This is a genomic window from Winslowiella arboricola, assembly GCF_025527015.1.
Lineage (GTDB): Bacteria > Pseudomonadota > Gammaproteobacteria > Enterobacterales > Enterobacteriaceae > Erwinia > Erwinia arboricola.
In genome coordinates, this window is the sequence record NZ_JAODIM010000038.1 from 171,793 (window position 1) to 229,463 (window position 57,671).

At 54.7% G+C, this 57,671-nt stretch carries 51 protein-coding genes, 3 tRNA genes and 1 other RNA gene (2 of these 55 only partly in view); 25 read left to right on the forward strand and 30 right to left on the reverse strand.

Features of this window, described 5'->3' with window-relative positions:
• The 6 genes from N5923_RS06760 to N5923_RS06785 form a co-directional block, all read left to right on the forward strand.
• Positions 1-36 (forward strand) — tRNA-Val (locus N5923_RS06760) (it extends 40 nt beyond the left edge of the window).
• Positions 37-80: 44 nt separating this feature from the next.
• A tRNA-Val gene (locus N5923_RS06765) sits at positions 81-156 on the forward strand.
• 4 nt (positions 157-160) lie between these two features.
• Positions 161-236 (forward strand) — tRNA-Lys (locus N5923_RS06770).
• A gap of 45 nt (positions 237-281) precedes the next feature.
• A non-coding RNA gene (locus N5923_RS06775) (RtT sRNA) lies at positions 282-409 on the forward strand.
• A 245-nt stretch (positions 410-654) separates the two neighbouring features.
• On the forward strand, positions 655-2,205 hold the full coding sequence (locus tag N5923_RS06780; protein ID WP_267140835.1) for a methyl-accepting chemotaxis protein: 1,551 nt from the start codon (positions 655-657) through the stop codon (positions 2,203-2,205).
• A gap of 155 nt (positions 2,206-2,360) precedes the next feature.
• Positions 2,361-2,723 carry a FlxA-like family protein gene (locus N5923_RS06785; protein WP_267140834.1) on the forward strand — a complete coding sequence of 121 codons (363 nt, stop codon included), beginning with the start codon at positions 2,361-2,363 and terminating at the stop codon, positions 2,721-2,723.
• On the opposite strand, the gene N5923_RS06790 is transcribed toward N5923_RS06785, so the two are convergent.
• Positions 2,720-3,640 carry a LysR family transcriptional regulator gene (locus N5923_RS06790; protein ID WP_267140833.1) on the reverse strand — a complete coding sequence of 307 codons (921 nt, stop codon included), beginning with the start codon at positions 3,638-3,640 and terminating at the stop codon, positions 2,720-2,722. The two genes, N5923_RS06785 and N5923_RS06790, sit on opposite strands and share 4 nt — an antisense overlap.
• 94 nt (positions 3,641-3,734) lie before the next feature.
• Here N5923_RS06790 and N5923_RS06795 point away from each other — a divergent pair, with 94 nt between their 5' ends.
• Positions 3,735-4,757, forward strand: a complete 1,023-nt coding sequence (locus N5923_RS06795; protein ID WP_267140832.1) for a bile acid:sodium symporter family protein — start codon at positions 3,735-3,737, stop codon at positions 4,755-4,757.
• A gap of 37 nt (positions 4,758-4,794) precedes the next feature.
• Here the strand turns inward: N5923_RS06795 and N5923_RS06800 are convergent, their stop codons facing one another.
• From N5923_RS06800 to N5923_RS06815, 4 genes are all read right to left on the reverse strand, one after another.
• The gene (locus N5923_RS06800; RefSeq protein WP_267140831.1) at positions 4,795-5,010 is read right to left on the reverse strand and encodes a DUF3820 family protein; all 216 of its coding nucleotides are present in this window, start codon (positions 5,008-5,010) and stop codon (positions 4,795-4,797) included.
• Position 5,011: 1 nt separating this feature from the next.
• The gene (gene ligA / locus N5923_RS06805) at positions 5,012-7,030 is read right to left on the reverse strand and encodes an NAD-dependent DNA ligase LigA (protein WP_267140830.1); all 2,019 of its coding nucleotides are present in this window, start codon (positions 7,028-7,030) and stop codon (positions 5,012-5,014) included.
• Positions 7,031-7,101: 71 nt separating this feature from the next.
• Complete coding sequence (gene zipA / locus N5923_RS06810) at positions 7,102-8,052, reverse strand: cell division protein ZipA (protein ID WP_267140829.1); 951 nt, start codon at positions 8,050-8,052, stop codon at positions 7,102-7,104.
• Positions 8,049-8,195: a hypothetical protein gene (locus N5923_RS06815; protein ID WP_267140828.1), complete on the reverse strand. Its 147-nt coding sequence runs from the start codon at positions 8,193-8,195 to the stop codon at positions 8,049-8,051. The genes zipA and N5923_RS06815 overlap by 4 nt, the downstream gene beginning before the upstream one ends.
• A gap of 76 nt (positions 8,196-8,271) precedes the next feature.
• Here N5923_RS06815 and cysZ point away from each other — a divergent pair, with 76 nt between their 5' ends.
• Positions 8,272-9,042, forward strand: coding sequence for a sulfate transporter CysZ (gene cysZ / locus N5923_RS06820; RefSeq protein ID WP_267140827.1), 771 nt, complete (start codon positions 8,272-8,274; stop codon positions 9,040-9,042).
• Between the two features lie 549 nt (positions 9,043-9,591).
• On the opposite strand, the gene N5923_RS06825 is transcribed toward cysZ, so the two are convergent.
• Together N5923_RS06825 and lgt are read right to left on the reverse strand one after the other, a co-directional pair.
• On the reverse strand, positions 9,592-10,185 hold the full coding sequence (locus tag N5923_RS06825; RefSeq protein ID WP_267140826.1) for an NAD(P)H oxidoreductase: 594 nt from the start codon (positions 10,183-10,185) through the stop codon (positions 9,592-9,594).
• Between the two features lie 6 nt (positions 10,186-10,191).
• Entirely contained in the window at positions 10,192-11,067 is an 876-nt protein-coding gene (gene lgt / locus N5923_RS06830; protein WP_267140825.1) for a prolipoprotein diacylglyceryl transferase, read from the reverse strand.
• Positions 11,068-11,213: 146 nt separating this feature from the next.
• Between lgt and N5923_RS06835 the strand changes: the two genes are divergently transcribed.
• Complete coding sequence (locus N5923_RS06835) at positions 11,214-11,780, forward strand: TetR family transcriptional regulator (RefSeq protein ID WP_267140824.1); 567 nt, start codon at positions 11,214-11,216, stop codon at positions 11,778-11,780.
• A 154-nt stretch (positions 11,781-11,934) separates the two neighbouring features.
• On the opposite strand, the gene N5923_RS06840 is transcribed toward N5923_RS06835, so the two are convergent.
• Complete coding sequence (locus N5923_RS06840) at positions 11,935-12,909, reverse strand: IS110 family RNA-guided transposase (protein WP_267140823.1); 975 nt, start codon at positions 12,907-12,909, stop codon at positions 11,935-11,937.
• Positions 12,910-13,290: 381 nt separating this feature from the next.
• On the opposite strand from N5923_RS06840, the gene cysK reads away from it, so the two are divergent.
• The 4 genes from cysK to crr all read left to right on the forward strand — a co-directional run bounded on the left by cysK (position 13,291) and on the right by crr (position 17,497).
• A complete protein-coding gene (gene cysK, locus N5923_RS06845; RefSeq protein ID WP_017803286.1) occupies positions 13,291-14,262 on the forward strand; it encodes a cysteine synthase A in 972 nt (323 codons plus the stop codon).
• A gap of 539 nt (positions 14,263-14,801) precedes the next feature.
• Positions 14,802-15,059: a phosphocarrier protein Hpr gene (ptsH, locus tag N5923_RS06850; protein ID WP_017803284.1), complete on the forward strand. Its 258-nt coding sequence runs from the start codon at positions 14,802-14,804 to the stop codon at positions 15,057-15,059.
• Between the two features lie 163 nt (positions 15,060-15,222).
• Positions 15,223-16,950 (forward strand): phosphoenolpyruvate-protein phosphotransferase PtsI, encoded by a 1,728-nt coding sequence (gene ptsI, locus N5923_RS06855; protein ID WP_267140822.1) that lies wholly within the window; start codon positions 15,223-15,225, stop codon positions 16,948-16,950.
• 43 nt (positions 16,951-16,993) lie between these two features.
• On the forward strand, positions 16,994-17,497 hold the full coding sequence (gene crr / locus N5923_RS06860) for a PTS glucose transporter subunit IIA (RefSeq protein ID WP_017803282.1): 504 nt from the start codon (positions 16,994-16,996) through the stop codon (positions 17,495-17,497).
• Positions 17,498-17,544: 47 nt separating this feature from the next.
• On the opposite strand, the gene N5923_RS06865 is transcribed toward crr, so the two are convergent.
• A complete protein-coding gene (locus tag N5923_RS06865; protein WP_267140821.1) occupies positions 17,545-18,894 on the reverse strand; it encodes a sensor histidine kinase in 1,350 nt (449 codons plus the stop codon).
• On the reverse strand, positions 18,891-19,571 hold the full coding sequence (locus tag N5923_RS06870; RefSeq protein WP_267140820.1) for a response regulator transcription factor: 681 nt from the start codon (positions 19,569-19,571) through the stop codon (positions 18,891-18,893). The genes N5923_RS06865 and N5923_RS06870 overlap by 4 nt, the downstream gene beginning before the upstream one ends.
• Before the next feature lie 174 nt (positions 19,572-19,745).
• Between N5923_RS06870 and N5923_RS06875 the strand changes: the two genes are divergently transcribed.
• Both N5923_RS06875 and N5923_RS06880 read left to right on the forward strand, forming a co-directional pair.
• Positions 19,746-20,939 (forward strand): efflux RND transporter periplasmic adaptor subunit, encoded by a 1,194-nt coding sequence (locus tag N5923_RS06875; RefSeq protein ID WP_267140819.1) that lies wholly within the window; start codon positions 19,746-19,748, stop codon positions 20,937-20,939.
• A gap of 3 nt (positions 20,940-20,942) precedes the next feature.
• Complete coding sequence (locus tag N5923_RS06880) at positions 20,943-22,883, forward strand: MacB family efflux pump subunit (RefSeq protein WP_267140818.1); 1,941 nt, start codon at positions 20,943-20,945, stop codon at positions 22,881-22,883.
• Positions 22,884-22,958: 75 nt separating this feature from the next.
• Here N5923_RS06880 and cysM read toward each other — a convergent pair whose 3' ends face one another.
• The 9 genes from cysM to N5923_RS06925 all read right to left on the reverse strand — a co-directional run bounded on the left by cysM (position 22,959) and on the right by N5923_RS06925 (position 30,697).
• Positions 22,959-23,840, reverse strand: a complete 882-nt coding sequence (gene cysM, locus N5923_RS06885; RefSeq protein ID WP_267140583.1) for a cysteine synthase CysM — start codon at positions 23,838-23,840, stop codon at positions 22,959-22,961.
• Between the two features lie 109 nt (positions 23,841-23,949).
• Complete coding sequence (gene cysA / locus N5923_RS06890; protein ID WP_267140584.1) at positions 23,950-25,038, reverse strand: sulfate/thiosulfate ABC transporter ATP-binding protein CysA; 1,089 nt, start codon at positions 25,036-25,038, stop codon at positions 23,950-23,952.
• Complete coding sequence (cysW, locus tag N5923_RS06895; protein ID WP_267140585.1) at positions 25,028-25,900, reverse strand: sulfate/thiosulfate ABC transporter permease CysW; 873 nt, start codon at positions 25,898-25,900, stop codon at positions 25,028-25,030. Before cysW ends, cysA begins: the two co-directional genes overlap by 11 nt.
• Positions 25,900-26,733 (reverse strand): sulfate/thiosulfate ABC transporter permease CysT, encoded by an 834-nt coding sequence (gene cysT, locus N5923_RS06900; RefSeq protein ID WP_267140586.1) that lies wholly within the window; start codon positions 26,731-26,733, stop codon positions 25,900-25,902. The genes cysW and cysT overlap by 1 nt, the downstream gene beginning before the upstream one ends.
• The gene (locus N5923_RS06905) at positions 26,733-27,749 is read right to left on the reverse strand and encodes a sulfate ABC transporter substrate-binding protein (protein WP_267140587.1); all 1,017 of its coding nucleotides are present in this window, start codon (positions 27,747-27,749) and stop codon (positions 26,733-26,735) included. Before N5923_RS06905 ends, cysT begins: the two co-directional genes overlap by 1 nt.
• Positions 27,750-27,942: 193 nt before the next feature.
• On the reverse strand, positions 27,943-28,839 hold the full coding sequence (locus N5923_RS06910; protein ID WP_267140588.1) for a Dyp-type peroxidase: 897 nt from the start codon (positions 28,837-28,839) through the stop codon (positions 27,943-27,945).
• Between the two features lie 117 nt (positions 28,840-28,956).
• Positions 28,957-29,571 (reverse strand): RpoE-regulated lipoprotein, encoded by a 615-nt coding sequence (locus N5923_RS06915; RefSeq protein WP_267140589.1) that lies wholly within the window; start codon positions 29,569-29,571, stop codon positions 28,957-28,959.
• A 201-nt stretch (positions 29,572-29,772) separates the two neighbouring features.
• Positions 29,773-30,210, reverse strand: coding sequence for a DUF2919 domain-containing protein (locus tag N5923_RS06920; RefSeq protein ID WP_267140590.1), 438 nt, complete (start codon positions 30,208-30,210; stop codon positions 29,773-29,775).
• A 61-nt stretch (positions 30,211-30,271) separates the two neighbouring features.
• Positions 30,272-30,697, reverse strand: a complete 426-nt coding sequence (locus N5923_RS06925; protein WP_017803267.1) for a GNAT family acetyltransferase — start codon at positions 30,695-30,697, stop codon at positions 30,272-30,274.
• Between the two features lie 218 nt (positions 30,698-30,915).
• Between N5923_RS06925 and amiA the strand changes: the two genes are divergently transcribed.
• A complete protein-coding gene (amiA, locus tag N5923_RS06930; protein WP_267140591.1) occupies positions 30,916-31,776 on the forward strand; it encodes an N-acetylmuramoyl-L-alanine amidase AmiA in 861 nt (286 codons plus the stop codon).
• Between the two features lie 36 nt (positions 31,777-31,812).
• On the forward strand, positions 31,813-32,721 hold the full coding sequence (gene hemF / locus N5923_RS06935; RefSeq protein ID WP_267140592.1) for an oxygen-dependent coproporphyrinogen oxidase: 909 nt from the start codon (positions 31,813-31,815) through the stop codon (positions 32,719-32,721).
• A 73-nt stretch (positions 32,722-32,794) separates the two neighbouring features.
• Here hemF and maeB read toward each other — a convergent pair whose 3' ends face one another.
• The 7 genes from maeB to N5923_RS06970 all read right to left on the reverse strand — a co-directional run bounded on the left by maeB (position 32,795) and on the right by N5923_RS06970 (position 41,934).
• Positions 32,795-35,074 (reverse strand): NADP-dependent oxaloacetate-decarboxylating malate dehydrogenase, encoded by a 2,280-nt coding sequence (gene maeB, locus N5923_RS06940; protein ID WP_267140614.1) that lies wholly within the window; start codon positions 35,072-35,074, stop codon positions 32,795-32,797.
• A gap of 191 nt (positions 35,075-35,265) precedes the next feature.
• Entirely contained in the window at positions 35,266-36,228 is a 963-nt protein-coding gene (locus N5923_RS06945; RefSeq protein WP_267140613.1) for a sugar-binding transcriptional regulator, read from the reverse strand.
• Positions 36,229-36,384: 156 nt separating this feature from the next.
• On the reverse strand, positions 36,385-37,242 hold the full coding sequence (locus tag N5923_RS06950; RefSeq protein ID WP_267140612.1) for a phosphogluconate dehydrogenase C-terminal domain-containing protein: 858 nt from the start codon (positions 37,240-37,242) through the stop codon (positions 36,385-36,387).
• Positions 37,242-38,051, reverse strand: a complete 810-nt coding sequence (locus tag N5923_RS06955; RefSeq protein WP_267140611.1) for a sugar phosphate isomerase/epimerase family protein — start codon at positions 38,049-38,051, stop codon at positions 37,242-37,244. The genes N5923_RS06950 and N5923_RS06955 overlap by 1 nt, the downstream gene beginning before the upstream one ends.
• Positions 38,052-38,843, reverse strand: a complete 792-nt coding sequence (locus N5923_RS06960; protein WP_267140610.1) for a triose-phosphate isomerase family protein — start codon at positions 38,841-38,843, stop codon at positions 38,052-38,054.
• The gene (locus N5923_RS06965) at positions 38,840-40,597 is read right to left on the reverse strand and encodes a dihydroxyacetone kinase family protein (protein ID WP_267140609.1); all 1,758 of its coding nucleotides are present in this window, start codon (positions 40,595-40,597) and stop codon (positions 38,840-38,842) included. Before N5923_RS06965 ends, N5923_RS06960 begins: the two co-directional genes overlap by 4 nt.
• Complete coding sequence (locus tag N5923_RS06970; protein ID WP_267140608.1) at positions 40,594-41,934, reverse strand: MFS transporter; 1,341 nt, start codon at positions 41,932-41,934, stop codon at positions 40,594-40,596. The genes N5923_RS06965 and N5923_RS06970 overlap by 4 nt, the downstream gene beginning before the upstream one ends.
• A gap of 447 nt (positions 41,935-42,381) precedes the next feature.
• Between N5923_RS06970 and rpiB the strand changes: the two genes are divergently transcribed.
• From rpiB to tkt, 3 genes are all read left to right on the forward strand, one after another.
• Positions 42,382-42,840 (forward strand): ribose 5-phosphate isomerase B, encoded by a 459-nt coding sequence (gene rpiB, locus N5923_RS06975; RefSeq protein WP_267140607.1) that lies wholly within the window; start codon positions 42,382-42,384, stop codon positions 42,838-42,840.
• A gap of 346 nt (positions 42,841-43,186) precedes the next feature.
• A complete protein-coding gene (tal, locus tag N5923_RS06980; RefSeq protein ID WP_267140606.1) occupies positions 43,187-44,137 on the forward strand; it encodes a transaldolase in 951 nt (316 codons plus the stop codon).
• A 92-nt stretch (positions 44,138-44,229) separates the two neighbouring features.
• A complete protein-coding gene (tkt, locus tag N5923_RS06985) occupies positions 44,230-46,230 on the forward strand; it encodes a transketolase (RefSeq protein ID WP_267140605.1) in 2,001 nt (666 codons plus the stop codon).
• Between the two features lie 115 nt (positions 46,231-46,345).
• Here tkt and N5923_RS06990 read toward each other — a convergent pair whose 3' ends face one another.
• The 4 genes from N5923_RS06990 to N5923_RS07005 all read right to left on the reverse strand — a co-directional run bounded on the left by N5923_RS06990 (position 46,346) and on the right by N5923_RS07005 (position 50,502).
• On the reverse strand, positions 46,346-47,413 hold the full coding sequence (locus tag N5923_RS06990) for a DUF1176 domain-containing protein (protein ID WP_267143337.1): 1,068 nt from the start codon (positions 47,411-47,413) through the stop codon (positions 46,346-46,348).
• A gap of 261 nt (positions 47,414-47,674) precedes the next feature.
• On the reverse strand, positions 47,675-48,253 hold the full coding sequence (gene nudK / locus N5923_RS06995; protein ID WP_267143336.1) for a GDP-mannose pyrophosphatase NudK: 579 nt from the start codon (positions 48,251-48,253) through the stop codon (positions 47,675-47,677).
• Between the two features lie 112 nt (positions 48,254-48,365).
• Positions 48,366-49,871, reverse strand: a complete 1,506-nt coding sequence (gene ansP, locus N5923_RS07000) for an L-asparagine permease (protein ID WP_267143335.1) — start codon at positions 49,869-49,871, stop codon at positions 48,366-48,368.
• Positions 49,872-50,226: 355 nt separating this feature from the next.
• Positions 50,227-50,502, reverse strand: a complete 276-nt coding sequence (locus N5923_RS07005; protein WP_267143334.1) for a YdgH/BhsA/McbA family protein — start codon at positions 50,500-50,502, stop codon at positions 50,227-50,229.
• 505 nt (positions 50,503-51,007) lie between these two features.
• Here N5923_RS07005 and N5923_RS07010 point away from each other — a divergent pair.
• The 5 genes from N5923_RS07010 to acrD form a co-directional block, all read left to right on the forward strand.
• The gene (locus N5923_RS07010; protein ID WP_267143333.1) at positions 51,008-51,931 is read left to right on the forward strand and encodes a metal ABC transporter substrate-binding protein; all 924 of its coding nucleotides are present in this window, start codon (positions 51,008-51,010) and stop codon (positions 51,929-51,931) included.
• Positions 51,928-52,734, forward strand: coding sequence for a manganese/iron ABC transporter ATP-binding protein (locus tag N5923_RS07015; protein WP_267143332.1), 807 nt, complete (start codon positions 51,928-51,930; stop codon positions 52,732-52,734). Before N5923_RS07010 ends, N5923_RS07015 begins: the two co-directional genes overlap by 4 nt.
• Entirely contained in the window at positions 52,731-53,582 is an 852-nt protein-coding gene (locus N5923_RS07020; RefSeq protein WP_267143331.1) for a metal ABC transporter permease, read from the forward strand. Before N5923_RS07015 ends, N5923_RS07020 begins: the two co-directional genes overlap by 4 nt.
• The gene (locus N5923_RS07025; protein ID WP_267143330.1) at positions 53,579-54,406 is read left to right on the forward strand and encodes a metal ABC transporter permease; all 828 of its coding nucleotides are present in this window, start codon (positions 53,579-53,581) and stop codon (positions 54,404-54,406) included. Before N5923_RS07020 ends, N5923_RS07025 begins: the two co-directional genes overlap by 4 nt.
• Positions 54,407-54,677: 271 nt before the next feature.
• On the forward strand, positions 54,678-57,671 hold the 5' portion of the coding sequence (gene acrD, locus N5923_RS07030; protein WP_267143329.1) for a multidrug efflux RND transporter permease AcrD. It continues 123 nt past the right edge of the window; only the first 2,994 of its 3,117 coding nucleotides appear in the window; its start codon is at positions 54,678-54,680; the stop codon falls past the right edge of the window.

The window sequence follows — 57,671 nt, forward strand, 5'->3', positions numbered from 1 at the left end:
AGGGGGTCGGCGGTTCGAGCCCGTCATCGCCCACCATGACTCAACAGCACGAAAGTGTCTTGCTAAAGCAGTAACGAAATGGGTGATTAGCTCAGTTGGTAGAGCATCTCCTTTACACGGAGGGGGTCGGCGGTTCGAGCCCGTCATCACCCACCATTTCGGGTCGTTAGCTCAGTTGGTAGAGCAGTTGACTTTTAATCAATTGGTCGCAGGTTCGAATCCTGCACGACCCACCAAATTAAGAAAAAAGCACCCTACGGGTGCTTTTTTTGTTTCCGTGCTCAGCAACTTATTCGTGCGGGGGTCGAACCTGCTGCAGGTTCGGGTCGAGCGCATGCGAGACAACGTTGCCTCCGGCAACGGCCCGCAGGGCGAGGCCCCTGGCCGAGTTATCCTGCACGACCCACCAAATTAAGAAAAAAGCACCCTCCGGGTGCTTTTTTTGTTTCTGACGGCAGCCCTGCCTGAATGCGATATTCATCACAAATTCACATCAAGTTTTCCCCACGCCTGCCGATGTAAACAGCCTCGATGGGCGTAATTTATGCTCCCGACACCCGTTTAGCATTTTATTTATAAAAACAGCGAATTATCGCGTATCAACGGTTTTCTGCCGATCCGCGGTGCTGCATAAAATTCAGAGGGAAACATGTAATGGCATCTGTGAAGAATATGAAGGTCGGCGTGCGCCTTGGTGCGGCATTCGGCTTAGTGATACTGCTGCTGATTATCGTCAGTGGCACAGCAGTAGTGAAGACAGGCAATATCAACAGTGCGATTGACAGCATTGTGAATGACCGTTACATCAAGGTCCGCCTCGCATTTGATGTGCGCGACGGCGTCAACGACCAGATCAAATTTTTACGTGGCATGGTAATCGATACCACCAGACCGGAAAACAATGTCAACCGTGTCGCTCAGCTTGATGCCGCAACCAAACAGACCAATGACGCCATCGAAAAGATTTCAAAACTGCAAACCACCGAGATTGGTCAGAAAAAAATCCAGGGGGTAAAAGATGCCGAGCAGGCCTTTGAAAAGGGTAAGGCGGAATTGCTGAGCCTGATCCAGGCGGGTAATCCGGATGTTGCGGCACAATATGCATTGAAACAGATCACCCCGGTGCAGAATGCTTTTCTCGATATCGTAGTGAAGTTTGCTGACTCACAATCCGCGCAGTTGCAGTCAGAAGGCACCCAGGCAGTCGCTGACGCCTCCACCGCCATCAACATCACCTTAGTGTTCTCGGCGCTGGCGATTATCGCGGCGGTGCTGCTGGGCTTCTTCCTGACACGTTCCATTGTGCGTCCACTGCGCGAAGCAGTCAGCATCGCCGAAAACGTGGCGGCTGGCGATCTGCGCACCACTATTCGCGTTACCTCTGCGGATGAAACCGGTCAGCTGATGCAGGCGCTGAAAAATATGAATGACAACCTGCTGCAGATTGTCACCGAAGTTCGCTCCGGCACCGATTTGATTGCCAACGCCTCCGGCGAAATTTCAGCGGGTAATATGGACCTCTCTTCCCGTACCGAGCAGCAGGCAAGCTCTCTGGAAGAGACGGCTTCCGCCATGGAGCAGATGACCGCTACCGTGAAACAGAACGCCGATAACGCCCGTCAGGCCAACCAGCTGGCGGCGCAGGCATCCAAAGTCGCGGTGCAAAGCGGCGATGCGGTGAAGCAGGTGGTCAGCACCATGGATATGATTAATGGCTCTTCGAAGAAAATCGTCGATATCATCAGCGTGATTGATGGCATTGCCTTCCAGACCAATATCCTGGCGCTGAACGCGGCGGTGGAAGCAGCGCGCGCTGGTGAACAGGGACGCGGTTTTGCCGTGGTGGCCTCAGAAGTGCGTAGCCTGGCGCAGCGCTCTGCTTCTGCTGCGAAAGAGATTGCGCAGTTAATCGAAGATTCGGTTGCCAAGGTCGATGAAGGCGGTAAGCAGGTTGCTAAAGCCGGTGCGACAATGGAAGAAGTCCTCGCCAGCGTGAAAAGCGTCACGGCAATTATGGGCGAGATTTCAATCGCCAGCTCCGAGCAGAGCACCGGTATTGATGAAATCAATATGGCTATCACCCAGATGGATCAGGTGACGCAGCAGAACGCGGCGTTAGTCAACCAGTCTGCGGCGGCAGCGCAGTCGATGCAGGAACAGGCCGAGCAGCTTTCTCAGGCTATTCGGGTATTTAAAACCGCCTGATAACCGGGCGCGAACGGGAGCCGACAACGGCTCCCCTCCAATGATGAATAGCTTCTATCTTTACGCCTTCCTTGCAAAACATTAACACTTTCAGCGCTCAAGCTTTGCCCTTCCCCTTCCGATACTCGTAATGATGAACTGTAACGGAGGAAAATATGTCATCAACCATCTCAATAAGCACCACCACAGGTATCGGTCAGAGCAGCGCCGGCAGTAGCTCCAGTGGCGATAGCACCGTTTCATCGCAAATCGCCGCGCTGACCAAACAGATCCAGAGCGTTACGCAAAAAGTGAAAGATCTGGCGACCTCTTCAGATCTCACCACCGAGCAAAAAGCGGAACAACAGCAGTTGCTGGAAGCGCAAATTGCCCTGTTGCAGGCACAGCTTGCTCAGCTGCAGCAGAAGCAGGCAGAGAAAGCGCAGGCGAGTACTGAATCCACTAAAGCGCCAGAAGCACCAAAAGCGGATGGCATTAACCGTCCCACCGAGAGCAACTCACTGAACGTCTACGTCTAGAACGCCGGTGAATTTTCTCTCTGACGCGTCAGCAGGGCTGCCTGCTGACGCACTTCCTGCCAGATCGCCTCTGCCGCAGGTGATAACGAGCGATTTTTACGTCGTATCAGCATCAGGGTGCGATTTATTTCCGGCAGAATACGCCGGACCATCAGCGGCCTGCCTTCCGGCAGCGGCAACGCCAGCGCCGGTAAAATACTGATGCCAATTCCGGCTTCCACCATCGGGAACAGTGTCGCCGGATGTCCAATTTCCTGTACGATTTCCGCCTCTACCTGCTGACCCCGCAGCGCTTCGTCAATTAACAGACGGCTGCCCGAAGCATAATCCTGCAACACCATGGTCCGTCCATTCAGCATGCCCCAGTTGATCCCGGCCGCACTGGCCAGCACATCATCACGGCGACACAACAGCAGAAAAGGCTCATCAAGAATCGGTTCACACTGAAAATCGCGTGACTGTAGCGGGCCGATAACAATGCCAAAATCCACCTCCGCATTACGTACGCTCTGCAATACCCACTGTTGCGGACGGTCGCGCAGCATCACTTTAATATCGGGATAAGCCTGCTGGCTGGCGGCAAGACATTGCGGCATCAGATGCGCGGAGATGGTCTGGCTGGCGGCGACACGTACCGTTCCGCTGCGCTGCTGTCCATAACTGCGCACTTCCAGCAGGGTGGTGTTCAGCTCCTCCAGCAGCCGTTCAACCCGCGAGGCCAGCTGCTGGCCGGCTTCGGTGAGCATCACTTCGCGGGTAGTGCGGTCCAGCAGGCGAATCCCCATCTCCGCCTCCAGCTCTTTGATGCTGTGACTGACCGCTGACTGGCTCAGACCGATACTCTGCCCGGCCTGACTGAAACTGCCGTGCTGAGCAACCGCGACAAACACGCGAAGCTGGCGAATAGTGTAATTCATCGATTTTATTCATATATGAATTCAATAAATCAATTTTATTTCTAAACCTACCCGGCGCACAATAGCCAGATATTTATTTAACCAGGCATTAACAATGGGCATTTTCAGAATCGATCCACTGATGGTAAAACTGATTATCACCGTCCTGCTGGCCAGCTTCCTGCCAGCGCGCGGTGATTTCGTGGTGTTTTTCCACTGGCTCACCACGGCGGCGATTGCGCTGCTGTTCTTTATGCATGGCGCCAAACTGTCGCGCGAGAAAATTATCGCCGGTAGCAGCCACTGGCGGCTCCATCTGTGGGTGATGTTCAGTACCTTTGTGCTGTTCCCGATTGTCGGCCTGCTGTTCGCCTGGTGGCATCCCGTCGATATCGGCGAAGATATCTATACCGGCTTTATGTATCTGTGCATTCTGCCCGCCACGGTGCAGTCGGCTATCGCCCTGACCTCGCTGGCGGGTGGTAATGTCGCAGCCGCCATCTGTAGCGCTTCGGCTTCCAGCCTGCTTGGCGTGTTTATCTCCCCGCTGCTGGTTGGTCTGGTGATGAATGTGCACAGTGACAGCGCCACCAACGGCCTGGAGCAAATCGGCAGCATTATGCTGCAACTGCTACTGCCTTTTGTGGTCGGCCATCTGTCACGCCGCTGGATTGCCGGTTGGGTGGAGAGACATCGCGGTTTAATCGGCAAGACCGACCAGACATCAATTCTGCTGGTGGTCTATTCCGCGTTCAGTGAAGCCGTGGTTAATGGCATCTGGAACCGCGTCGGCGTGACCACCCTGCTGTTTATCCTCGCTGTCAGCTTGGGGCTGCTGTTTGTGATTCTGGCGATTAACCTGCTGGCGGCGCGCCTGTTTGGCTTTAATCGCGCCGATGAGATTACCATTCTGTTTTGCGGCTCGAAGAAGAGCCTGGCGAACGGCGTGCCGATGGCTAATATTCTGTTCCCGGCCTCTGCCGTGGGGATTATCGTACTGCCGCTGATGATATTCCATCAGGTGCAGCTAATGGTCTGTTCGATGATTGCCCAGCGTTACAAGAAAAAAGGCGAAGCGGAAGCGGCGCAAAAGCTGGCGGCCAGCAGCGGTAAAACGGTGGTTGAATCGCAGAAGTAAGGCAAAAAAAACGGCTCGTGAAAACGAGCCGTTTTTTTCAGTTGCGCCTTAATGGCTTAACCAGTCCTTCAAGTCCCTCGATTTTAATCGCCAGCGTCAGCTGCATCAGCTCGCCAAGGTGGCCGGCAGGGAATTCATCCTTACGGGCAAACCACAGCAGATAAGGTTCCGGCAAATCGATAAGCACCCGCCCCTTATATTTGCCAAACGGCATAACGGTGTTGGCAATCTCAATCAGGTTCTCTTTTTCCATCTTAATCACCCAGTAAACGAATCATTTCGGCTTCGTCAATCACCTCAATGCCCAGCTCCTGCGCTTTCGCCAGCTTGGAGCCTGCCGCTTCACCGGCAATCACCAGATCGGTTTTCTTCGATACACTGCCGCTGACTTTCGCCCCCAGCGCCACTAATCTGGCTTTGGCATCATCACGCGCCATAATACTCAGTGAACCGGTCAGCACCACGGTTTTACCGGCAAACGGACTGTCGATCTCAGCGGCATTCACCACCTCCACCGCAGGCCAGTGAATGCCGCTATCCTCGACCAGCTGGCGGATCACTTCACGGTTGCTCTCTTCTTCCATAAAGTTGCGCAGATGGCTGGCGACCACCGTGCCGACATCCGGCACCGCGATTAACGCCTCCAGATCGGCATCCATAATCTTCTCCAGCGTGCCAAAGTGAGCCGCCAGGTTCGCCGCGGTGGCTTCACCGACTTCACGAATGCCCAGCGCATACAGGAAACGCGCCAGCGTGGTCTGCTTCGCTTTATTCAGCGCATCGACGATGTTCTGCGCCGATTTTGGCCCCATACGATCCAGACCCGTCAGCACGCCAGCCGTCAGACGGAACAGATCGGCTGGCGTTTTAACATACTCCTTCTCCACCAGCTGATCGATAATCTTGTCGCCCATGCCATCCACATCCAGCGCCCGGCGCGAGACAAAGTGCTTCAGCGCCTCTTTGCGCTGCGCACCGCAGATCAGACCGCCGGTACAGCGCGTGACCGCTTCGCCTTCGACACGCTCCAGATCAGAGCCACAAACCGGACAGTGGCTGGGGAACAGAATTTCGCGGCTGTCGTCAGGACGTTCAGACTCCACCACCCCGACAACCTGCGGGATCACATCGCCAGCGCGGCGGATCACCACGCGGTCGCCGATGCGTAATCCCAGGCGCTCGATTTCGTCGGCATTATGCAACGTGGCATTGCTGACCATCACCCCCGCCACCAGCACCGGTTCAAGACGCGCAACCGGCGTAATCGCGCCGGTACGGCCAACCTGGAACTCGACGTCGCGTACGCTGGTCATCTGCTCCTGCGCCGGGAATTTAAACGCCACCGCCCAGCGCGGCGCTCGGGCGACAAAACCCAGCTGCTCCTGCAACTGTTGATCGTCGACTTTAATCACCACACCATCGATATCAAAGCCGAGGTTGGGGCGATCAGCTTCAACCTGACGATAGAATGCCAGCACCTCTTCCGCACTGTGGCACAGGCGAATACGGTCGCTGACCGGCAGGCCCCAGGCTTTTAGCTGCTGCAAACGCTGCCAGTGGCTGGCAGGCATTTCGCCGCCTTCCAGCAGGCCAAAGCCGTAGCAGAAGAAGGTCAGCGGACGTTTGGCGGTGATACGAGGATCGAGCTGGCGCAGTGAACCTGCCGCGGCATTACGCGGATTAGCAAAGATCTTATTACCGGTACGGCGCGCTTCTTCATTCAGTTTTTCAAAGCCGGCCTGCGGCAGAAACACTTCACCACGCACTTCAATGCGCGCCGGAATATTATCCCCCTGCAGACGCAGCGGAATGGCGCGGATAGTACGCACGTTGGCGGTAATATTTTCACCGGTAGTGCCATCACCGCGCGTGGCGGCGCGCACCAGCAGGCCATCTTCATACAGCAGGCTGACCGCCAGACCATCGAGTTTCAGCTCGCAGCAGAAGGTGATTTCAGCGCTGGTTTTCAGTCGATCCTGCACCCGCTTGTTAAACGCAAGATAAGTGGCCTCATCAAAGGCGTTATCCAGCGACAGCATTGGCACTTCATGGCGCACCTGTTCGAAAGCGCCGAGTGGCGCGGCGCCGACACGTTGCGTCGGCGAATCCGGGGTAATCAGTTCAGGGTGTTGCTGTTCCAGCTCGCGCAGTTCGCCCATCAGGCGGTCGTACTCGGCGTCCGGCACTTCCGGCGCATCCATCACGTGATACAGGTATTCATGATGGCCAAGCGTGGTTCGCAAATGGGTGATTTTGTCTTGTATGGATTCCATAACGCACCATCGGAGATAAAAAACCCCCGACTGGCGGGGGTTGGGGGGGATATTATTTACAAAAACAGTGTTCAGGCGTTCGCGTCGATAACATCGCGAATACGCGCCTTGTAGGTTTCCAGCTTCTGCGGCGTCATCATGCGACGCTCATCGTCCAGCACCACGCCACCGACATCGTCGGCAATACGCTGGGCGGATTGCAGCATCAGTTTAAAGTTCTGATGCGCGTCGCCATAGGATGGCACCATCATAAAGATCGACACCCCTGGCGTGGAGAAATCAGACATCTCATCCGGGTTAAATGAGCCTGGTTTCACCATATTCGCCAGGCTGAACAGCACCGGGCCACTGCCCGCCGGGTTCAGATGACGATGGAAAATATTCATTTCGCCAAACTGGAATCCCGCCTGCAGGACGCCCTGCAACAAGGCTTCACCGTTCAGCACGCCACCGGCATGCGCAGCAACATGCAGCACCAGTACAGTCTCTTTACTGCGCTCTTTAGGCGGCTCCGGCGCTGCGACGGGCTGCGGTGCAGGCGTTTCCACCTCATCCTCTTCCGGCTCGTCGTCAAACAGCGGATCAAATTGTGGCTCTGCCTTGACCGGTTGTTTCACCGGCTGCGGCGCAGCAGGTGCGGCTTTTGGCTGAAGCGCATACGGCGGCTCAGCATCGAACAGCGGATCAAGTTCAGGCGGCTCTTCGACCGCCGGCACATGACGTGCAGGTTCCGGCTGTTTGCGTGGCGCAGGCTGACGCGGCGGTGCATCGTCATCAGCCGCCTCAAAGCCACCAACAGACGGCTCATCGTGCTGAGGTTGTGAACGGCGCACGCGCACTTCACCGACGCCTTCATCTTCGTCAGCTGAGCCCTGCTGTTTATCTTGCTTTAAACGCTTGTGCGGGCGATCGCGAAAAACGGATGAGCGCTCTTTACGGCTGGTCCACAAGCCGTGAAGAAGAAGCGCTATTATGGCGATCGCGCCAACAACGATTAATATCAGACGCAAATCCTGCATCATTGTATTCTCTGTTGTTCCAATACCTTGCCACCACGGCAAACTTTATCCTCTAACTGTATTTGCCCCGGTACACAAGTGCAAGTCTGCGCACTATTTTCTAACAAATTAGATGGCGTAAGCACACTTTTTTGTTGTTTTTTCATCCAATCGCCTGCTGGTCAGCGTAAAAAGCTGCGTTATGATAGCCTTGCACTGCCGCCAAAAGGAGAGACGCTGTCGATGGCAACTGAGAAAAACCTTAAAACGCATAATGGTATTTACTACTTCAGACAGGGCTGGAACCTGATCCGCCTGCCTGGTATTCGTCGCTTTGTGATCCTGCCGCTGTTGATCAATATTTTACTGATGGGCGGCGCTTTTATCTGGTTGTTTGACCGTCTGGGACACTGGATCCCGGCGCTGATGAGCCATATTCCCGACTGGTTGCAGTGGTTAAGCTATCTGCTGTGGCCGCTCACCGTGATTTCGATTGTGCTGGTGTTCAGTTATCTGTTCTCCACCATTGCCAACTGGATTGCCGCCCCGTTCTGCGGGTTGCTGGCCGAACAGCTTGAAGCGCGCCTGACCGGCACACCACTGCCCGATAGCGGCTGGGCGGGCCTGGTGAAGGATATCCCGCGCATTATGAAACGCGAATGGCAGAAACTGGCTTATTACCTGCCACGGGCACTGGGACTACTGCTGCTCTATTTTATCCCCGGTTTTGGCCAGACCGTAGCGCCGGTGTTGTGGTTCCTGTTCAGCGCCTGGATGTTATCGATTCAGTATTGCGACTATCCGTTTGATAACCATAAAGTGAGTTTCCAGCAGATGCGCAGCGCGCTGCGTCTGCATAAAACCGACAATATGCAGTTTGGCGCGCTGGTCAGCCTGTTCACCATGGTGCCACTGCTGAATCTGGCGATTATGCCGGTGGCGGTCTGTGGCGCCACCGCCATGTGGGTCGACCGCTATCGCGATCGGCTGGGGGTGGTAAGCGGGAGCCGATAACGGCTCCCTTGGGATATGAATACTTTGCAGCTACCGTGTTAAGTTCAGTACATGTCGCTTTAAATTGAGATATACACCCCCCTAAGCGTCAGCAGCAAGCTGCTACCGCCAAGGCCCCGGAAATCACGCCCTTTACGTCGCAAACGCCGTAAAGCCCGTTCACCGGGGTTAAAAGGGGTTACCTGAATTTCTTCGTTGCTGAACGCTGGGTTGGGCTTATCAGGGCAGGGGGCGAAGTGGGAATATTTATATAAGAGCAACCGGCTACGCCGGGCGTACGGCGCCGTTTAACCTCTAAGCCATATGTGGCCTTATCTGGCGCCTCCATGCCGCTGACGCGGCATTCAGAAGAAGGCTACGCACAGCTTGCCTGCCTGCCTGAATAACGTTAAGAGGGAATTTTTAGGAAAAATAATGTCCGCTCTGTGCCAAAAGCGGAAGTTTCTGCAGCAGCAAGTACTGGCAAACGTGGGAATTCCATTTCCCAGTGAGTGTTGTATCTCATACAGAGGGATTACCAAAACGCTCAACTGGAATAGGGTTTAACCCTCACTGCATTAAAAAAGCAGATGCAGTTTTCTCAGCGCTACTGACAAGATCTTCATAATGCTTATTTTTTTCTTCAACATCATCGCCAATAGTATCAAAGAGAAATTTAACCGATGAGTTGTTCACGCCGCAGAAACTCGCAATACCATTATTTAGCGTCTGGCGCAGCGTAAAGTCGAAGCCTCTTTTCATAAAGGCCGGCTCGTTCTGCCCGACAAGACCAATCCACAGGATCCTGGAGGCGGGCCTCTGTGAGCCCTCGCCGTAGAACACGCCGTTATTCCAGACCCTGTCGATATAGCCTTTAAGCATCGCCGGGAGAGAATACCACCACACCGGAAATACAAAGATGAGCGGGTGCTCCGGTGATAACTCGGATGCAAGCCTGGAGACTTCCGCACTGTAATCTTTGCTCTGATCCTGCCAGTCCGGCTCATCCTCCGTGTTTAAAACAGGGGAGAAACCTGAGCGGTAAAGATCCAGAATGTTCACCTCACACCCTGACGCCTCCGCCATGGCGGTTATGCGTTTTACAACGTCTCCGGTCAGGCTGTCCGTTCTGGGGTGTGACCAGATAATGTTTAACTTCTTCATAAAACCTCAGTTCTTAGGAACATTTTTCTTTGAGACTAAAACGCTCAACACTATGATTTCAAACATAAATAATAATGGGATTGTTAAAGCCCCCGCTTTGGTTGAAAACAGCGAGCCTGAAAACCCCACCGGTATGTCCATTTCATGAAACTGCTCTGTCGTAATTTTTACCAGAGAGAAGAGCAGGAGATACAATGCCGTCGTGAATCCCGGTTTATGTCCGTTTTTAGAGTAGATAACGCTGATAACCAGCCACAGTATCACCTGCGAAACAAGCTCGAGGAGTTGAGAAGGAAAGCGCGGCAGCACACCATAAGCGTTGCTCTTAATGACGTTCGCCAGCGCGAGATCCCCGCTGGCGATCAGCATATCGGCATGTCTCGATGAGGAAAACAGCATGGATAAATGAGGGTCCATGACCACTTTACCCCAGCCTGATCCGACGACGGTATCGCCCGCCAGTACAGCTAAAGCAGCGACGGGGGCGGCTGTCGCCACAGCATCAGTGAGACGATAAAATTCGACGTTCCACTTTTTCGACAAGAGCCATAAAACCGGGACAACCAGCGCTACCGCTCCGGCGAACGAGGCGCAACCATCCCAGAATTTCAGAAAATAAAATGGCTCATCGGCGAGGCTGGACGGGCAATACAGCAGCACATAGCTGACTCTGGCCCCCAGTAGCAGAGTGATAAAGCACGTAAAAATCAGTATCGTTTTCCTGTCGCTGTCCATGGACGGATGAACGCCTTTTAGCCTTCGGGTCAGCAGCACGGAGGAAATCAGCAAACCGATTTCAAAGAACAACCCATACCAGTTACCCGTCAGCGGGCCAAGCGTGAAAACTACCGGATCAATTACCGGATAACTTAAATATTCCATTTCCTGCCTCTGACCCGACGTAGCTGGCCGACCTCTAAGTAAAACTGAACACTTGTTCAATTTTAGTGTAGATCGAGATTTGAACGGATGTCCAGTTTTACATTGTCATCCCCGTGGCCTTCAGTAATAATTCACAGATGAGCTATATGAACCGTAAAGACAGGCGTGAATCGATACTCGAAGCCGCAGCAGAGCTTGCGCTCAGCGGGGGTCTGAACTCGCTGACGATCCGCAGTGTGGCGCTCCGTGCCGGAATTGCCGTCGGGCAGATTCACCATCACTTCGCTTCTTCCGGCCAGATGAAGTCTGAGGTTCTGATACAGCTGATGCACGATATGCTTGAGAGGTTATCTGAAGATGCGGGCGGGACATGGACGGACAGATTAATCCGCTATCTGAAGAGTGATGACGGCAACCTTGAGGCTTATATCCGGATCTGGCGGGAAGCCCAGGTCATTGCCGGGGGCGATGAGGATGTCAAAACCGCCTATCTTGAAGTGATGAAGGTCTGGAACGACAGGACTGTCCATCTGATCGGGCATGCCTGCGAGAGCGGCGAGGCGAGGGTCTCAGATTCGTGCGAGGAAACCGCGTGGCGACTGAGTTCGTTTGTCTGCGGTCTGGACGGCTCATGCGCTCTTGGCCTCATCAGTATTGCTGATGCCCACCGTTACATCGATCGCATGGTCAGGTTTGAATTAAACATCATTTGATTACGGCCAATCACCTCGGGCCATATGTACTTTACTTTATTCATATGTCCGCTCTTCGCTCAAAGCTGCCCGTCATGCCTGCTTGTGAAAAGGCTTAACGAGAGATCATTTCCGTTCTCCACCGGACTTCTTTAGAACAGGCTTTGCGACAGCTTCAGCCCGTTAACGAAAATTCTCTGCCTGATTTTAATACTCCGTAACACCAGTGAACCAGCTTCCGCATCAGCGCGCCAATCGCCACCATTTTCGGCTTGCCCCGCAGGCACAGCTGATCATAGATGTTGCGCATCCTGGGATTGTGAATCTTTCCACACAGCGCTGACAGGTAGAGCCTGGCACGAAGTTGTGGCGGTCCGATTTTTGACATGCGTGCCTGCCCCCGGACTGACGTCCCTGATCGTTTCTCAACCGGCACAACACCCAGGAAGGACGCTGCCTGGTCTGCCGACTTAAAATCATGACTCCGCAACACAACCAGCATGTGTGTGCCCAGCTGCGGGCCAACAGACTTTATTGACGTCAGAAGGTCATAATCATGCTTCAGATCCGGATGTGCCAGAACATGTCTGGTGATGAGTTTTTCGGTAGCCTTCACCTCCAGGCTGAGTTGCTGCAGCATATGCTGCGAGGAGCTTATTATCTCCGGAGGCGTGTCAGTGCTCTCATATTTCTCCATGCGATTGCGCTCCCGGACGGCATCACTGACCAGCACATCACGACGCCGGAGCAGAGCCTTGAGATGACGTATCTCGGGGGGCGGAGGCATCCAGCGATGCGGGTTTTTAAGCAGTGCGTAGCAGGCCAGCATGTACGCATCCACCTTATCCGTTTTAGTCAGGATGCCCATCCCCCGGGCAAAATCCCGGCTGCGATGCGGATTGGCCAGTGACACATATCCGCCTGCGTCATGCAGCGCCGTGGCCAGTTGCTCGTGGTAGACACCAGTGGCCTCCATCACAAAATGAATATCCTCCGGCCCGCAATGCTGACGCCTGAGCCAGGCGAAGATAGCCGGTGAAGCGTGGCGATCATTTTTAATCTTCTTCGTTTTAATACGCCCCTGCATGCCGTCATACAGCATGCACAGGTCAAGGGTTCCTTTACTCACGTCAATACCGACAGGAAACATACACTTTCTCCTCTCACATAGACCGTCACGCCTGTTCGCCTTGTTCATACGGAGTCGGGCTCCTGGTAACCGTTCAACATACTGTGCTGGCGTGAAAGGGGAAGCAGAGGGCCATTAGCTGCAAAGCAAGATTCAATTGTTGATTCAACTGTTCTTCAGGGCGGGGCCGGGCGCACTCTGCTTCCGTGTAGTGGTAGCTAATCACCACATAATGTTAGATACAAGGGCGGTGTTCTCGCCGCCCCTGCTGTTCGCCTTATGCCATTTCAGTAAGCCTTATTTCAGACAATCATATACATATACGATTTCTTTCCTTCCGTGCTGAAATTGAAAGGGTATGCTCTTAGGGTTGCCAAAATTTCATACAGTTAAGGACGGGCTATGAGTAAGATCTATGAAGACAACTCTCTGACAATCGGTCATACGCCGCTGGTTCGACTGAACCGCATCGGTAATGGGCGCATTCTGGCGAAGGTCGAATCCCGCAACCCAAGTTTCAGCGTCAAATGCCGTATCGGTGCCAATATGATTTGGGACGCTGAAAAACGTGGCATTCTGAAACCAGGCAATGAGCTGGTAGAACCCACCAGCGGAAACACCGGTATCGCACTGGCTTACGTCGCTGCGGCACGCGGTTATAAGTTAACCCTGACCATGCCAGAGACCATGAGCGTCGAGCGGCGTAAGCTGCTGAAAGCGCTGGGGGCTAACCTGGTGCTGACCGAAGGCGCAAAAGGCATGAAAGGCGCGATTGCCAAAGCCGAGGAGATTGTGGCGGGCGATCCGGATAAATTTGTGCTGTTGCAGCAGTTCAGCAACCCGGCCAACCCGGAAATTCACGAAAAAACCACCGGCCCGGAAATCTGGGAAGATACCGATGGTGAAGTGGATGTATTTATTGCTGGTGTCGGCACCGGCGGTACATTGACGGGTGTCAGCCGCTACATCAAAAACACCAAAGGCAAAACCGATCTGATTACCGTGGCGGTAGAACCTACCGACTCCCCGGTGATTGCTCAGGCGCTGGCGGGTGAAGAGATCAAACCTGGTCCGCATAAAATTCAGGGTATCGGCGCGGGCTTTATTCCGGGCAACCTTGATCTGAAACTGATTGATCGCGTGGTGGCAATTACCAACGAAGAGTCTATTTCTACCGCGCGCCGCCTGATGGAAGAAGAAGGCATTCTGGCCGGTATCTCCTCCGGCGCAGCCGTAGCGGCCGCCCTGAAGCTGCAAGAAGATGAAGCTTTCGCCAACAAAAATATTGTGGTGATCCTGCCCTCTTCCGGCGAGCGTTATCTCAGTACCGCACTGTTTGCCGATCTGTTTACCGAGAAAGAGCTGCAGCAGTAAGATTATCTGTCGCGGCAGGCGCTTTATACGCCCGATGGCGCGACAATATTGCGATAAAACGCTCCTCTGCGGAGCGTTTTTTTTTGCCGCCGCGGATTAGTCTGATTTACGTAAAAAAATGCATTTAATTTTGCCCAATATGCTGGCTTAAAAATGGTCTGATTTAATGTAGCAGTGGGTGCTAAACGGCTCTTTTTTGTGACCTTCATCATACTTTAGTGGGGGTGCAGATTGATTTTACCCCGCCGGGTCTGGTATTTAAGCTGGCAATTATTTCGATCCACAAAATTAATCGTCGCGCGATTGGATCAAGCTGAATCGATTTACCGGTTTGGCGATGCAGTACAAAGCGCGGCATAATGGGAAGTGGACCAGCGGCGCTCTGAGCAGGTTATTGCGACGCTGCATCTTTTACCCTTAATTGCGCATTTTTTGGCGAGTCCTGTACTCATGCCAGCGCGACCAACACAGGCTAAAGTTCGGCCTCCAGGCTAGACTTTAGATCCACAACACCAAACCAATTAAGTTGGGGAAACATAATGTTCCAGCAAGAAGTTACAATTACCGCACCAAACGGTCTGCACACTCGCCCGGCTGCTCAGTTCGTAAAAGAAGCTAAAGGCTTCACCTCTGAAATCACTGTTACCTCTAACGGTAAATCCGCCAGCGCGAAAAGCCTGTTCAAACTGCAGACTCTGGGTCTGACTCAGGGCACGGTTGTCAACCTGTCTGCTGAAGGTGAAGATGAGCAGCAGGCTGTTGAGCATCTGGTTAAACTGATGGCTGAGCTCGAGTAATTCGCCCGGTCCGTCGGGGCAAATGTTTCATCAGGCAGAAGTGAGTGCAAACATTTTGATCGCGGACATCACGTCCGCGTTGTTGCTTCCGTAAAGTACACTTTTGCAACTCTGGCACCGCGTTTTGTCGCCTATCAAGCCATCGTTATAAAAAGGTAAGGTTATGATTTCAGGAATTTTAGCATCACCGGGTATCGCTTTCGGCAAGGCACTTCTGCTGAAAGAAGATGAAATCGTTATTAACCGGAAAAAGATTTCTGCTGAAGAAGTGGATCAGGAAGTTAAGCGCTTCCTTGACGGCCGCAGTAAGGCCGCTGAACAGCTCGAAGCGATCAAAATCAAAGCCGGCGAAACATTCGGTGAAGAAAAAGAAGCGATCTTCGAAGGCCACATCATGTTGCTGGAAGATGAAGAGCTGGAGCAGGAAATCATAGCCCTGATTAAAGACGAGAAAGCCTCTGCTGACGCTGCGGCTCACGCCATTATCGAAGGCCAGGCCAAAGCGCTGGAAGAGCTGGACGATGAGTATCTGAAAGAGCGTGCAGCTGATGTACGTGATATCGGCAAGCGTCTGCTGCAGAACATTCTTGGCCTGCATATCGTCGACCTGAGCGCGATTAAAGAAGAAGTGCTGCTGGTGGCGAAAGACCTGACGCCTTCAGAGACCGCACAGCTGAACCTGAACAAAGTGCTGGGCTTTATTACCGATCTGGGTGGCCGTACTTCGCACACCTCGATTATGGCGCGTTCTCTGGAACTGCCTGCCATCGTCGGTACCGGCAATGTCACCACGCTGGTGAAAAATGATGATTATCTGATCCTTGATGGCGTTAACAATAAAATTTATGTTAACCCGACTGCAGACGTTATCGAGGAACTGAAAGCGGTAAACAATCAATATGTTACCGAGAAAAACGATCTGGCTAAACTGAAAGACTTGCCGGCTATCACCCTCGATGGACATCAGGTTGAAGTGTGCGCCAATATCGGTACCGTGCGTGATATCGCGGGTGCAGAGCGCAACGGCGCAGAAGGTGTTGGCCTGTATCGTACAGAATTCCTGTTTATGGATCGCGACTCGCTGCCAACTGAAGAAGAGCAGTTCCAGGCTTATAAAGCGGTAGCGGAAGGCATGGGATCGCAGGCGGTTATCGTGCGTACCATGGATATCGGCGGTGACAAAGACCTGCCGTATATGAACCTGCCAAAAGAAGATAACCCGTTCCTCGGCTGGCGCGCCATCCGTATCGCCATGGATCGCAAAGAGATCCTGCATGCCCAGCTGCGCGCCATCCTGCGTGCTTCCTCGTTCGGCAAACTGCGCATTATGTTCCCGATGATTATTTCAGTGGAAGAAGTTCGTGCGCTGAAAGTCGAGCTGGAGCTGCTGAAAGCGCAACTGCGTGAAGAAGGTAAAGCGTTCGACGAATCCATCGAAGTGGGCATTATGGTGGAAACCCCAGCCTCTGCGGTGATCGCGCGTCACCTGGCGAAAGAAGTCGATTTCTTTAGTATTGGGACAAACGACCTGACGCAGTATACTCTGGCGGTGGATCGTGGCAACGATCTGATCTCCCATCTCTACAACCCGATGACGCCATCCGTCCTTGGTCTGATCAAGCAAGTTATTGATGCTTCTCATGCTGAAGGCAAATGGACCGGTATGTGTGGTGAGCTGGCAGGTGATGAACGTGCTACACTACTGTTATTGGGAATGGGGCTGGATGAATTTAGTATGAGTGCCATTTCTATCCCAAGCATCAAGAAAATTATTCGTAATACGAATTTTGAAGATGCGAAGGCATTAGCAGAGCAGGCTCTGGCTCAACCGACCGCGGAAGAGTTAATGAACCTGGTCAACAAGTTCATTGAAGAAAAAACACTCTGCTGATTCCGCGAGACGCTGGCCCAATATTACTGCTTAGGAGAAGATCATGGGTTTGTTTTCTAAACTTTTTGGCGATAAATCAGAAACGACGTCTGGTGCCATTGAGATCGTTGCACCACTGTCTGGCGAAATCGTAAATATCGAAGACGTGCCGGATGTTGTGTTTGCAGAGAAAATTGTTGGCGACGGTATCGCCATCAAGCCTGCTGGCAACAAAATGGTAGCGCCGGTAGACGGTACCATCGGTAAGATTTTCGAAACTAACCATGCTTTTTCTATCGAATCTGACAATGGCATCGAGTTGTTTGTCCACTTCGGTATCGATACGGTTGAACTGAAAGGCGAAGGCTTCAAACGCATCGCTGAAGAAGGTCAGAAGGTTAAGAAAGGTGACGTGGTCATCGAGTTTGACCTGGCGTTGCTGGAAGAGAAAGCGAAGTCAACGCTGACGCCGGTAGTGATCTCGAATATGGATGAGATCAAAGAGCTGATCAAACTGACCGGTAGCGTAGTTGTGGGCGAAACCCCAATTATCCGTATCAGAAAGTAATTTTGTGATGAAATGAAAACGGCGCCTCAGGCGCCGTTTTTTTTGCCTTACACCACCCAGTGTGGCAGGCGAATCGTCAGTTCCAGGCCGCCCTGCTTGCCGTTAACCGCATGCACTTCACCCTGATGCGCCAGTACCACTTTGCGCACAATCGACAGCCCTAAGCCGTAGCCCTTGCCCATTAACGGTGAGTTAACCCGGACAAAAGGATCAAAGATGCTGGACAGTTTTTCCGCCTCGACCCCCGGTCCGTTATCACTAACACAAATCTCCAGCCACTGGCTCTCCTGACGCAGCGCCACCCTCACCTGCTGGCCGTGCAGTGAGAAACGCAGGGCATTGCGCACCACATTCTCCACCGCGCGACGGATTAACTCGGCATTGCCCTTCACGGTAAAATCTTCTTTGCGGCTGGCATCCAGCAGGATCTCCACCCCCGGTATCTGCGCTTCGTAGCGCGCGTCATTTACCACCGCTTCCAGCAGCCCCAGCAGATCGAAATACTGCTCATCAGGCATGGTTTCATTCTCGGCGCGGGACAGCGTCAGCAGCTCGCCAATCATCTTATCCAGCCGGCGCGCTTCCTCATCAATACGATCGAGCGAGCTTTCAACTGAAGCGGGTGTCTGGCGCGCCAGTCCGGTCGCCAGTTGCAGGCGCGCCAGCGGCGAACGCAGCTCATGGGAGACATCATGCAGTAACTCTTCGCGCGCGCGCACCAGCACCGACAGGCGCTCGACCATCGCATCGAAATCACTGGCGACAATCGACAACTCATCGTGGCGACGTCGCATAGTGGGATAGAGCCGCACGGAGAGATCGCCGTTCGAGACTTTAGCAAAGCCTTCGCGCAGCTGACGCATTGGCCGCGTCAGGTTCCACGCCAGCAACAGGCTAAACAGCAATCCCGCCGCGCCGGCAAAGATAAACATTGGCTCCGGGATATTGAGGATATTGCGCGGATGGCCGCCCATCGCGCTGTCTTCACGCAACCCCTTAACGTCATAGCGCAGCATATACTGCTGGCCATCGGCGCCGGTCACCCATTCAATCACTTCATTGGGGAAGGTGCCAGGCGTCAGCATATGGTCCAGCTCTTTACGTGATTTCTCCTGCGGCGGTATCGGCATCGGCACCACCGAGAAGAAACGCCGGTCGCCCGGCGACCAGTCCGCCATCATATCGTTAAGTGCCGTCAGCCCGCCGCGCTGCAAGACCGATACTGCTGAGGTCATCTGCAGGTTAACAATCCGGCGCACGGTGATATTTTCCGGCGGTTCGTGACGATCACCCTTCAGTGTAAAGCCGAGCCACAACAGCTGGCTGATCACCAGAAACACCAGCCAGAAGCCAAACAGGATCTTCCAGAATAAACGACCGCGAAAACGACTATTCATCGAATGCGATAACCGATGCTGCGCACCGTTTCAATATTAATCGTGTCGCCGGTCAGCTGGGCCAGCTTCTGACGAATATTACTGATATGCACGTCAACGCTGCGGTCATAGGCTTCACGCGGACGCCCGAGGCCTTTTTCGGACAGCTCATCTTTAGACACCACGCGATCCGGCGAACGCAACAGCAGATCGAGCAGATTAAATTCTGAGGCGGTAAGATCGAAAGGTTTATTTTTCCACTCACTGATACGGGTGGCCGGGTTCAGCGCCAGATCACCCCAGCTGATCAGATCTTTCTTCTCCGGGGCCGGAACCTGCTCTTCGAAACGACGCAGCACTGCGCGCAGACGCGCGACCAGTTCACGCGGATAGCATGGCTTTGGCATATAGTCATCGGCGCCCATCTCAAGGCCGATTACCCGGTCGATATTATCCCCTTTCGCCGTCAGCATAATCACCGGCAGACGACTGTTCTGGCGCACCTGGCGCAGCACATCGATGCCGCTCATATCCGGCAGCATAATATCGAGGATCATCGCGGTGTATTCACCGGAGAGCGCGCCTTCCACCCCCGCTTTGCCGGTCAGCACCAGCGAGGCATCAAAACCTTCGCCGATCAGGTACTGGCTCAGCATAGTGCCTAATTCAACATCGTCGTCGACTAATAAAATTTTCATTGTGCTTCTCTCGATCGTAGTTGACGCTATTTTCACCTGTGGCAGGTTGTTTAGCAGCTGATTTTACTTAATCCTTACACGTCAGACAGCAGATCCTTGAATGCCGGTTTAGCTTTCCAGGCGTAAAGTTTTGCGTTATATCTGCTATGACTCGGGTAAAGGAATCTTTTAGTTATGGAATTACGCCGCACTTCAGGCAGACGCTGGATCATTATTATTCTGCTAATTGTGGCAGTTGTTGGCCTGTTTGGCTGGTTTAGCCTGCATAAAGTTCAGCAGAAACCCAATTATATTACGGCACTGGCAGAACAGCGCGATTTGCAACAGACGGTGCTGGCCGATGGCAAGATTACCGCCAGCAAGCAGGTCAGCGTCGGCGCCCAGGCATCAGGCCAGATCAAATCGCTTCAGGTCACTCTTGGCCAGCAGATCAAACAGGGCCAGCTGATTGCAGAAATCGATAACCTGACGCAGCAAAACGAACTGCGCAATGCGCAGGCGGCGCTGAAGAATATCCAGGCGCAGCGCGCGGCGAAGCAGGCGATACTGGCCAACTACAATGCCGCTTTCTTACGCCAGAAAGCGATGCTGGCGAAGAATCTGACCGCGAAAGCGGATTACGATGCGGCGCTGGCGAATCTCAACAGCACGCAGGCCGATATTCACGCGCTGGATGCACAAATTGTCCAGTCACAGATCCAGGTCGATACCGCCCAGGTCAATCTTGGCTACAGCCAGATTCTCTCGCCAATTGATGGCACCGTGGTGTCGATTCCGGTCGAAGAGGGTCAGACGGTAAACGCCGTACAGAGTGCGCCGACCATCGTTAAAGTCGCCAATCTCAATACTATGACGGTTAAAGCGCAGATTTCCGAAGCGGATGTGGTCAACGTGCGGCCTGGTATGCAGGTGTGGTTTACCATTCTCGGCCAGCCAAATAAACGCTACAGCGCCACCCTGCGCGCGATTGAACCGGCACCCGATTCAATTAATACCGACAGCAGCCTCAGCGCCAGCAGCGGCAGTTCCGCCAGCGCTTCATCCTCCAGTGAGGCGATTTACTACTACGGCCTGTTTGATATCGCCAATCCGCAGCATACGCTGCGCATCTCAATGACCGCTGAAGTCCATATTGTGCTGGGCGATCACCCCAACGCTATCGTTATCCCTTCAACGGCGCTGGATGCGGTCAACGGTAAAACCAGCGTGCAGGTGGTGGATAACCAGCAGCAGGTAGCGCGCCGTGAGGTGACGGTCGGCATTAATAACAATATTGAAGCGCAAATCACAGCGGGTCTGAAAGCCGGCGAACGGGTAATTATCAGTCAGGGAGCAGCCTCTGATGCGACGCCCCCTGCGGGGATGTAACTGATGGCGCTGCTGCAGCTTAAACAGATTAACCGCGAATTTAACAGCGGTGAACAGCGCGTGCGGGTGCTGAAAGATATTAACCTGTCGATAGAGGCTGGCGAATTTGTGGCGATTGTTGGCGCTTCCGGCTCCGGTAAATCAACGCTGATGAACCTGCTGGGTTGTCTGGATAAAGCCAGCAGCGGTGATTATCTGGTGGCGGGCAAAGCCACCGGTCAGCTCGACAGCGATGCACTGGCCGAACTGCGTCGCGAACATTTTGGTTTTATCTTTCAACGCTATCACCTGCTCGGTGACCTCAGTGCGCTGGGCAACGCCGAGATCCCGGCGATCTATGCCGGTAAAAGCCATACAGAACGCCGTCAGCGCGCCACGGCGTTACTGACGCGCTTAGGACTGGGTGAACGCCTGCACTACCGTCCGGGCCAGCTCTCCGGCGGTCAGCAGCAGCGCGTCAGTATCGCTCGCGCGCTGATTAATGGCGGCGAAGTGATCCTCGCCGATGAACCGACCGGGGCGCTGGACAGCCACAGCGGCGAAGAGGTGCTGAATATCCTGCGCGATCTGCATCAGCAGGGACATACCGTGGTGATCGTCACCCACGATATGCGCATTGCGCAAAATGCCGATCGGATTATCGAAATCCACGACGGTGAGATAATTGCCGATAACCGTAGCCAGGGCGTGCAGCAAAATATGCGGATTGCGCAACGCGCTCCGGCGGTTCCGCACCCGTGGCGCGCGCTGCGTGACCGTCTGAATGAAGCCTTTAAAATGGCGCTGGTGTCGATGATGTCGCAGCGGCTGCGAACCTTTCTTACCATGCTTGGCATTATTATCGGTATCGCCTCGGTGGTATCGGTGGTGGCGCTGGGGAAAGGTTCGCAGCAAAAAATCCTGCAGGAAATCAGCTCAATGGGCACCAGTACGCTGGATGTTTTTCCCGGTACCGATTTTGGCGATATGAATTCAGCACGCATCCAGACGCTACGCCCGAGCGACGCCGATGCGCTGGCGCAACAACCCTATGTGCACAGTGTCACCCCCTCGATCACCAACAGCACCACGCTGAAATACCGTAACCAGGCGCTGACAATTTCGGTCAATGGCGTGGGTGAGCAATTTTTTGCCGTTCGCGGCTACCGCTTATCACAGGGAATGGCCTTTAACCGCACCAGTGTTGATTCGGTCGCTCAGGAAGCGGTAATCGATGAAAATACGCTGAAAAAACTGTTCCCCAACCGGGAAAACCCATTGGGCGAGGTGATTATGCTGGGCAATATGCCGGTACGGATTGTCGGGGTTGCCACGCGTCAGAGCAGCTTTGGCCGCGACAGCAACCTCAATATCTGGGTGCCCTATACCACCGCGATGAAACGCATGATTGGCAAAACCTACCTTAGCGGCATCACGGTACGTATCAAAGATAATATCGATCTCGCGGTAGCGGAACAGGGGGTCACCAAGCTGCTGCAACAGCGTCATGGCAGTAAAGATTTCTTTATTATGAATACCGACAGTATTCGCAATGCGATTGAGAGCACCACCAACACCATGACGCTGCTGGTGGCGGCGATTGCGCTGATTTCGCTGCTGGTTGGCGGCATTGGCGTGATGAATATTATGCTGGTATCGGTAACCGAAAGAACGCGGGAAATTGGCGTGCGTATGGCAGTGGGCGCGCGCGCCAGCGATATTATGCAACAGTTTCTGATTGAAGCAGTACTGGTCTGTATCACCGGCGGGATTATCGGCGTACTGCTGGCGCTGTTGCCGGGAGTATTACTGGCGCAGACCAGCAGCAATTTCGCGATGATTTACTCGCCGTTCTCAATTATCGCCGCGTTTATCTGTTCCAGCCTGATTGGCGTGCTGTTTGGCTTCTTTCCCGCCCGCCGCGCCGCACGCATGGATCCGATTCATGCGCTGGAGCGCGAGTAAATCATCAGCCAGGGCGGCGAAAACGCCGCCCCTACAATTGTCTGGCGTAGGGGCGGCGTTTTCGCCGCCCATCCATCAGTTATAAACGCCGGTGGAAAGATAGCGGTCGCCACGATCGCAGATAATTGCCACCACTACGCTGCCTGGCTGCTCACGCGCAATTCGCAGCGCACCCGCGACCGCACCGCCGGAACTGACGCCACAAAAAATCCCTTCGCGCTGCGCCAGCTGACGCATCGTCTGCTCCGCTTCGTTCTGCCCCATATCGATAACCCGATCAACTAATTCAGGGCGGTAAATCCCTGGCAGCCAGGCGGCTGGCCAGCGGCGAATACCGGGAATGGCGCTGCCCTCTTCCGGCTGCAGGCCGACAATCTCAACCCGCTGGCCCTGCTCTTTCAGATAGCGGCCGACCCCGGTAATGGTACCGGTGGTCCCCATACTGGAAACAAAATGAGTCAGGCGTCCGTCAGTCTGTCGCCAGATTTCCGGGCCGGTGGTGCAGTAATGCGCCAGCGGATTATCCGGGTTATTAAACTGATCCAGCAGCTTGCCTTCACCACGCGCCGCCATCTCCTGCGCCAGTTCGCGCGCGCCTTCCATTCCCAGCTGCTTGCTGACCAGAATCAGCCCGGCGCCATAGGCTTTCATCGCCGCCTGACGCTCAATACTCATATTGTCCGGCATCAGCAGTTTCAGCTGATAGCCTTTCATCGCTGCAATCATCGCCAGCGCAATGCCGGTATTGCCGCTGGTGGCCTCAATCAGCACATCGCCAGGGTGGATTTCACCACGCTGTTCCGCCTGCTGAATCATCCACAGCGCCGCCCGATCCTTTACCGATCCGGCCGGGTTATTTCCTTCCAGCTTCAGCCAGATTTCACTGCCATTTGCAGGCGTCAGGCGCTGCAGTTTGATCAGCGGGGTATTTCCGATGGTTTGTTCAAGAGTCGTCACTGTGGCTTCCTGGCTGGCCGGTAGATGGCGCGATAAGGCTCTATGATGCACAAAAAAAGAGGCGGGATAAATCCCGCCTCTTTCTTAAATGGATTATGCCAGAAAAATATCAGGCGCTTTCGGCAAAGGCAACTGCACGTAATGGCACATCGCCGTTATACAGGCGCGCCTGTTGCAGGCCAACAAACAGACGCTCGCCACGGATCGGCGCAACATTGTCGCCCTCCACAACCAGCGTGATCGGGTCGAGATGCCAGCCAGCCGGCTGCGCCACCACCTGCCAGAAATGACCGCGCGGGCTGACTTCCAGCACCTGCACCGGCAGCGGCGTCTCAAGACTGCTTTGACGGCTGACATCGATCTCCCACGGACGCAGGAACAGTTCAATTTTGCCCTGATGCGCCGGTGCGTAGCCCAGCGGCCAGTGATGCGCGCCAACATGGAATTGCGAACCGTGAATTTCACCGTCAAAGCGGTTTACTTCACCGAGGAACTCCAGCACAAAGCGCGTCGCCGGATCGCGCCACACATCGTCTGGCGTACCGACCTGTTCAATATTACCCTGGCTCATCACCACCACGCGATCGGCGACTTCCATCGCCTCTTCCTGGTCATGGGTGACAAATACACTGGTGAATTTCAGCTCTTCGTGCAGCTGACGCAGCCAGCGGCGCAGCTCTTTACGCACCTGAGCATCCAGCGCACCAAAAGGCTCATCCAGCAGCAGGATTTGCGGCTCGACTGCCAGCGCGCGCGCCAGCGCCACACGCTGTTTCTGACCACCGGACAACTGCGCCGGGTAGCGACTGGCTAAATGACCCAGTTGCACCATCTCCAGCAGCTGCGTAACTTTCTGTTTAATCACCGCGGCGGAAGGACGCTCGCGACGTGGCAATACCGTCAGACCGAAGGCGATATTGTCGAAAACGGTCATATGGCGGAACAGCGCATAGTGCTGGAATACAAAACCAACCTGGCGGTCGCGTGCATGCAGACGGCTGACATCTTTGCCATGAAAACTCAGCTGACCGCTGTTCTGATGTTCCAGACCGGCGATAATGCGCAGCAGCGTGGTTTTACCAGAGCCGGAGGGACCGAGCAGCGCCACCATTTGGCCAGAAGGGATATCCAGCGTGATGTCATTCAGCACTTTGGTGCGGTCAAAAGATTTATTGATGTAGTTAATTTCAATGCTCATGATTTCCCTCCTGTTGCAAACGCTTGTCCTGGCTCTCTAATCGCCATTGCACCGCGCTTTTCAGAAACAGCGTCACTATCGCCATCAGGGTCAGCAGCGCAGCAGCAGTAAAGGCACCGACCACGTTATAATCCTGATGCAGTAATTCAATTTGTAATGGCAGCGAATAGGTTTCGCCGCGAATCGATCCCGATACCACCGAGACCGCACCAAATTCGCCAATCGCACGCGCGTTGGTCAGCACAATGCCGTACAACAGCGCCCAGCGAATATTCGGCAGCGTCACGCGGCGGAACATCTGCCAGCCGGAAGCACCTAACAGTACCGCCGCTTCATCTTCATGACTGCCCTGGCTCAGCATCACCGGCACCAGTTCGCGCACCACAAACGGACAGGTGACAAACACCGTCGCCATGACCATTCCCGGCCAGGCAAACATCAGCTGGATATTATGCGCATCCAGCCAGCCGCCCAGCGGGCCATTGGCACCGTAGAACAGCAGGTAAATCAGACCGGCAACCACCGGCGATACAGCAAACGGAATATCGAACAGCGTTAATAACAGCTGGCGGCCCGGAAAGGTAAAACGCGTCACCAGCCAGGCCAGCAGCGTACCGAACACCAGGTTAACCGGTACCGTAATCAGCGCGATCAGGATTGTCAGCCAGATGGCGCGCAACATATCAGGATCATGCAGATTGGCAATCACCACCGAGAACCCCTGGGAGAAGGCTTCGGTAAAAATCGATACCATTGGCACGACCAGCAACAGCAGCGAAATCAACATGCCGAGGCTAATCAGCAGCCACTTGCCCCAGTTGATGCGCTGGCCTGTGCTTTTAAATTCAGAGATATCAGCCATTAATGACCTCCCAGACGACGGCCAAAGCGGCTTTGCAACGTGTTAATGCCAAACAGCAGCAGTAACGAAGCGGCCAGAATCACCGAGGCGATAGCGCTGGCGGCCGGGAAATTAAACTCCTGCAAACGGATAAAAATCATCAGCGAAGTCACTTCGGTTTTCCATGCGATATTACCGGCGATAAAAATCACCGCGCCAAATTCACCGAGACTGCGGGTAAATGACAGCGCCGTACCGGCCAGCAGCGCGGGCGCCACCTCCGGCAATACCACGCGGCGGAAGCTCTGCCATGGGGTGGCACCCAGCGTTTGCGCCGCCTCTTCATACTCGGGGCCTAACTCTTCCAGCACTGGCTGCACGGTACGCACCACAAACGGAATACTGGTGAATGCCATCGCCACCGCAATACCCAGCCAGGTGTAGGTCACCTTAATGTCGTACTGCGCCAGCCACTCGCCATACCAGCCATTAACGGAGAACAGCCCGGCAAGGGTTAACCCCGCGACGGCGGTTGGCAGCGCAAAAGGTAAATCCATCAGGCCATCCAACACCGTACGGCCCGGGAAGCGATAGCGGGTCAGGATCCATGCCATCAGCATGCCAAACACCGCATTAAAAATTGACGCCACACCAGCAGACAGCAGTGTCACCTTATAGGCCGCCACCACCTGCTCGTTAGAGATCACTTCCCAGTACTGCGCCAGCGTCATCTGCGACAGCTGCATCACCAGTGCGCTTAACGGTAGCAGTAACACCAGACAGGTGAAAAACAGGCTACTGCCAAGACTGAGTCCAAATCCGGGCAGAACCCGTTTACTACTTGCTGCAAACATCACCCACGCCCCGCCGCTAACAACTTATCTAATTCACCACCACTGACGAAATGCGTTTTCATCACCTGCTCCCAGCTACCAAAGGTGTCTTCCACCCGGAACAGCGCCGTCGGCGGGAAACGATCTTTCTGCTGCGCCATCAGTTCAGGATTGTTCACGCGATAGTAGAACTGCGTGATGATCTGCTGTGCCTGCGGCGAGTAGAGGTAGTTGAGATAATCTTTGGCGGCAACGGTGGTGTTGTTCTGTTCGATATTTTTATCGACCCAGGCCACCGGGAACTCCGCCAGGATATTGGTTTTCGGCACGATCACTTCGTAATCGTCTTTGCCGTACTGATTACGAATATTATTCACTTCCGATTCAAAGCTGATCAGCACATCGCCCAGCCCACGTTCGGCAAAGGTGGTGGTAGCGCCGCGACCACCGGTATCGAACACTTCGACGTTTTTCAGAAACTGCGTCATCTGCTGCTCGGTTTTGGCTCTGTCTTTGCCATCGGCCTGATCGAACGCGCCCCACGCGGCTAAATAAGTGTATCGCGCGTTACCCGACGTTTTCGGATTAGGGAAAATCAGTTTCACGTCGCTGCGAGCCAGATCGCTCCAGCTGTGAATGTTTTTTGGATTGCCCTTACGCACCAGAAAACCCATGGTGGAGTAAAATGGCGAGCTGTTATTCGGCAGCCGTTGCTGCCAGTCGGCGGCAATCAGTTTGCCGCGGTCATGCAGAATCTGTACATCGGTGACCTGATTGTAAGTCACCACATCCGCTTTCAGCCCCTGCAGGATCGCCAGCGCCTGTTTGGAAGAACCGGCATGCGACTGTTTAATCGTCAGTTTGTCACCAGGATGCTGATCTGCCCACTGCTTCTCGAAGGGCGCATTCAGCGCGACAAACAGCTCACGTGAGACGTCATAAGAGCTGTTAAGTAACTCTGTCGCCTGCGCAGCGCTCGCCAGCAGCAGCGATAAGGCTGCACCGCTTACGAATTGGTTTATCCTGGAAGATGTCATTTAGCACCCTGAAGTTAGCAGCTGGCGAATGCCACCAGTAACCCTCAGTGTATTTATAACGCAGTGAAAAGCTGTAACGGTTTTATATACCGTTTGGTGATTTGGAAGTCGAAAATGCTATAAGCGGCCGGCAAAAGTTATGCAGTAACAGGATAAAGCGTGACGGGGCAGCAGCATACTGCCCCCCGGATAATTACAACGCCAGCAATTGATCCAGCGAAGGGGCGAAGAAATAACTGCCGCTAACCGGTTTGGTAAAGCGCAGCATGGCATCGAACTTGCCGTCGTGTTCGCCAAACATACTGAGCAGCTGCTGCTCAATATTGTACAGCGTGGCGCAGTAAGCGATAAAGAACAGTCCATTGTTGCCGCTGACCGTGCCGTAAGGCAGGCTCTGGCGCAGAATTTTCAGTCCCTGGCCATTCTCTTTCAGATCAACCCGGCTGATATGTGAAGTGGCCGGACGCGACGCGCTGTCCAGTTCTTCATTACTGACTTTGGTGCGGCCCATCACCTGCTCCTGCTTACTGACGTCCAGGCGTTGCCACTGTTTCAGATTGTGCTGCCAGCGCTGGGTAAACACATAGCTGCCGCCGCGATCGCTGCCATCGGCAATAATCGCCACCTGCTGGCGCTTTTCGCCCTGCGGGTTTTCGGTGCCATCAACAAAACCAGAGAGATCGCGATCTTCCACCCAGCGAAAGCCGTGGGTTTCATCTTCGACGGTGATCGCGCCGCCAAAAGCGGCCAGAGCCGCCTGCGCCAGGCTAAAGTTGACATCATGGCGCAGTGACTGGATATGAATCAGCAGATCGCGTTGAGTGGCGGGTGCGATTCCTTTGCCCAGCGGCTGGAAGGCTTTCAGCTCCGCTGCTCCCTGCCCGGCGCTCAGATCGCGCCACAGCGCATCGCCAAAGGCCAGCACCGCGCCCAAACCGGCATCCGGGAACTGCTGCTGCAGCCGGTTCAGCTGTTGCAAAAACTGTTGACTGCCGGAGCGAATCGCGTCGATATCCCCCTGCACACTGGCTTCGAGGTAAATCGCAAAACGGCGATGTTCAAGTAAAATGCCGCTCTGAAACTGAGACATGCGGAGGATCTCCTGAGTATGATAATAAACGCGAGTCGGTTTGAGCGCTTATCATACGCGATGTTTCAGACGGCATCTTGCGCCACGGCAAAAATCACCGCATTTTTCGCAAGGTAATTAGCTGCGCCAGATGATTTTACTCAGTTTCCAGTTTTTCAGCGTGTCATCGGATGGCATTAAACCTTCAGGACCATGCCAGTCGCCGCTGTAGATATAGCTGATATGCTGGCTGTCAGGCGCTTTACACTCTACGGCGCTGCTGTCGAGCCCCGCCGCTTTCTGGCAGGCGCCAAAGGCTTTACTGTAGCGCTCGCTGAATGTGCTGCCGATTTTAGCACCATCGCTGCTGGCGACCGCTTCATCCGTCACCTCAACGCTGGTCACGGTGCTGTTACCGTTAATCACCAGCTTCACCTTGCCGTCATCCAGCGCCTGCCAGAAAGAGACAACGTTGCCATCGCTGGTGCGCATCCCCTGACGCAGGGTGTAATTGCCATCCAGACCTTTATCAATCGCGCTGGCGTTCATCGCCGTGCTGCCATTGATCGCGCCGACGCCCTGCTCGTTCACTTCCAGCGAGGAGCCAAACCAGTTAAGCGGTGACAGGCTTGACCAGGATACTTTAGCAAACGGGTTCCACCAGCTGCCTTCAGACGGCGAGCTGGAGCCAGAACTGGCGCAGCCGCTAAGTAACAGTGCGGCGGTGATTAACGCCGGATAAACAGATTTCATTGCAACTCCTGTAGTCAACACGAAACGCGTGTGAGTCAGCTTTGAGTGCGGAACGGAGGAAAAGTTTTATTCCATTCTTTCCGGCCTAAATAATTCGGGTTGCAGAAAGGCGGCAAGCCCGCTCATCCCCAGGAGCATAGATAACTATGTGACTGGGGTGGCCGGGTGCGGCCAACGCATCTGCAACTCGAAGTATGACGGCTAAACCCCTGGATCGAAGCAGTTACGCAGGCGCTGACTAAACAGCAAATAGCCCAGTGCCAGCACATCGAACAGCACAAACAGCAGCACCAGCGGAGATAACGCCTCATCCCCCTGCCACAGCGTTACGCCCTGCAATAACATCATCGCCAGCAGATCGAGGCACAACACCCAGCGCCAGCTCTGCCACACGCGCGGCAGCCGCTGGCGATAGCCGGTCAGCAGCAGGCCAACGGCCGCCGGCACGCCTGACGCCATACCGATCCAGAACGCCTGTCTGTCCGGGTAGAACAGTTCCAGCAGTTCAGTGCCCTGCTGACGTGATACGCCAGCCATCACAAATAGCAGCCAGGTACGCGCCTGTAACAGCAGAATAATCCAGAAAGTCAGCGGCAGCCGCAGCTGGCCTTTATGGTCATAGTCGTCGGGAGAGTTCATAGCTAACAGGAGTACCGCAGAGAAAGGACAAGACGGACGAGCAGACTCGCCCGCTGCAGAATTAATATTCGCGATCTTCAATCAGGCGCTTGCCGAGGCAAACAGAATCCTGCATTTCGTAATCGAGTTTTTCGTAAAACCCCATAACGGCATCATTCTCTTCACGCACCATCAGATTGATTTTCGGGCAACCGCGCGCAATCAGCTTTTTCTCCAGCCGGTTCATCAGCGCATTGGCAAAACCACGGCCACGATAATCCGGATGCACACCGAGATAGTAGGCCGAGCCGCGATGGCCGTCATAGCCGCCCATCAGCGTACCGACAATTTCGCCGCCCACTACCGCGACCAGAAACAGGTCGGGGTCATGATTCAGTTTACGTTCAATATCCATCTCAGGATCGTTCCACGGACGCAACAGGTCACAACGTTCCCAGAGGGTAATGACTTCTTCAAAATCGTCCTGGAGGAATACGCGGATTTCCATGGAGTATTCTCAAATGTTTCGCACAATTCGCTGATTATTACGCATTCTGTGCATGGTGCAAGTGGCGAATCCCTTTCCGGCGCAAAAAAATGATTTTCGTTTATTAGCGCGCTGAAATAAAAAGTAAAACGCTGAAATAGTTCCGTGGTCGCAGTGGGTGAATTGATACGATATAACAATACTTCTTTATTTGCCGGGCAGCACTACGCAGGATTATTATGAAAAAATTCTCACCACTGACGCCGCTGGCATCGCGCCGCCAGCTTTTACTCTCCGGTCTGGCGCTGGCGCTGTTCTCCGCAAAAGGCGTACAGGCGAAAGAGTCGGCACTGAAAACCACCACTGACCACCGTCCGGCATCCCCTGCCCGCAATGGCAAAAGAATCGTGATGATCGATCCGGGACATGGCGGAATAGATTCCGGTGCGATCGGTCATGAAGGTTCGGAAGAGAAACATATCGTGCTGGAGATCGCCAACCATATTCGCCAGCAACTCAGTGAGCATCCGCATATCGACGTGCGGCTGACGCGCGAAAGCGACCATTTTATCCCGCTGTTCCAGCGCGTGGAGATCGCCCACCAGCACGGCGCCAGCCTGTTTATGTCAATTCATGCCGACGGTTTTACCAGCCCGGACGCCAACGGCGCATCAGTGTTTGCCCTCTCTAATCGCGGCGCCAGCAGTACTATGGCGCGCTACCTGTCGGAGCGGGAAAACGCCGCTGATGATGTCGGTGGCGTCAAGGCAGCCGATAAAGACCACTATCTGCAGCAGATTCTGTTCGACCTGGTGCAAACCGATACGATTAAAAACAGCCTGACGCTGGGCAAACATGTGCTGAACCAGATCCGTCCGGTACATCATCTGCACAGTCAGCATACCGAGCAGGCAGCCTTTGCAGTACTGAAATCACCGTCAATTCCTTCGGTACTGGTGGAAACCTCGTTTATCACTAACCCCAGTGAAGAGCAGCTGTTAGGCACTACCGCCTTCCGGAAAAAGATTGCTGGCGCCATTGCTGACGGCATTGTCAGTTATTTCGATGATTTTGATCGTCACAATCGCCGCGCGGGTTAGGTATAATCGCGCAAAATGATTAACTACGGCATGCTTATGAACTCTCCCGATATCGCTCGCGTAAAACAGTTCCTGCTCTCGTTACAGGATCAAATTTGTCAGCAACTGGCGCTCGCCGATGGCGCAGCGCAGTTTGCTGAAGACAGCTGGCAGCGTCCCGGCGGCGGCGGCGGTCGCAGCCGCGTGCTGCGCAATGGCGGAGTATTTGAGCAGGCTGGCGTTAATTTCTCCCATGTGCATGGCGATACCATGCCCGCTTCCGCTACCGCACATCGCCCGGAACTGGCAGGCCGCAGCTTTGAAGCAATGGGGGTTTCACTGGTGATCCACCCCGAAAACCCCTATGTGCCCACCAGCCACGCCAATGTGCGTTTCTTTATCGCCGAAAAACCGGGTGAAGAGCCGGTATGGTGGTTTGGTGGCGGCTTCGACTTAACGCCGTTCTACGGTTTTGCGGAAGATGCGGTGCACTGGCACCAGACGGCGTTTAACCTCTGTCAGCCGTTTGGCGATCAGGTGTATGCGCGCTATAAGAAGTGGTGTGATGACTATTTCTGGCTGAAACATCGCGATGAACAGCGCGGTATCGGCGGCCTGTTTTTTGACGATCTGAATACGCCGGATTTTGATTACTGTTTCGACTTTACTCAGGCGGTGGGTCGTGGCTTCCTTGATGCTTATCTGCCGATCGTTGAACGCCGCAAAGCGCTGCCATGGGGCGAGCGTGAGCGTCAGTTCCAGCTTTATCGTCGTGGTCGTTATGTGGAATTTAATCTGGTGTGGGATCGCGGTACGCTGTTTGGTTTGCAGACCGGCGGCCGCACCGAATCAATTCTGATGTCGATGCCGCCGCTGGTTCGCTGGGAGTATGATTATCAGCCGGAAGCGGGCTCGCCGGAAGCCGCGTTGTACAGCGATTTTATTAAGGTGCGTGACTGGATTTAGGTTGTTACGGGCGGCGAGAACGCCGCCCCTACAATCGATCCCGTAGGGGCGGCGTTCTCGCCGCCCGCACATTTTACAGCGGCTGCGTCTGCGCTTCGACCACCGCCAGCGCCACCATATTGACGATCCGTCGCACCGAGGCTATAGGCGTCAATACATGCACCGGTCTGGCAATCCCCATCAGCACCGGCCCGACGGTAACCCCTTCCGAGCAGGAGACGCGTAGCAGGTTATAGCTGATCCGCGCTGCTTCGACATTTGGCATAATCAGGATATTGGCGGCGCCTTTTAACGGACTGTCCGGCATCAAATCGTGACGAATGCTCTCCACCAGCGCCGCATCGCCATGCATCTCCCCATCAATTTCCAGCTCCGGCGCACGGGCTTTAACCAGCGCCAGCGTATCGCGCATCTTGCGCGCCGCCGGCGCATCGGAGGTGCCAAAACTGGAGTGCGACAGCAGCGCCACTTTCGGCTCGATACCAAAGCGGCGCACGGTTTCTGCTGCCATCAGGGTTAACTCCGCCAACTCTTCTGGCGTTGGATCTTCGTTAACATAGGTATCGGCGATAAAGGTATTGCCGCTCGGCAGCAACAACGCATTCATCGCCCCCGCCACTTTCACATCAGGGCGGAAGCCAAACAGTTTTTCCACGATCTCATAGTGAGATTTATAGTCACCGATAGTACCGCAAATCAGCGCATCAGCCTCGCCACGATGAACCATAATCGCGCCAATCAGCGTCGGGTTACCGATAACCGCGCGCTGCGCCTCTTCGGCCGAAACCCCGCGCCGCTTCATAATCTGGTAATACTCACTCCAGTAGGCTTTAAAGCGCGGATCGGACTCATTATTCACAACTTCAAAATCTTTACCGGCTTCAATTTTCAGCCCGAGTTTTTGCAGGCGCATCTCAATCACACTGGGACGCCCAATCAGAATCGGCTTCGCCAGCCCTAAACTGATCAGCTCCTGAGTCGCATGCAGCACCCGCGCCTCTTCGCCTTCGGCCAGCACCACACGTTTCGGATCCAGACGTGCCTGTGAGAAGATTGGTTTCATAAACAGATTGGTTTTATAAACAAACTCCGTCAGCTTCTCGCGATAGAGATCAAAATTCTCAATCGGTCGCGTCGCCACACCGGAATCCATCGCCGCTTTCGCCACCGCCGGAGCAATTTTCACAATCAGGCGCGGATCAAAGGGTTTTGGGATTAGATAATCAGCGCCGAAGCTCAGCTCCTGATCGCCATACGCTGAAGCCACCACTTCGCTCTGTTCCGCCAGCGCCAGTTCCGCAATAGCATGTACTGCGGCCAGCTTCATCTCTTCGTTAATCGCGGTGGCGCCGACATCCAGCGCGCCACGGAAAATAAACGGGAAACAGAGCACATTGTTAACCTGATTCGGATAGTCCGAACGACCGGTGCAGATAATCGCATCGGGACGCACCTCTTTCGCCAGCGGCGGCAGAATTTCCGGTTCCGGGTTGGCCAGCGCCAGAATCAGCGGATTGGGCGCCATTCTTCTGACCATCTCCTGCGTCATCACTTTCGGCCCGGAACAGCCAAGGAAAATATCCGCGCCGGTAATCACCTCATCGAGAGTGCGTCTGCCGTCATCAGCGACCGCATAGGCCGCTTTGGTCTCCGCCATTGGCGTTTCGCGCCCCTGGTAAATCACCCCTTTTGAGTCGCAGACCACAATATTGTGCTTCTGCATGCCGAGCGCCACCAGCAGGTTCATACAGGCGATGGCCGATGCGCCAGCGCCGGAGACCACCAGTTGCACATCGGAGATATTTTTCTTTACCACCCGCAGACCATTCAGCACCGCAGCGGTACAGATAATCGCGGTGCCGTGCTGATCGTCATGAAACACCGGGATTTTCATCCGTTCGCGTAGCGCCTTCTCGATATAGAAACACTCCGGTGCTTTTATATCTTCGAGGTTAATGCCGCCAAACGTCGGCTCCAGCGCGGCAATCACGTTAATCAGTTTGTCCGGGTCCAGTTCGTCGATTTCGATATCAAATACATCGATACCGGCGAATTTTTTAAACAGTACGCCTTTGCCTTCCATCACTGGTTTGCCGGCCAGCGCGCCGATATTCCCCAGTCCGAGCACCGCAGTGCCGTTGGAGATCACCGCCACCAGATTGCCGCGGGCGGTGTATTTATGCGCGGCTAACGGGTCTTTGGCGATTTCCAGACAAGGCGCGGCCACGCCTGGCGAATACGCCAGCGCCAGATCGCGCTGGGTAGCCAGCGGTTTGGTGGGTGAAACCTGAATCTTGCCGGGGGTGGGGAACTGGTGAAAATCGAGCGCACTCTGCTTCAGTTGATCATCCATCGTCAGAATTCCTTATTGGTTATCAAGAAGTCCGGGTCGACAGTATAGAAGCGGCAAAAGGGGGAAAAACATGAACCGCTTCAAACTTTGCAGCAGCAAGGGGGGATTATGGAAATAATTTCCAAATTTGCGAGGGCGGCGAGAACGCCGCCCGTGCGGGATCGATTGTAGGGGCGGCGTTCTCGCCGCCCTTATTTGGTCATATTCAGCAAGGTACGCACGTTCTGCGCCGAGGTGGCAATAATATCAATCGCGCCGGTGCGTAATGCACCAAGAATTGCCATCGCTTTGGTATTTTCCGAGGCAATAGCAATCACACAGGGGATTTTGCGCAGCTCTTCGATGCTGACGCCAATCACGCGATCGTTCATCACGGTATCAACGTGTTCGCCTTGCGCATTAAAGAAGTCATAGCCGGCCACATCACCGGTGACACCCTGATTAAGGCTGGCATCGATAATTTCATGCGGACTGAACCAGCCGAGCTTGACCATATAACTGTTTTCGTTCATATCGCCAATGCCCACCAGCGCGATATCGGCTTTGCGCGCGCGATCCAGCGTCTCTTTAATGGTGCCGTTCTGCATAAAGGCTTCTTTTAACGCACGGTTTTCCACATATGCCGGGGCATACAGCGTTTCGCTAATGCCGCCAAACTTCTTCGCCAGACGACGGCTGATATGGTCAGCGTTGATCGCGTCGCCGGGCCGGTGGGTGCCGCCAATACCGCTGATAAAGTGGCAGTTGCGCGTCGGCACGCTGCCCGGATGATCGGCGACCGCCGCCACATTGCGTCCCTGCCCGACCGCCACGACCGAATTATCTTTTAAAGTTTGCGACAGATGCATCGCCACCAGCGCAGCCACCTGACGGCGCTGCTCTTCATCATCAGGGTGGTCAAGGGCAATCAGCGCGCGTTGCAGTGAGAAACGCTGCAGCAGTTGTTGTTCAAGACGGGTACTGAACACCGGATGGTAGCGGACATTGATCTCAACGATGCCTTCTTCTTTGGCGCGTTTTAATAAGCGTCCGACTTTGATGCGCGAAATACCAAACTTACGCGCAATCTCCTCCTGAGTGATCTCATCCTGGTAATAAGCCACCGCGATTTCTGTCAGCAGCTCGGCGTCCTGAGAAAACGTGTTTTTTTCCATCCGGGCAGTCGTCTCTTGATCGATTTTATGGGCGGCGCAGCAATGTATACCATTTTCTGATAGTTAGCTGGCGAATTTCTTTGTCAGATCATGATGTGACATCACGAAAAATGATGGCGTGCCAGCCATTATAACTGGCTGACACGCCCGGGGGAATTAACGACGAATGGCGTCGATTTTCAGCATGCGGGCAATCACGATATCCAGCTCTTTCTGATCGAAAATCTGTTTCCAGTCTGGTTTCACAATTTTCTCGCGGCCATATTCCATGGCGATCATGCAGGCATCAGAGAACGGGTTAGTGGCGCGGAACGCCACCGCCAGTGCAATCTGTATATGTCCGTACAGCATCGCTTTTGCCGCTTCTTCCGGCACCCCTGAATGTTTCACCGTTTCATCCAGCGCTTCTTTCATAAAGGCACCGACCATACAGGCCACGGTCTCCACCAGCGTCGGCTCCAGATAAGCCAGCTGAGTTACCGTCACCCAGTGCACCTGCTCGACCGGGCCGTACATCACGCTAATCACCTTGCTCAGCTCCGCCTTCTGCGCGTCGCTGCCGCTTTCAAATGATGCGGCGACATGCTGAATTGCCGCCACGCCGCCAAAGGCATCGGCATGCTCTTCTTTGGTATAACGGTCAAGGAATACCGACGGATGGCATGGATGCGCCACCGCGTAGTGAATGCCGTCGCGCAGGGCAATCAGGTTGGCATAGGCCGCCGCCGGATCAAGGGTTAACAGCGTGGCGCCAGCCTTCATTTGCGGCACCACCAGCTCAGAAACTTTGCCCAGTACGATATCCGGCACCGCAAGGATCACCACATCACTTACTGGCACCACGGATTCAGCATCAGAGATCTCACGCCCCTGCGCAGTGACCTGAGCCTGCGCCTGCGGCGCGCTCTCACAGTAAAATACCTGGTAGTCGCTTTTCTGCAGGTTGGCGGAAATACGCATGCCCATTTTGCCGCCTGCGCCAATCACGGTGATAGTGGTTATTTGTGTGCTCATCAGTTACTCCTGGGTTGTCTGTGACGTAAAAAATCAACGCTTTGTTGGGTCCACTCAGCTTCGCGCTGGCAGGTGCTCTGGGCATCCTGCTGCCACGGCAGCCAGTGTTCTACGATTTGGTTAATGCCGCGCTCATCGGGACGTACCTGCGCAATCAGCAGGTCATAGTCAAGCAGTCCTTCACCCAGCGGCGCGCCAGCCAGCGTAAAGCCAACCCACCCCTCCTGCCGGCTAAAGGCAAAATCTTTAATATGCAGGTTCAGCACCCGGTCAGCGGTATTGGTGATCACCTGCTGCGGTTGCTCCAGCGCCGCGACGCAGTTGGCCGGGTCGAGACAGACGCCAAGATAAGCGGATGGAAAACGCGCAATCACTGACATCATCTCGGCGCTGTTCACCTGTTCATAGGTTTCCAGGCACAGTTTTACCTGTTGCTGTTCAAGCTGCGGCAGGATGGTTTCGATCAGCGCCGCCGCTTCCGCCAGCGTCGGCCGGTGGCTGGCGCTGTTAAACATCGAACGAATCACGGTGACCTGCAGAATGCTGGCCAGCTGTAAATAGCGCTGCAGATGGGCGGTTTGCAGACCGCGGGTGCCCAGCTCCAGTTCGAGTCCGAGGCGATCGGCCTGCTGACGCAGTGCCAGTAACTCAGCATCACTCCAGTTTTCAATCTGCGGGTAATCACAGATCTGAAACAGTGTCACTCCCATCGCGGCGGTCTGTTCCAGCATCTGCGCCAGCGTCAGTGGCGCCGGAACCCGATCCGAGCTGCGCCAGAAAAATGCATAGGTGCTTAATCCGATAGCCATTTATGCCTCCGTAGCTGATGGCGAGGTGGCGGCCAGCGCGGCAGCCTCATCAATAATCTGGCGCAACGCCGCTGGCTGATGGGCAAAGCGTCCAAGGAACAGGCCGTTCACCTGATGGCCCAGACGGCTCAGCAGGCCGGGTCCGGCGCTGCCGCCATAAATCACGCGGAAATGGAAATCACCAAAGTCGTTAAGCTGACGCAGCCCATCACAGACTTCAGCAATAAACGCATCCGGCGCCGGGGCTGGCGCGCCAATCGCCCATTGTGGCTCCCAGGCCAGCACTACTTCGCCACGCAGTTGCTGACGATTCGCCTCGCTTAAGGCGGCAATCAGCTGCTGGCGACAGGTGGCAATCGCCTGATCGGGCGGCAACTGCTGCTCTTCGCCAAAGCACAGCACCGGGGTCAGGCCATTGCGCAGTGCAGCGGCCAGCTTGGCGGCAATCTGCACATCGGTTTCAGCAAAATGGCGGCGGCGTTCGGCGTGACCGATCTCCACATAACGACAACCCAGTTCGGCCAGCATCGGGCCACCGACTTCACCAGTCCAGGCGCCGCTATCTTCCCAGCACAGGTCTTGCGCGCCGATGCTTACCGCAGTAGCCGAGAAGATCTGTCCAATCGCCGCTATCGCCGGAAAGGCAGGCAGCACAAACAGTCCGACCTCGCCGTTTACTATCGCCGGATGATGACGGGCAATCTCCGCCACCTCCTCACTCCATGCCAGCGTCTGCTGATAGCTGAAGTACATCTTCAGACTAACGCCCAGCGTAATACGCGGCTGTGTCATTCGTTGATCTCCTGTAACTGCTGTACCGGCGCATTGGCCTGTAATACGGCCAGGACTTTATTGACGATCAGCGCCAGCGACACCGCACCAGCATCCGCGGTACCCAGACTTTTCTCCGCCAGCGGACGGGCGCGCCCCATTTTTGGCAACAGTTGGGCGGTATCTTTGGCGCTTTGTGCAGCCTGCTGCGCCGCAGCGGCCCAGGCATCAACCAGGCTGTCACCGGCATTAACCCGGCTGGTCAGGCAGTCACTGAATGGCACCAGCACATCCACCAGCGTTTTATCGCCAGGTTTAGCTTTGCCAAAGTGCATAATGCCCTCTTTCGCATGCTGCACACCCAGCGCTACCCGCTGCGCATTCGGCGCCTGGCTGTCGCCCAGCGCGGTGCCGATCGCGGTCAGCGCCACGCCCCACAGCGCACCTGAGGTGCCGCCCGCTTTATCAGCCCAGGCGTCTGCGGCGCGACAGAGTAAGGTGCCGGCACCAGCATGGCGCTGCTGCATTTCACGCGCTTTCTCCAGCGCTCCCAGCGAGCCGCGCTCCATACCAATACCGTGGTCGCCGTCACCGGCAACCGCATCGATACGGCCCAGCTCGGTAGCATTGACTTCAATCACTTCGGCAATCGCTTCGATAATCGCCAGCGTACAAGCCGCGGCATGCTGTGAGGCTTTGCTGGCGTCAGGGACCTGGTCAATCTCAGGCAGTTGCTGTTCGACGGCGCTAAGCTGCTCGGCAACGATCACGCTGCCTTTACGGAATGCCGGCGCATTGGCCGGTGCGCGCCAGAATCCTTCCAGCTGCTCATCCAGCCACATCAGCGTCAGCGAGGCGCCAGCCATATTAAAGCTGGTGACAAATTCACCCACTTCCGGCTCCACCACCTGCAAGCCTTCGTCGCCAAGCAGCTGCGCCACGCGGCGATAGACGACAAACAGCTCTTCATATTTTACCGAGCCGAGACCATTCAGGATCACTGCCACCCGCTGACCGCGACGGGTGCTAATCTCCTGCGGACACTCTTTCATCAGGCTGCTGACAAACAGCTCCGCCAGTGCATCGGCTGCCGGAATATCGCACTCCTGAATGCCCGGTTCGCCATGAATGCCCATGCCCAGCGCCATAGTGCCGTGCGCCACTTCAAACAGCGGCTGCGTGGCACCCGGCAGCGTACAGCCAGAGAAGGCGACGCCCAGCGAGCGGGTACGGTGGTTGGCATGACGCGCGATGCGGGTAACTTCAGCCAGTGAATGGCCCGCTTCGGCGGCGGCGGCGGCGACTTTAAATACCGCCAGATCGCCCGCCACCCCACGACGCTTCTCATGCTCATTCAGCTCAGCGCTAAAGATATCGTCAGTCACCGCCAGCAGTTCGCAGGGGATGCCTTCGGCTTTCAGCCGCTCGCAGGCCTGGCCAAAGTGCAGCACATCACCGGCATAGTTACCGAAAGCCAGTAATACGCCGCCACCATTATCGGCAGCGCGCGCCACGTTGTAGATCTGTTGCGCCGACGGCGAGGCAAACAGATTACCCATCGCCGCGCCGTGCGCCATCCCCTGTCCCACCAGGCCGGAAAATGCCGGGTAGTGGCCGGAACCGCCGCCAATCACCAGCGCGACACTGCCTGGCTGGCTGCGGGTGCTGCGCACCACGCCGCCTGCGACCTGGCGCACTTTATCGGCGTTGGCGGCCACAAAACCTTCAATCAGTTCACTGGCAAAGGCGGAGGGCTGATTAAACAGATAGGTCATTGGGTGTGCTCCTGTGGAATGTGGGCAGACTGAAATCCTGAACGTTTAGCGTTAAGTAACAACATCAGTAGCGCGGAGAGCAGCATGAAACCGCCCACCACCATCATCGAAACGGTGTAACCCCCGGTGGCATCGTGCAGCATGCCGGTGAGATAGCCGGCGGAGAAACCGGCGACATTGCCTAAGGTGTTAATCAGCGCAATCGCCGCCGCCGCAGAAGCGCCGGTCAGGAACTGGGTTGGCAGCGTCCAGAAGTTAGGCAGCGCCGCGAAGATTGAACTGGCGGTTATTGAGATCACCAGGATAGTCGCCAGCGGTGAATCCATATACAGAGCCAGCGGCACGCTGATGGCGCCGGTCAGTGCCGGCAGCGCGATATGCCAGGTTTTGCAACCGCGACGGGTGGCGTCCTTCGACCAGAAGAACATCACCACGGCGGCAAACAGATACGGCACGCCGGTAATCAGCCCTTTCTCAATCACGTTAAACGAGGTGCCAAACTGCTGCTGGAAGCCGGAAATAATCGTTGGCAGGAAAAACGCCAGGGCATACAGGCCGTAGATAAAACCAAAGTAGACCAGGCACAGCATCCAGACGCGGCCGTTAAACATCACGCTGCGCAGGCTGGCATGCGCGCCGCCGCATTTCTCACGCTGCTCTTTTTCCAGCGCGGTAGTCAGCCACTCTTTCTCCTGCGCATTCAGCCATTTGGCTTCACGCGGCGAGTCCACCAGATAGAACCAGGCGACGATGCCGATCACAATCGCCGGAATCGACACACCGAGGAACATTACGCGCCAGCCGGAGAGGCCAAACAGACCGTGTTGATCAATCAACGCGGCGGCCAGCGGCGCGCCCAGCACCACGGTCAGCGGCTGCGCAAGATAGAACAGCGACAGCACTTTGCTGCGGTGTTTCGCCGGTACCCACATGCTGAGAAACAGGATCGCGCCCGGGAAGAAGCCGGCTTCGGCAATCCCCAGCAGCAGACGCAGCGTATACAGTCCTTCCACGCTGCTGACCCAGGTAAACAGTAATGAGACGATGCCCCAGCTGACCATAATGCGCGCCAGCCATTTGCGCGCGCCGAAGCGATGCAGCGCGAGGTTGCTGGGGACTTCCAGCAGGATATAGCCAATAAAGAAGATGCCGGAGGCGAGACCAAACTGCGCCGCATGCAACCCCAGATCGTCGGTCAGGCCATTCGGTCCGGCGAAAGAGATGGCGGTACGGTCAAGGAAGTTGATAAAGAACATCAGCGCGACAAAGGGCACTAAGCGTAGCGACACCTTACGGATGGCGGATTTTTCGACGGCGTGTTGATCAATCGCGTTCATTGGGTACCTCCGGCAGCGTACTGCTGCGCAGGCTGGATAAACTGGCTCCCTGGTGCAGGGGCATTACGGCGATGTTTCGCGGTTGGTGAGGGTGACAGAAGGCAGATTTGACGCATGGTTTGAGTCCTCAGTGGGTCTTCTTGTGCATTGCATCAATGCGTGAACATATGAACGCTACCTGAATTTATGTTCAAACCCCAGCTCACAAAACGAAAATTGTGACGTAGCTCATAACCTTCAATTCTGCTTTTTATCGCGCAGTTTCGCGCAGCACAGGCGCGTAAAGGGATTAAAGCGGCAACCGCTACGGCAAAAAGAAAACAAACAAAAGAACACCTATTGAACATATGAACAGAAGTGCGTTAGGGTAATAGCGAACCGCCGCCCGGGATAACCTTATGTCCTCCCGACCCTGCGGCACTGTTAACCCAGCGGGAGTAACCTTATATGTCTTCTATTGCAATTGGCGCCGACGATGCAGCTCTGGAACTGAAAAACCTGATTAAGCAGTTCCTGCAGGAAAAAAATATTGATGTCAGTGACTACAGTAACGACGCCCAGGCGGAGAAGCCGCTCTACCCGGATATCGCCTGGACGCTGGCCAACGCCATCCGCGAAGGTAAACACGAACGCGGCATTCTGATCTGCGGTACCGGTATTGGTATGGCGATTGTCGCCAATAAAGTGCCCGGCATCCGCGCCGCCCAGTGCCACGACACCTATTCCGCCGAACGCGCACGTAAAAGCAACAATGCGCAGGTGATGACGCTGGGCGCGCGCGTGATTGGGCCGGAACTGGCGCGCAGCATCGTTAACAGCTGGCTTAATTCAGAATTCGAAGGCGGCGGATCATCAGAAAAAGTGGATAAAATCAGCTACTACGAGCAGAGCGTCTGCGCTAAATAAATCCCCTGACGGGCACACCGGAAGTGTGCGCCGTCACAGTTTTTTGTGGAACTGCTACACTTTCAGTTGCGGCTTTTTTTATTGTCCGCTACGCGGCCATTGAGCGAACCCATCGCAATAATCAGAGAAAACGCATTTCTATTCCCGGACGTCTGATGCAATGTTTCGCCTGAAAACACTTAGCCGTGTCGGTTAGAGTGGTCGTGCCGTCGTTGTCCTGTCGCCTGAAAACAGGCCCGGACAGCGATACGCCGCCCCGGACGCCCGCAGGTTTTAGCGCACGCCCCGAGACAACGCCCGCCACGGCTCTATTCGCATTAGCGATTGCTTATCAAGGAGACAAGAGATGAACCAGCTAGAGGCATTAAAACAGTTCACTACCGTTGTGGCAGATAGTGGCGATATTGAATCGATTCGTAACTACCATCCTGAAGATGCTACCACCAACCCGTCACTGATTCTGAAAGCATCCGGCCTCGACTCCTACAAGCACCTGATCGACGATGCAATTGATTACGCCAAAAAACAGGGCGGCAGCAAAGAGACGCAGATTATTAACGCCAGCGACAAAGTGGCGATTAATCTCGGGATGGAAATCCTGAAAAGCGTCCCGGGCCGTGTGTCTACCGAAGTGGACGCCCGCCTCTCTTTTGACCGTGGTATGTGTGTCACCAAAGCAGAAAAACTGGTGAGAATGTACGAAGACCACGGCATTGACCGTTCACGTATCCTGATCAAGCTGGCGTCCACCTGGGAAGGGATCCGCGCGGCGGAAGAGCTGGAAAAAAATGGCATCAACTGTAACCTGACGCTGCTGTTCTCCTTCGCGCAGGCGCGCGCCTGTGCTGAAGCGGGTGTGTTCCTGATCTCCCCGTTCGTCGGCCGTATCTATGACTGGTACAACACCCGCAAGCCACTGGATCCGTATGTAGTCGATGAAGATCCGGGCGTTAAATCCGTGCGCGATATCTATGAATATTACAAACAGCATCGCTATAACACCGTCATCATGGGTGCCAGCTTCCGTAAAGTTGAGCAGATTCTGGCGCTGGCGGGCTGCGATCGTCTGACGATCTCCCCTAACCTGCTGGAAGAGCTGCAGGCCAGCGATGCACCGGTAGAACGTAAACTGGCGCCGTCGACTGAAGCGTTCCATCAGCCAGCCTCGCTGTCTGAATCAGAGTTCCGCTGGGAGCATAACCAGGATCCTATGGCTGTAGAAAAACTGGCGGAAGGTATTCGTCAGTTCGCCGTCGACCAGCAGAAGCTGGAAGATGTGCTGGCCGCTAAGCTGTAACTCAGCCGCATCATTACCGCGCTAACAGCACGCACGGACGACAATTTCGTCGCCCGTGCTTTATTTCCCGAACCAAAAACAGGGGAGAAGATATGTCTTCACGTAGAGAGCTTGCTAACGCAATTCGTGCGCTCAGTATGGATGCCGTACAGAAAGCCAAATCGGGCCATCCCGGTGCGCCTATGGGGATGGCAGACATCGCCGAAGTGCTCTGGCGCGATTTCCTCAAGCACAATCCGACCAATCCGGCATGGGCCGATCGCGACCGCTTTATCCTCTCTAACGGTCACGGCTCGATGTTGCTGTACAGCCTGCTGCACCTCAGCGGCTACGATCTGCCGATCGAAGAGCTGAAAAACTTCCGCCAGCTGCATTCGAAAACGCCTGGTCACCCTGAAATTGGCTATACCCCGGGCGTGGAAACCACCACCGGGCCGCTGGGCCAGGGTCTGGCTAATGCCGTGGGTCTGGCTATCGCCGAACGTACGCTGGGCGCGCAGTTTAACCGCCCGGACCACGATATTGTCGACCACTTCACCTATGTGTTTATGGGCGATGGCTGCCTGATGGAAGGCATCTCCCATGAAGTCTCTTCGCTGGCGGGTACGCTGGGTCTCGGCAAGCTGATTGGTTTCTACGATCACAACGGCATCTCCATCGATGGTGAAACCGCTGGCTGGTTTACCGATGACACCGCTAAACGTTTCGAAGCCTATAACTGGCATGTGGTGCATGAAATTGATGGCCACGATCCGGCGGCGGTCGCCGCGGCGATTAAAGAAGCGCAGAGCGTAACCGATAAGCCATCGCTGATTATCTGCCGCACCATTATTGGCTTTGGTTCGCCAAATAAAGCCGGTAAAGAGGAAGCGCATGGCGCGGCGCTGGGTGACGAAGAAGTGGCGCTGACGCGTAAAGCATTGGGCTGGAATTATCCGCCGTTTGAAATTCCAAAAGAGATTTATGGCCAGTGGGATGCCAAAAACGCCGGCCAGCAAAAAGAGAAGAGCTGGAACGATAAGTTCGCGGCTTACAAAGCGGCGCATCCTGAGCTGGCGCAAGAGTTTGCCCGCCGTATGGATGGCGGTATGCCAGAAAACTGGCAGGCCGAAGCGCAGAAATATATCGCTGATTTGCAGGCCAATCCGCAGAAAATCGCCAGCCGTAAAGCGTCGCAAAATGCACTGGAAACCTACGGCAAGTTACTGCCGGAGTTCCTCGGTGGTTCCGCTGACCTGGCGCCAAGTAACCTGACGATCTGGTCTGGCTCGAAGTCGATTAAAGATGATATCGCCGGTAATTATATCCATTACGGCGTGCGTGAGTTCGGCATGACGGCGATTGCCAACGGTATCGCCCATCATGGCGGCTTTGTGCCTTACACCGCTACCTTCCTGATGTTTGTCGAGTATGCGCGTAACGCCGCGCGTATGGCGGCGCTGATGAAGGCGCGGCAGATTATGGTCTATACCCATGACTCGATTGGCCTTGGCGAAGATGGTCCGACTCACCAGCCGGTTGAACAGCTCGCCAGCCTGCGTCTGACGCCAAATATGAGCGTCTGGCGTCCGTGTGACCAGGTTGAAACGGCAGTGGCATGGAAACACGCCGTTGAGCGCCATAACGGCCCTACTGCGCTGATCCTGTCACGTCAGAATCTGGCGCAGCCGGAACGCAGTCAGGCCCAGCTGGAGAATATTTCACGCGGTGCTTATATTCTGCAGGATGCAGACGGCACGCCGGATGTGATTCTTATCGCTACCGGTTCAGAAGTGGAGATCACGCTGGGTGCAGCGCAGAAACTTAGCGTCAGCGGCCATAAGGTGCGCGTGGTGTCGATGCCGTCCACTGATATCTTTGATAAACAGGACGTCGCATACCGTGAATCGGTGCTGCCTTCAACCGTCAGCAAGCGTGTGGCGGTAGAAGCAGGTATTGCCGATTACTGGTACAAGTATGTTGGCCTGAACGGTGCGATTGTCGGCATGACCGGGTTTGGTGAATCGGCTCCGGCGGACAAGCTGTTTGCTGAGTTCGGCTTTACGGTGGAAAATATCGTCAGCCATGCGGAAGCGCTGTTGAAACCACACTGATAAAACCGGCGGCGGAAACGCCGTCATTACGGTTGATGCAAATCATTGACACGGGCGGCGAGAACGCCGCCCCTACAGACGTTTTTTGTAGGGGCGGCGTTCTCGCCGCCCTTTTTTATTCCGCTATCGGCGCCTGATTGCTGACCCATAATGTCGGCCACGCATCGCTGCCGTGCCAGTTATCACAGGTTGACTCTTCGGCATAATCCGCCAGCACAAAACGTTGTCCGTTAAACTGCCAGCGCGAGGTATTGCCGCAATCCCCCAACCCGCGACCTTTGGAAAACGTAATCAACTGCCCGCTGGCGGCGTCATATTCGGCGTTAATCAGCTCCATCTGCTTCTCGGTGCGATTCGGCGGCGTAAATGGCAGCTCAAGGCTGATTCCGCGCGCCACATACGGCAGCGTGCGCGTCACTTCAAACGCTAAATAGATCACGTTATAAGCGCCCATTTCACAACTGACCAGCAACAGCGCTTTATTATCGGTTAACGGCGCAACGCTGACCTCGCGGCGCATCGGATCCAGGGAGCACTCATCGGTGTTTACCCGCCAGGTGGCAAAATCAATCAGCCCGTTACTCTCTTCCCGCGTCAGCGGCGCCGGAGCATGCTCTGCACGCTCAGGCTGTGGCGGCGCAGGTTCCGGCGGCACATCGAAAGTGACGCGATCGCCACGCCTGACCCAGGCGCTCATGCCATTCACCCTGCCCTGAATATCATCCATCAACAGCAGCGCCGCTTTCATGCCGTGCAGCGAGATGGTCGCCTGCGGGCGGTATGTCAGCTGCATCTCATCAGCATCCATAATCTGGGCGAGGAACTCATCAATCGAGATGGCATAGGAAGTGGCAAGATGATGGGGTTCAACCGTCCAGTGTTTCAGATCCGGCCGCAGACGCTGCTGATCGAGCAACAGGTTATCCTGCAACGAACCGCCACTCAGTTCACCAGTGTACTGATTGCCATAATCAATCCGCAGCAGCGGACGATCGTTGCTGCCCGCATGGCGGGAAATGGTCATCACCAGACTGTTTTCACCGGAGACACTGCGGGCCTCACAAAAGTTAAGGTTATTGCAGGTCACTTGCCAGTCGGAAATTGTCTTTTGCAATGGCTCTGCCCGCACGCTCGCGACGAACAGAAAAGGCAACAAAAGCAGCGACTTCATCCAATAAGGCATTAAATAATCAGGTCCCCGAAATATTCATATGGTGATAATAACGCAACGGCAGACGATCAACATGTCTTAATCTGTGACTCAGACCATAAAGCGGCACCGATCGCGGAAAGAACAGGCTGAAAAGAGAGTGTTGATGAATTGTTATCATCCTGACGGGGCGTCAGTGGCTCAATCGGATTTGTCGGACAATTAACCCGACGGCAAAAAGAAGTGAGGCGGGCAGAGGAAAAAGCAGGCGACCGGTCGTCGCCCTCCAAATGATTACGCTTTCAGCCATCCGGCCAGCTGAGCATGTTGCAGCAACATAATGGTCTTACCGTCGCGGATACGACCCTCTTTCACCATCGCCAGCGCCGTCGGGAAACTCACTTCCAGCACATCGATAGCTTCATCTTCCACGCCGCCGCCGGCATTATCGCGCAGTGACTCATCGTATTCTGCGGCAAAGAAGTGTACCAGCTCCGTCACGCCGCCTGGCGACATATAGGCTTCATACAGTTTCTCCACCTTACCAACCGCATAGCCGGTCTCTTCAATCGCCTCTTTACGGATGCAGTCTTCTGGTGAATCGTCGTCAAGCAGCCCGGCGCAGGCTTCAATCAGCATGCCATTTTCATTGCCATTGATATAAGTCGCGATACGAAACTGCGCTATCAGCACCACGCTATTTTTCTCGCGGTTATACAGCAGGATAGTCGCGCCATTACCGCGATCGTACACTTCGCGCTTATGACGCAGCGCCGTGCCATCTTTAGCGATCAGATCGTAGGTGAAATTGCGCAATACAAACCAGTTTTCTGACAGGATTTTATTCTTGATGATCTCGACTTTCGCTGACATAGCCTCTCCACGGCAAAGTTACGGAGCCTGTCATCTTAAGACGGAAAGCGGCGGAAAACTATCTTAAAGCAGGGAGAAAACAGGCCAGCGGATGCTGACCTGTTAAGCAGGCTTACTCAGGTTGCTCTTTCAGCGGACGATCCTGGTGCTCAGCATTGTCATGTTGCGCGTGATAATCATGCTCAGTGGCGGCGATCGCATTGACGCGTTTACGTACGCCAAACCAGCCGAGAATCAGCACCACCGCGATTAACGGAATCGACGCAATGGTGTAAGTACCGTTGGGATAGTCAAATGCCATCAGTACCAGCACGCTGGCGAGGAACAGCAGCGTCAGCCACGAAGTAAACGGCGCCCATGGCATTTTAAAGCTTACGTCGTCAGCTTTGCCCTCTTTAATCGCCTTACGCAGGCGCATCTGGCACACCACGATAAACGCCCAGGAGCTGATAATGCCCAGCGAGGCGATATTCAGCACAATCTCAAACACCTGCGACGGCACGTAGTAGTTAAGGATTACCCCGATGATATATACCGCAATGGTCGCCAGAATCCCGGCGTAAGGCACCTGCTGTTTGCTCATCTTCGACATAAACTGCGGTGCAGAACCGCCCATCGACATCGAACGCAGAATACGCCCGGTAGAGTAGAGACCGGAGTTCAGACTGGAGAGCGCCGCACTCAGCACCACAATATTCATAATGCTGCCGATATAGGGTACGCCCAGTTTGCTGAAGAAGGTGACAAACGGACTCTGCCCGGCCTGATAGGCATTCCACGGCAGCAGCAGAACCAGCAGCACCACCGAACCGACATAGAACAGACCGATACGCCAGATCACGCTGTTAATCGCTTTTGGCAGTACCGTTTCCGGGTTTTTGCACTCCCCCGCCGCGGTACCCACCAGCTCAATCGAGGCAAAGGCAAATACCACCCCCTGCACCAGCACCAGCGCCGGTAACAGGCCATGCGGGAAAAATCCGCCATTGTCGGTAATCAGATGGAAGCCGGTGGCATTGCCATCAAGGATTTTTCCGCTGCCAAGGAAGACCGTACCGACCACCAGGAACACCACAATCGCCAGCACTTTAACCAGCGCAAACCAGAACTCCATCTCGGCAAACCACTTTACACCGATCATATTCATGGTACCGACTATCGCCAGCGCGCCCAGTGCAAATACCCATTGCGGCACATCACCAAAAGCGCCCCAGTAGTGCATATAGAGCGCCACTGCGGTGATATCGACAATACCGGTCATTGCCCAGTTAACGAAGTACATCCAGCCTGCAACGTAGGAGGCTTTTTCGCCAAGAAATTCACGGGCATAAGAGACAAAGCTGCCACTGGAAGGGCGATGAAGCACCAGTTCGCCCAGCGCACGTAAAATAAAGAATGAGAAGATCCCGCAAACTAAGTAGACCACCGCCAGTGCCGGACCGGCAGCCTGCAAGCGTCCACCGGCACCAAGGAACAGACCGGTTCCTATCGCGCCACCGATAGCAATCATCTGAACCTGACGATTACCCATCGCTTTCTGATAGCCAGTATCATGAGAATTCAACCAGCGTCTTTTTGCAGCGCGAGCATCAGCGGCGCTTTTTTTCGTAGCTTTCATTATCAATCCTGTTTCCTGTCCAATAATAGAGCGCCTGTACGCTCTACCCATCGCCACCGGTATAACCAATCGTTTGCGTTCCACCGCTGGCAAGGGGGGGAAGTGGCTATCATCCTGTTATTTATAATGTTGCGGATGATGCTAATTTTACGGCGATGAATCCTACCCGTTCTCCGTGAACGAAGCAAAATATCCCATAATGGAATTCGTTATGATTTGTAATTATGTGGACTGGCAGCAGGAAAAGTTGCGTTTAGCTTGACGCATAGCAAAAAAAACCGACCGTAAAACTCGGTCGGTTCAGTCGATGCCCGCAGGCAAACTAAGGCTACAGGATGGAAGGTAAAAAACAGGTTTAGCGATAAATCTCGGCGGTCCCGCTCCACAGGCTGGAATCGCCTGGGTTATCGACGCCAACAACACGATAATGGGTGGCGCCCATCTCTTCAGCTTTCTGTGAAAGCGTGCGGGTGGCGTCATCTAGTGTACCGTTGACGCCTGAGATGGATACACTACCTATGCTTTGCAAACCCTGACTCTGCTGACGATCGACCTCAGTGGCGGCCATCGCCGTAAATGAAGTGGTAGCAAACAGGGCGACAGCAATAATTGCCGGTAATTTAATCTTCATCAGATGCTCCTCAGAACACGTTATTCGTTAGTTGATTCGTTAATCACGAGATTGATTATTACCGTTACAATGAAAGGCAACGTGAGGCGCAGGTAAAAGCATTAAAGCTTTGTGAAGAGAAGCGGCGGGAATCCAGGGAAACGTCAGGATAAGTCGCCTTTTGTGTCAACAGTAACCTGATGTGATAAACATGCAGGGCAATGAAACACTTCTCCATACGCATGTCAGTAGTTCTCACCACCATCATGCTTACCTGCTTTGCTTACTCCTCAGCGCCACCATCAATCGCTCACTTTCCCCCTGCAGCGCAAAACGGTCGATATTGCCTGAGTCAGGCCGACTATCTTATTCATAGCCCTTGCTAACTAATATAGCCGATGCTATACCTGTATATAAAAGCGCCTCTGATTGCCGAATAACCCACCGCACCATTTCGGCCAGAGCAGTGAAAAAATTAATTATCAGCAAATTGCATTGGTTGAAACTGAGTCTGAGGAAAGACCTGATGAAGAAAACTTCTGGAAATACGCGGTCAATTTTTAATACGTGGCTGGCAACGTCAGCATTTGGACTGCTGTTGGCTTTTAGCGTCAGCAGCGTCCGCGCAGCAGAAAAGTTTAAGGTGGTGACCACCTTTACGGTTATTCAGGATATCGCGCAGAATATCGCCGGTGATGCGGCGGTGGTCGAGTCCATCACCCGCCCTGGCGCGGAGATCCATGATTATCAGCCCACCCCGCGTGATGTGATGAAAGCCCAGTCGGCGGATCTGATCTTATGGAACGGTCTCAATCTGGAGCGCTGGTTCAATCGTTTCTTTAGTAATCTGCATGATGTGCCTTCGGTGGTGGTAACAGAAGGCATCGAGCCGATGTCAGTGAGTGATGGCCCTTATTCCGGTAAGCCAAACCCGCATGCCTGGATGTCTCCGGCCAACGCACTGGTCTATATCGAAAATATTCGTCAGGCGCTGGTCAAATATGATCCAAATAACGCGCAAACCTATAACCAGAATGCGAAAACCTATGCGGCAAAAATCGCTGCGCTGGATGCGCCGTTACGCGCCCGCCTTGACAAAATTCCTGATCAGCAGCGCTGGCTGGTGACCAGTGAAGGCGCATTTAGCTACCTGGCGCGTGATTATCAGCTGAAAGAGGTGTGGTTATGGCCGATCAATGCCGACGAACAGGGTTCGCCACAGCAGGTAAAGCGGGTAATTGATACCGTACGTAAACAGCAGATCCCGGTGGTATTCAGTGAAAGCACCATTTCCGATAAACCGGCGAAACAGGTAAGTAAAGAGACGGGCGCACGCTATGGCGGCGTTCTCTATGTTGACTCGCTGTCGCAAGCCAACGGGCCAGTGCCAACCTATATCGACCTGCTGCAGGTAACGGTCGATACCATTGCCAGAGGGTTCGGACAATGACCACACCGGCGCATATTTCGCTGCAGAATATCACCGTCACTTATCGTAACGGCCATACCGCACTGAGCGACGCCAGTTTCGAGCTGAATGCAGGCAGCCTGTGCGCCCTGATTGGGGTCAATGGCAGCGGAAAATCAACGCTGTTTAAAAGCATTATGGGACTGGTAAAACCCTCCAGCGGTAAGGTGACCATTAACCAGCAGCCGGTGGCGAAAGCGCTGCGCAGCAACCTGATCGCTTATGTCCCGCAGACCGAAGAGGTGGACTGGAATTTTCCGGTGCTGGTTAACGATGTGGTGATGATGGGCCGTTACGGCAAGATGTCGTTTCTGCGCATTCCGTCGGCGGAGGATAAACGTCTTGTGGACCAGGCACTCGATCGCGTCGGCATGCTGCATCTGCGTAATCGCCAGATCGGTGAACTCTCCGGTGGTCAGCGCAAACGGGTGTTTCTCGCCCGCGCGCTGGCGCAGCAGGGGAAAATCCTGCTGCTTGATGAACCCTTTACCGGCGTGGATGTGCAAACGGAAAATGCCATCGTCGATATGCTGAAGTCCCTGCGTGACGAAGGCCATCTGCTGCTGGTGTCGACCCATAATCTCAGTTCGGTGCCCTCTTTTTGCGATCGGGTGGTGATGATCAATCGCACGGTCATCGCCGCCGGACCGACCGCCACCACCTTTACCCATGACAACCTGCAACGCACCTTTGGCGGCGTGCTGAGTTACATCAACCTGCCCACTGATGCCGAACCCGCGCTGCGCCCACAGGATGCGCCACTGTTTGGAGGCCCGCCATCATGATGGCACTGCTGCTGGAGCCGTTTAATTATAACTATATGGTCAAAGCGATTGGCGTCAGTGCGCTGGTCGGCGCCAGTTGCGCCTTTTTATCGGCTTATCTGATGCTGAAAGGCTGGTCGTTGATGGGGGATGCGCTGTCACACTCGGTGGTGCCCGGAGTAGCCGCCGCTTATGCCATCGGCCTGCCCTATGCGCTGGGCGCATTTATTACTGGCATGCTGGCAGCACTGGGGATGACGCTGGTGCGCCATCTGACGCGTTTACGCGAGGATGCGATTATCGGTTTTGTCTTTTCGACCTTTTTTGCCGCCGGGTTGTTGATTATTTCGCTGAATCCGACCTCAATTAATATTCAGTCGATTATTTACGGCAATATTCTCGGCATCGCCGATGAAGATGTGATTCAGGTGGCGCTGATCAGCGGCGTATCGCTGCTGGTGATGGTGGTGATCTGGAAAGATCTGCTGGCGGTATTTTTTGATGAAGGCCATGCAGTTTCGGTGGGGCTCTCGCCGCTGCGGCTAAAAATCATCTTCTTTACCCTGCTCAGCGCCTCTACGGTTGCCGCGCTGCAAACCGTCGGTGCCATTCTGGTGATTGCGATGGTGATCACCCCCGGCGCGACTGCATGGTTGCTGACCGATCGTTTCCCGCGCCTGCTGCTGATTGCCGTGGTGCTGGGCGCAGTGACCAGCGCGGTCGGCGCCTGGCTCAGCTATTACCTTGATGGCGCGACCGGCGGGGTAATCGTCAGCCTGCAAACCGCGGTGTTTCTGCTGGCTTTTGTCTTTGCGCCGAAATATGGCCTGCTATCCGGTCGTCGCAAAGCGCGAGGGAGCGCCGTATGAGCAGTATCAGTGAACTGATTACCCTGCCGCTGAGCTTTCCGTTTATGCAACGCGCGCTGCTGACGGCGATGGTCAGCGGTGCCGTCTGCGCCATCCTCTCCTGCTATCTGGTGCTTAAAGGCTGGTCGCTGATGGGCGATGCCATTTCTCATGCGGTGTTACCCGGCGTGGTGCTGGCGTATGTGGCTGGCGCACCGCTGGTCGTGGGCGCTTTCGCATCCGGGCTGTTCTGCGCCATTGCGACCGGCTATATCAAGGATAATTGCCGCATCAAAGAAGATACGGTGATGGGAATCGTTTTCTCCGGCATGTTTGCCATCGGGCTGGTGATATTTTCGCGTATTGAGAGCGATCAGCATCTGAGCCATATTCTGTTTGGTAATGTGCTGGGGATTACGCCAGCAGAATTTTGGCAATGCGTGGTGATCAGCGCGATAGTGATTGTGGTGATGCTGGTGAAGCGCAAAGATATGCTGCTGTATTGCTTTGACCCGGCTCAGGCGCGCGTGATTGGGCTGCGGGTTAAATGGCTGCATTATGGATTGCTGAGTATGCTGGCGCTGACTATCGTCGCCGCGCTACAGGCAATTGGTATTGTGCTGGTGATCGCCATGCTGATTACGCCGGGGATCACCGCCTTTATGCTGTGTCGCCGCTTTAGCGCGATGTTAATCTGCGCAGTGCTGACTTCGGTGTTCTCCTCCGTTACCGGCACGCTAGCCAGCTTCTGGCTGGATGCGGCCACTGGCCCCTGTATTGTCCTGATTCAGGCGGCGCTGTTTCTGCTGGCATGGTTGATCGCCAGCATCCGTACCTCGTCGTAGCAGGCATTTTCGCCTTTTGCCCGGGAGCCGATAACGGCTCCCCTGCCATTTCAGTAACGCCCTGCCGTCCTTTACGACGATCTTTTACATTTTCTCCTCAATTTCTCCACGATTCTTCAATCTGTTGCGAGTAAAGTGATTTCTGACCGGATAAGCCTGAATCTACGAATAAATTTAAGCCGGTAGCCTCATCCTCTTCACCAATAACGCCGTTACTGGTGCATTTTCTACTGTGAGTTTTGACTAAACGCTGCTGAGGAGCTGTGATTCGATGGCGAATTTCTTTATTGATCGCCCGATTTTTGCCTGGGTTTTGGCGATAATCATGTGTCTGACCGGCGTATTATCGATTATGTCACTGCCAATTGAGCAATATCCCGACCTCGCTCCGCCTAATGTGCGCATTACCGCTAACTACCCTGGCGCCTCGGCAGAAACGCTGGAAAACACCGTTACGCAGGTGATCGAGCAGAGCATGACCGGCATCGATAACCTGATGTATATGTCCTCGCAGAGCAGTAACACCGGCCAGGCGACCATTACGCTGACCTTTACCGCCGGCACCAATCCCGATGAAGCCCGTCAGCAGGTGCAAAACCAGCTGCAATCGGCCCTGCGCAAACTGCCGCAGGATGTGCAAAATCAGGGGGTGACGGTCAATAAAACCGGCGACACCAATATCCTGATGCTGGCGTTTGTCTCTACTGACGGCAGCATGGATAAACAGGATATCGCCGACTATGTTGCCAGTAATATCCAGGATCCGCTCAGCCGCGTCAGTGGCGTTGGTCAGGTGGATGCCTATGGCTCGCAATATGCCATGCGTATCTGGCTCGATCCGAACAAGCTGATTAATTATGCGATGACCACCGAAGATGTGGTCGATGCGATTACCTCACAGAATAGCCAGATCGCCGTCGGCCAGGTTGGCGGTACCCCTTCGGTGGATAATCAGGCGTTAAATGCCACCATTAATTCGCAGTCATTGTTACAGACTCCCGAGCAGTTTAAACAGATCACCCTGCGCACTAATCAGGACGGCTCGGTAGTGACACTGGGCGACGTCGCCGACGTCGCGCTGGGAGCAGAAAAATATGACTATCTCAGCCGCTACAACGGCCAGGCGGCATCCGGTTTAGGGGTTAAACTGGCGTCCGGCGCCAATGAGCTGGAAACCGATAAGCTGGTACGGGCGCGTATTGCCGAGCTTACGCCTTTCTTCCCGCATGGTCTTGAGGCCAAAGTCGCCTATGAAACCACGCCTTTTGTTACCGCATCGATCCATGACGTAGTGAAGACCCTGTTTGAAGCCGTGCTGCTGGTATTCCTGGTGATGTATCTGTTCCTGCAAAACTTCCGCGCCACCCTGATCCCGACCATTGCGGTGCCGGTGGTGCTGCTCGGCACCTTCTCGGTGCTCTATATCTGCGGCTTCAGTATTAATACCCTCACGATGTTCGCCATGGTGCTGGCCATCGGCCTGCTGGTGGACGACGCGATTGTGGTGGTTGAAAACGTCGAACGTGTTATGAGTGAGGAAGGCCTGTCGCCGCGTGATGCGACACGTAAATCGATGGGGCAGATCCAGGGCGCGCTGGTGGGCATCGCGCTGGTGCTCTCTGCAGTGTTTATTCCGATGGCGTTCTTTGGCGGCACGACAGGTGCCATTTACCGCCAGTTCTCGATCACTATCGTCGCCGCGATGGTATTGTCGGTGCTGGTCGCGATGGTGCTGACGCCAGCGCTCTGCTCTACCCTGCTAAAGCCGCTGGCGCAGGGTCACCATCATGGCCGGCGTGGCTTTTTCGGCTGGTTTAACCGCATGTTTAACCGTAACAGTGAGCGCTATGAACGCGGGGTGGCGAAAATCCTGCAAAAAAGCGGCCGCTGGATCCTGCTCTATCTGGCGATAATCGGCATTATGGCGTTTCTGTTCCTGCGCCTGCCGACGTCTTTCTTACCGCTGGAAGATCGTGGGGTGTTTACCACCCAGGTACAGTTACCGCCTGGCTCAACCCAGCAACAAACGCTGAAAGTCGTGCAAAAAGTTGAGAACTACTATCTGACTCATGAACAGGAGAATGTGCAGTCGGTATTCGCCACCGTCGGTTCCGGCCCTGGCGGTAACGGGCAAAACGTTGCGCGCCTGTTTATCCGCCTGAAAGACTGGCCAGATCGCCCGGGCACCGATCGGACTTCTTTTGCCATTATCGAACGCGCCACCCACGCCTTTCGCAAAATAAACGAAGCGCGCGTGATTGCCAGTAGCCCCCCGGCGATCACCGGCATGGGTAACTCGGCGGGCTTTGATATGGAACTGCAGGATCACGCCGGTATTGGTCACACCCAATTGATGCAGATGCGCGATAAACTGCTGGAGCTGGCGGGACAAAACCCGGCACTGGCCCGCGTGCGTCATAATGGTCTGGATGACAGCCCGCAATTGCGTATTGATATCGATCAGCGTAAAGCGCAGGCACTGGGCGTCTCACTTGATGATATTAATGACACGCTGAAAACCGGCTGGGGCTCGACCTACGTCAATGACTTTCTTGATCGTGGCCGGGTGAAAAAAGTCTATGTGCAGGCGGCAGCAAAATATCGCATGTTGCCGGACGATATCAGCAAGTGGTATGTGCGCAACAGCAACGGCGGCATGGTGCCATTTACCGCCTTTGCCAAAACATCATGGGAAACCGGTTCGCCGCGGCTGGAACGCTACAATGGCTACTCCGCGCTGGAGATTGTGGGTGAATCAGCAGCGGGCGTCAGTAACGGCACGGCAATGGATGTGATGGAACAGCTGGTGAGTCAGTTACCGCTGGGTGTCGGTTATCAGTGGACAGGCGCGTCTTATCAGGAACGCCTGTCCGGCTCACAGGCACCGGCGCTGTATGCCATCTCACTGCTGGTGGTATTCCTCTGTCTGGCGGCGCTGTATGAGAGCTGGTCAGTACCTTTCTCGGTAATGCTGGTGGTGCCATTGGGTGTAATTGGTGCGCTGGTTGCTACCTGGATGCGTGGGCTGGAAAATGATGTCTATTTCCAGGTCGGGTTACTGACGGTAATTGGTCTGGCGGCGAAGAACGCAATTTTAATTGTTGAATTTGCCAATGAGATGAACAGTAAGGGACGCGACCTGGTTGAATCAACCCTGGAAGCCTCGCGCCAGCGCCTGCGCCCGATTTTGATGACCTCACTGGCGTTTGTATTCGGCGTGTTACCCATGGCAATCAGTAGCGGTGCTGGCTCAGGCAGCCAGCAT

Bases quoted from the DNA above. Each gene is read 5' to 3' on its own strand.
- N5923_RS06950 (WP_267140612.1), bottom strand. From the start codon at position 37,242: ATGAGCACACAAATAACCACTATCACCGTGATTGGCGCAGGCGGCAAA.
- ligA (WP_267140830.1), bottom strand. From the start codon at position 7,030: ATGGAATCCATACAAGACAAAATCACCCATTTGCGAACCACGCTTGGC.
- cysK (WP_017803286.1), top strand. From the start codon at position 13,291: ATGAGTAAGATCTATGAAGACAACTCTCTGACAATCGGTCATACGCCG.
- N5923_RS06870 (WP_267140820.1), bottom strand. From the start codon at position 19,571: ATGAAAATTTTATTAGTCGACGACGATGTTGAATTAGGCACTATGCTG.
- zipA (WP_267140829.1), bottom strand. From the start codon at position 8,052: ATGATGCAGGATTTGCGTCTGATATTAATCGTTGTTGGCGCGATCGCC.
- cysA (WP_267140584.1), bottom strand. From the start codon at position 25,038: ATGAGCATTGAAATTAACTACATCAATAAATCTTTTGACCGCACCAAA.
- N5923_RS06970 (WP_267140608.1), bottom strand. From the start codon at position 41,934: ATGAACGCGATTGATCAACACGCCGTCGAAAAATCCGCCATCCGTAAG.
- N5923_RS06840 (WP_267140823.1), bottom strand. From the start codon at position 12,909: ATGTTTCCTGTCGGTATTGACGTGAGTAAAGGAACCCTTGACCTGTGC.
- N5923_RS06910 (WP_267140588.1), bottom strand. From the start codon at position 28,839: ATGTCTCAGTTTCAGAGCGGCATTTTACTTGAACATCGCCGTTTTGCG.
- N5923_RS06945 (WP_267140613.1), bottom strand. From the start codon at position 36,228: ATGGAAAAAAACACGTTTTCTCAGGACGCCGAGCTGCTGACAGAAATC.
- N5923_RS06835 (WP_267140824.1), top strand. From the start codon at position 11,214: ATGAACCGTAAAGACAGGCGTGAATCGATACTCGAAGCCGCAGCAGAG.
- N5923_RS07015 (WP_267143332.1), top strand. From the start codon at position 51,928: ATGACCACACCGGCGCATATTTCGCTGCAGAATATCACCGTCACTTAT.
- amiA (WP_267140591.1), top strand. From the start codon at position 30,916: ATGAAAAAATTCTCACCACTGACGCCGCTGGCATCGCGCCGCCAGCTT.
- N5923_RS06965 (WP_267140609.1), bottom strand. From the start codon at position 40,597: ATGACCTATCTGTTTAATCAGCCCTCCGCCTTTGCCAGTGAACTGATT.
- N5923_RS06905 (WP_267140587.1), bottom strand. From the start codon at position 27,749: ATGACATCTTCCAGGATAAACCAATTCGTAAGCGGTGCAGCCTTATCG.
- N5923_RS06795 (WP_267140832.1), top strand. From the start codon at position 3,735: ATGGGCATTTTCAGAATCGATCCACTGATGGTAAAACTGATTATCACC.
- N5923_RS06825 (WP_267140826.1), bottom strand. From the start codon at position 10,185: ATGAAGAAGTTAAACATTATCTGGTCACACCCCAGAACGGACAGCCTG.
- N5923_RS06865 (WP_267140821.1), bottom strand. From the start codon at position 18,894: ATGAATAGTCGTTTTCGCGGTCGTTTATTCTGGAAGATCCTGTTTGGC.
- N5923_RS06920 (WP_267140590.1), bottom strand. From the start codon at position 30,210: ATGAACTCTCCCGACGACTATGACCATAAAGGCCAGCTGCGGCTGCCG.
- N5923_RS06990 (WP_267143337.1), bottom strand. From the start codon at position 47,413: ATGCCTTATTGGATGAAGTCGCTGCTTTTGTTGCCTTTTCTGTTCGTC.
- tkt (WP_267140605.1), top strand. From the start codon at position 44,230: ATGTCTTCACGTAGAGAGCTTGCTAACGCAATTCGTGCGCTCAGTATG.
- N5923_RS07025 (WP_267143330.1), top strand. From the start codon at position 53,579: ATGAGCAGTATCAGTGAACTGATTACCCTGCCGCTGAGCTTTCCGTTT.
- tal (WP_267140606.1), top strand. From the start codon at position 43,187: ATGAACCAGCTAGAGGCATTAAAACAGTTCACTACCGTTGTGGCAGAT.
- N5923_RS07020 (WP_267143331.1), top strand. From the start codon at position 52,731: ATGATGGCACTGCTGCTGGAGCCGTTTAATTATAACTATATGGTCAAA.
- hemF (WP_267140592.1), top strand. From the start codon at position 31,813: ATGAACTCTCCCGATATCGCTCGCGTAAAACAGTTCCTGCTCTCGTTA.
- ptsI (WP_267140822.1), top strand. From the start codon at position 15,223: ATGATTTCAGGAATTTTAGCATCACCGGGTATCGCTTTCGGCAAGGCA.
- N5923_RS06780 (WP_267140835.1), top strand. From the start codon at position 655: ATGGCATCTGTGAAGAATATGAAGGTCGGCGTGCGCCTTGGTGCGGCA.
- nudK (WP_267143336.1), bottom strand. From the start codon at position 48,253: ATGTCAGCGAAAGTCGAGATCATCAAGAATAAAATCCTGTCAGAAAAC.
- N5923_RS06790 (WP_267140833.1), bottom strand. From the start codon at position 3,640: ATGAATTACACTATTCGCCAGCTTCGCGTGTTTGTCGCGGTTGCTCAG.
- N5923_RS07010 (WP_267143333.1), top strand. From the start codon at position 51,008: ATGAAGAAAACTTCTGGAAATACGCGGTCAATTTTTAATACGTGGCTG.
- N5923_RS06815 (WP_267140828.1), bottom strand. From the start codon at position 8,195: ATGAAAAAACAACAAAAAAGTGTGCTTACGCCATCTAATTTGTTAGAA.
- N5923_RS06955 (WP_267140611.1), bottom strand. From the start codon at position 38,051: ATGGCTATCGGATTAAGCACCTATGCATTTTTCTGGCGCAGCTCGGAT.
- rpiB (WP_267140607.1), top strand. From the start codon at position 42,382: ATGTCTTCTATTGCAATTGGCGCCGACGATGCAGCTCTGGAACTGAAA.
- cysZ (WP_267140827.1), top strand. From the start codon at position 8,272: ATGGCAACTGAGAAAAACCTTAAAACGCATAATGGTATTTACTACTTC.
- N5923_RS06800 (WP_267140831.1), bottom strand. From the start codon at position 5,010: ATGGAAAAAGAGAACCTGATTGAGATTGCCAACACCGTTATGCCGTTT.
- N5923_RS06925 (WP_017803267.1), bottom strand. From the start codon at position 30,697: ATGGAAATCCGCGTATTCCTCCAGGACGATTTTGAAGAAGTCATTACC.
- N5923_RS06960 (WP_267140610.1), bottom strand. From the start codon at position 38,843: ATGACACAGCCGCGTATTACGCTGGGCGTTAGTCTGAAGATGTACTTC.
- N5923_RS07005 (WP_267143334.1), bottom strand. From the start codon at position 50,502: ATGAAGATTAAATTACCGGCAATTATTGCTGTCGCCCTGTTTGCTACC.
- N5923_RS06785 (WP_267140834.1), top strand. From the start codon at position 2,361: ATGTCATCAACCATCTCAATAAGCACCACCACAGGTATCGGTCAGAGC.
- N5923_RS06880 (WP_267140818.1), top strand. From the start codon at position 20,943: ATGGCGCTGCTGCAGCTTAAACAGATTAACCGCGAATTTAACAGCGGT.
- maeB (WP_267140614.1), bottom strand. From the start codon at position 35,074: ATGGATGATCAACTGAAGCAGAGTGCGCTCGATTTTCACCAGTTCCCC.
- N5923_RS06915 (WP_267140589.1), bottom strand. From the start codon at position 29,571: ATGAAATCTGTTTATCCGGCGTTAATCACCGCCGCACTGTTACTTAGC.
- crr (WP_017803282.1), top strand. From the start codon at position 16,994: ATGGGTTTGTTTTCTAAACTTTTTGGCGATAAATCAGAAACGACGTCT.
- ptsH (WP_017803284.1), top strand. From the start codon at position 14,802: ATGTTCCAGCAAGAAGTTACAATTACCGCACCAAACGGTCTGCACACT.
- N5923_RS06875 (WP_267140819.1), top strand. From the start codon at position 19,746: ATGGAATTACGCCGCACTTCAGGCAGACGCTGGATCATTATTATTCTG.
- ansP (WP_267143335.1), bottom strand. From the start codon at position 49,871: ATGAAAGCTACGAAAAAAAGCGCCGCTGATGCTCGCGCTGCAAAAAGA.
- cysW (WP_267140585.1), bottom strand. From the start codon at position 25,900: ATGGCTGATATCTCTGAATTTAAAAGCACAGGCCAGCGCATCAACTGG.
- lgt (WP_267140825.1), bottom strand. From the start codon at position 11,067: ATGGAATATTTAAGTTATCCGGTAATTGATCCGGTAGTTTTCACGCTT.
- cysT (WP_267140586.1), bottom strand. From the start codon at position 26,733: ATGTTTGCAGCAAGTAGTAAACGGGTTCTGCCCGGATTTGGACTCAGT.